Here is a 57,671-nt window from a genome sequence, read left to right as displayed (position 1 = left end):
AAAAGCATTTTTCAATAAAAACTGTAAAATACAGCGCTGTTGATAATAATCCTAAAATAGCCAGCCAGGGTGAATTAACACTGTCGTTCTTGAAATAATTAGGCAAAATAAGATCCGTAAGAATCGATATTAAAATATTTTGAGATACCAAAGGATAATAACTGCCTTTTGGAATTTCATCCGAAATAGAAATCAAATAGGAAAAATAAAAACAAAAGGAATTATTGCTACCAGTATTGGTTCAAAATCTTTAATGTTATTCTATTTTATAATATGTAAGTAAAATTCGATGCGTAAAAACACCTATTAAACCTAAAATTTAAAAAAACTGATTGAAAAAGAATGAAAATACTGGTAAGGAGTAAAAAATATGGACAAATAAAAAAGCACTCTTCTCTCCTTGGATACAACCCAATAAAGATCAATTAGCAGTATGGCTAGCATAGGTCTAAATGCAAACAGAATCACTTTGAATGAAAACAATTCAGCCACAACTTCAATAATTAAAAAAGAAAAGAGCAAACCAAGGATTGCATTTTCCTTTAAAAAATTATACTTTTTAATCAGTAGCTGCATTAGCGTTATTAATTAGATTCATAAAATCATCTTCGGAAATTATTGCTATGTTCAACTTGGATGCCTTATCTAATTTTGCAGGTCCCATATTATCTCCTGCAACAACATAATCCGTTTTTGCCGAAATAGAACTTCCCACTTTTCCTCCGTTATCTTCGATTGCCTTTTTCAAATCATTTCTTGAAAACTTCTCAAAGACACCTGAAACAACAAATATTTTTCCAGAAAGTTTATCCGTAGCATTTGGGTTTATCTTTTCAACAATTTCAAATTTAACACCAAAACTTTTTAATCTTTCAATTATAATTCTATTTTCTTGATTTTCGAAAAAGTCAATTACACTTTGCGCAATTCGTTCTCCAATTTCGTCCACCAAAATCAAATCCATCAATGTAGCCTGACGCAATGCATCAATACTTTTATAATGTTTGGCTAGTTTTTTGGCTACGGTCTCACCTACATATCGAATTCCAATAGCGAACAAAACGCGCTCAAAAGGAATATTTTTTGAATTCTCAACACCTTTCAACAAATTTTCAGCAGATTTTTGAGCCATTCGCTCCAAAGGAAGAATTTGATCCACAGTCAGTTCATATAAATCGGCATAATTATGAACCAATCCATTATTGAAAAGCAAAGCAACAGTTTCGCCTCCTAAACCTTCAATATCCATTGCTTTTCGAGAAATATAATGCTGAATCCTTCCTATAATCTGCGGTGGACAACCATAAAAATTAGGACAATAATGATTTGCTTCGCCTTCGGTTCTCACTAATGCCATATTACATTCCGGGCAATGCGTGATGTATTTTGTTGGTTCTGTATTTTCTGGACGCTTACTCAAATCAACAGCAATAATCTTAGGGATTATCTCCCCTCCTTTTTCTACAAAAACAGTATCTCCTACACGAATATCTAATTTCTCAATTTGATCAGCATTATGTAAGGAAGCTCGTTTCACAATGGTTCCTGCTACTTGTATCGGTTCTAAGTTGGCCACAGGAGTAATGGAACCCGTTCGTCCTACTTGATACGAAATTGAATTTAATCGTGTTGGAACTTGTTCTGATTTGAATTTATAAGCAATTGCCCAACGCGGAGATTTGGCTGTAAAGCCCAATTCATCCTGATAGTGGAAAGAATTTACTTTAACCACAACTCCATCCGTTTCATACGGAAGGTTATGTCTATGAATGTCCCAATAATCTATAAACTCGAAAACTTCGGTTAAATTACTGGCTAATTTTGCTTCTTTTGGCACTTTGAAACCCCAATTTCTTGCCGTTTTCAATCCTTCAAACTGTGATTTAAAAGGAAGATTATTTCCAATTAAAAAATACAACAAGCAATCCAAAGGTCTTTTTGCAACTTCAGCACTATCCTGTAATTTTAAACTTCCCGAAGCAGTATTTCTGGGATTTGAATACGGTAATTCTCCAATTTCGATTAAATCCTGATTCATTTTTTCGAAACCGGCAAAAGGCAAAATAATCTCCCCACGCACATCAAATGCAGCAGGAAAATCCCCTTTTAATTGTAACGGAATGGATTTTATAGTTTTGATATTATTAGTCACATCGTCTCCTTGAAAACCATCTCCACGCGTAACAGCGCGCTTTAGTTTTCCGTTTTCATAAGTAATGCTGATGGATGCGCCATCGTATTTTAGTTCACAAGTATATTCTAATGGAACATCTCCTAAAACTTTTTGAACCCGTTTTTCCCAATCCATTAATTCTTCCTTGGAATACGAATTATCCAATGAGTACATTCGGTATTCATGCGGTACCGTTTGGAAGTTTTTCGTTATACTTCCTCCTACACGTTGGGTAGGTGAATTTTCGTCAAAATATTCCGGATATTGATTTTCTAAATCCTGAAGTTGTTTTAATTTAACATCAAATTCAAAATCAGAAATTGTGGGTGTATCTAACACATAATAATTATAATTGTGCTGATTTAATTCTTCCCTTAATTTTTGAATCGTATTTTGAATATCCATAGAAAATAAAAATTGGCTATTTTAGTTTTGAAAAAGTGTACTAAAATAACCAATTAAAAATAAATAGCAATACAATTAGGATGCTATAATAGCATTTATTTGCTGGTATAAAAGGCCGTCGCTTAAAAACGAACCTTGTTGTATCAATTCAAAAATAGAAGTGTTACGCTCATCCGTAAACTCTTTTTTTCCTACTTTCATTTCAATAGTATCTGTAAACATATTATCGCTAAGCCATTGCAATCCATCTTTAGTTAAAAAATCCACTTCAGGAACCAATGATTTCAAAACTATAGATTGAACATGGGTATCAAAACAATGAAAAAGGAAAATATGATTTTTAGAAAAATGTTCTAAATACGTTGCTTTCGAAAGAACTCCTTCCCAAATTAAATCAGAAAAAACATCTAATTCTTGTTCGGCAACTTCTGGTTTTTCAACTTTTATTTTATCCCACTCTGCTTTATCAATTGCTTGAGTTGCTAAAAAAGTACTGAATTCATGATTCAATTCTTCAAATTGTTCTTTTGTTAATCTTGAATATTTCATTATTGTATTTTAATATTTAACTTTTGTCTTAAGTCTCTTTTGAAATTTTTAAATCAAAAAAAAAAAAAGCCCTCTCAAATGAGAGGGCAAATTTAATCTATTTTTATCTTTTTTTAGAAAATATATCTCACTCCAAACTGTGCTTGCCATCTTGATAATAAACTTGCATCATAACTAAAAGTTTTAGTCTGATTGCCGTTAAAAGTATACGTTGGAACTTTGTTCACAACGTTTACACCAATTGGTTGAACGCTGTTAGGTTGTTGAATTAAACCCCAATCAGAATTTAGTAAATTTCCAAGATTTAAGACATCTAGACTCAATTGAATCGTATTCACTTTTTTAGAAGCACCAACTTTAAAGTTATAATCTTGTAGCACTTTAAAATCCCATTTTCCTCTCCACGGCGCTAAGGCTCCATAACGTTCTGCATATTGACCTCTTCGTCCACTTAAATAATTGTCTTGATTGATATATTTATCCAATGCCGCACCTTGACCAGCACCAGAAAAAGTCATAGTAGCAATTTCAGCAGTTGTTGGAATATAAATTAAGTCATTTCCAAATGCACCATCATTATTAATATCTCCACCATATGTGTAGTTAAAACGCCCTCCTTGAGCATACTCAAAGAAAGTTGACACTGTTGTTGCCCACTTATCATCAGTTCCATATTTCCATTTTTTAGACCCTACACCAATAAAACGGTGCGTATCTCCATATTTAGAGTTAGAAAGTTGATCGTTATTTACATTTCCTAATGCAGGATTAAAATTAAAAGCATCTCCAGTAATCTCAGCTTCTATTGAATTAACATCCATTGATTTCAAATAATTATAAGCAACACTTGCAAACAATCCATTATCAAACGTTTTTTGAAGTTTTACCGATGTGTTAAATGCACTTCCTTTATTAGAATTAGTCAATACATAAGCGTGAGAATCCGCTGGAAAACCAAAATCAGTCCAAACCCCTTTATCAGCTGCGGCATAAACTGGTCTATTATCCGCACCTACTAAATTAGTAGTTGGTGTTTTCAATCCCCAATCCTGAACATGCACAGCGTTTAAATCTTTATTATAGGACATATCAACAGTCAATATATAATTTCCTTTAAATTTATGATCTAAGCCTAGACTTGTTCGCCAAACTTGAGGAAATTTAAAATCAGTATCAACAACTTGATAGAAGAATGGATCAATTCCACTTACTTGATTTCCTATCCATACAAATGGAAGTCGTCCTGTAAAAATTCCAGTTCCACCGCGTAATTGAGTTGCTTTTTCACCATTAATATCCCAGTTAAAACCAACTCTTGGAGACCACAATAAAGCATTTCCTGGTAATACAGTCGAATTTAGATTTACAGTACTTCCGTCTTTAGGATCATAATAGTTGATTCCTGGTAAATATCCTTCTGAATTATCTGTGTCAATAAATTTTTGAATATTTTCTGCAGTGTTAAAATACAAAGGCTTATCAGCTCTTAATCCATAAATTAGTTTAAAATTATCAGTGATATTCCATTCATCTTGTACGTAAAATGCCAATTGACCAACAGTAGTTTCTGATAAATTCCAACCTCCATCAGTTCCTGCTTCTAATTTGTTTTTTGCATCAAAAGTGTTTTGGGCATTTGCAAAAGCAGTTGCATAATATCCATTGTTTACATTAGAGGTAAATCCAGCTAAATCAACACTTCCAAAAACATCAAAACCATAACCCTTTAAATTGAATGAATTTTTGAAAATGAATTTTTCAAAAGAAAAACCAGCAGTAAAGGTATGATTTCCTCTTACAATATTCATATTGTCAGTAATTTGCAATACTTTTTGATCTAATCGGTTATTGATAGAAAATGGTTCGTGTCCAGCAATAATATAAGGTGAACCATCTTTTGTTATACTAATAACTGGAGCAGGAGCAGAAAAAGGATTTCTAAAATCATTAAAATGAGTATAACCAACTTGCAATTTATTAGAAATTGTTTCAGCAAATTTAGAATTCAATTCAACTAAAAATGAACTAATTTGGTTATTAATTTGATATCCAGAATTTTCAAATTGCATTGTATTATTATCTGGTCCTCTTCGACGAATAGCTGTAGGATGCGCAGGTTTGTCTTTAGAAGCATCAAGGAAATTATAAATAACAGCTAATTTGTGATCGTCATTAATATTCCAATCAAACTTTACAATTCCTTTATTTGAATTTGAGTAATGAGTGAAACCTTGATAAGAACCTGAATTATAACCCAATTTTCCTAATTCAGTAGAAACATACATTAAATCTGTTGCTAATACTCTAGATTCATTTACACCTGTTGTACTATTGCCATCATTTGCTACAACATTTGATCCTGAATCACTACGTTTATCGATTTCAAAATTTGTAAAAAAGAATAATTTATTTTTAACAATTGGTCCACCAATACTAAAACCAGCTTGATTTTGTTCTAGCGAAGGAACAAAGATTTTTTCTCCTTTTATTTTGTTTCCGGTCATATCTTGGTTTCTAAAAAAACCGTAGGCGGTACCATGAAATTCGTTTGTTCCTGACTTCGTAACTGCATTTACTGAAGCTCCAGTAAAACCAGATAAAGTAACATCATAAGGAGCTGTTGCAACTTGGATTTGCTCAATTGCGTCTAATGAAATTGGCTGAGCTCCAGTTTGTCCTCCAGGAGTTGCAGCATCTAACCCAAAAGGATTATTAAACACTGCTCCGTTTAAAGAGAAATTATTGAACTTGTCATTTCTACCACCAAAAGAACCACCACTTGCAGTAGGCTCTAGTCTGGTAAAATCTGAAGCTGATCTTGATATTGACGGCAATGTAGTCAATTCCCTACGGCCTACAGTTGTTTCGGCACCAGTTCTTCCACTAGAAAAAACCTTGTTCTTTGCACCAGTAACTTTCACTTCATCTAATTTCTGACTTTCATCTTTCAAAAGAACATCTAAACTAAAAACTTTCCCTAAATCAAGATAAACATCATTGAAATCTTCGCTTTGATAACCTACAAAAGTTACTACAATTTTGTAAGGACCACCAATTCTCATATTCAACATACTAAACCTTCCGTCTTCATTGGACAAAGCGGAATACTTAGATCCTGTAGGGGTATGAATAGCTAAAATAGTTGCTGCTGGAAGTGTTTCACCTGCTGTAGTTTTTACAATTCCTTTAATACTTGATGTTGTAGTTTGTCCAAACATGGCAACAGAACTACAAAAAATCAGAAGTAATGTAATAATTTTTTTCATACGCTTAATTGTGTGTTATTTGTGGCACAAAATTAAGCAAAAAAAAATCACTCCTAAGAGTGATTTTTATATTTTATTAACAAAATGTTAATGAAATGTTATTTTTCAGCAACAATTTCGTAATCTAATTCAACGATAACATCTCTGTGTAAACGAACACTAGCAGTATATTTACCAGTACGTTTAACGATTCCACTAGTAATGAATTTTCTTTCGATTTGTTGTCCACCTTTAGCTAAAGATTCAGCGATATCAATATTCGTTATTGATCCGAATAATTTTTCACCACCTGCTTTTGCAAAAATTTTAATTTCGATAGCTTTCAAAGCTTCAGCTAATGCTTTTGCATCTGCTACAACTTTGGCCTCTTTGTGCGCTCTTTGTTTTAGATTTTCAGCTAATACTTTCTTCGCAGAAGAAGTTGCTAAATGTGCGTGACCTTGAGGAATCAAAAAGTTACGACCGTAACCATTTTTTACCGTTACAATATCATCTTTAAATCCTAAATTTTGAACGTCTTGTCTTAATATAAGTTCCATGTTGTTGTCCTTTATTATAGAAGTTAGGTTTCATGTTTCAGAAAACCAACAACTGAGTTAGATTATTATTTTAGTAAATCCGCCACATATGGCATTAAAGCTAAGTGACGTGCTCTTTTTACAGCAACTGAAACTTTTCTTTGGTATTTTAATGAAGTTCCTGTTAAACGACGAGGAAGTATTTTTCCTTGCTCATTAACAAATTTCAATAAGAAATCAGCATCTTTATAATCAATATATTTGATACCTGATTTTTTGAAACGACAATACTTTTTAGTTTTGTTAGTTTCTATATTTAAAGGAGTAAGATATCTGATATCTCCGTCTTTTTTTCCTGAAGCCGATTGTTGTAATGTTGCCATGATAATTAAGCTTTTGTAGATTTTAATTTAGTTCTTCTTCTTTCAGCCCAAGAAATAGCGTGTTTGTCAAGACTTACAGTCAAGAAACGCATTACTCTTTCGTCACGTCTAAATTCAGTTTCAAAAGCAATAAGAACTTCTCCTGCTACTTTGAATTCGAATAAATGGTAAAAACCACTTTTTTTGTTTTGAATTTCGTAAGCCATTTTTTTAAGGCCCCAGTCTTCTTTCGACACCATTTCTGCTCCTCTAGTAGTAAGAAAATCTTCAAATTTGCTTACTGTTTCCTTCACCTGAACTTCAGATAAAACGGGATTTAAAATGAAAACAGTTTCATAATGATTCATAAATATATATTTATATGTTAATTTGGGTGCAAAAGTAATCAATTAATCTGATTAAACAAGTCATATTTCATTTTATTCGACATATGGTAAAAAAAATCCGCTCAATTAGTTTTAAAAAAAAAAAAACAATATATTTACTCTGCCAAATCTCAAATTCTAAATTATGAAACTAAACTGTGTTGTAGTAGATGATAGTTCTATACAAAGAATGATCATTGCAAAGTTAGTTAATAATCATCAAAATTTACACTTAATTGGTGATTTTTCTAATGCAATCGAAGCTAGAAGTTGTATGTCCATACACAATGTGGACCTTATCTTCTTAGATATTGAAATGCCGGTAATTAGCGGCTTTGATTTTTTGGATGGTTTAAAAGTAAAACCTCAAATTATTTTCATAACTTCAAAGGCTGAGTATGCTATGAAAGCGTTTGATTATGATGCTACGGACTACCTTCAAAAACCAATTGCAATCGACAGGTTTAACGCTTCGGTAAAAAGAGCAATTGACTTACATCTACTTAAAAAAGAAAATAAAGAAGAAGAAGGAGAACATATTTTCATTAAAAGTAATTTGAAAAAATTGAAAATATTTACTTCCAAAATAAAATGGATTGAAGCTTTTGGTGATTATGTTAGAGTAGTTACTGAAGAAGACAGCAATCTAGTACTTTCTACCATGAAAGCTTTTGAAAATGATTTATCAAAAGAGAAATTTGTACGCGTACACAAATCCTACATTATCAACATTGATAAAGTAGAACGTTTCAACAGTAAATTTGCTGAAATTGGAGTAACTAAAATTCCTTTGAGCAGACACAAAAAAGAAGATTTAGTAAAAGCACTTGCCTTTTCATAGGCAACTAAATTTTAATAAAAATCGACGTTAGACGTAACTTTTATAGCTCTGTATTGAGCAACAGCTTCAAAACTATTCAACATTTTTTGAATAGTTTTTTTTGTGTTTGCAATTGATGTATTTTGAGGAATCTTAATTATAATTGTACGTATATATTCATTCCTAATTCTGCTGATCGCAGGTTCTTCGGGTCCCAACACCGGCATATTCAGGTTCTGACTCATCACTTGATACAACCACATCGAACCTTCTTTTAATTTATCAAAATCACGCTGTTTCAAAGTAAGTTTTACAATCCTGAAATACGGTGGGTATTTATATATCTGACGATCATACAATTGTTCATTATACATACCAAAATAATCATTATTGGTTACTTGCTGTATTGTATTATGATTTGGATTATAGGTCTGAATGATAACTTTACCTTGCTTCTCTGAACGTCCAGCCCTTCCTGCAACTTGAGTCATCATTTGAAAACTTCTCTCGAAAGCCCTAAAATCAGGATGATACAACATAGTATCCGCATTCATGATTCCTACCAGACTCACGTTATCAAAGTCCAAACCTTTGGCCAACATCTGAGTTCCTACTAAAATATCCATTTCTCTATTTTTGAAACTATCGATAATTTTTTCGAATCCAAATTTTCCCCGAGTCGTATCCTGATCCATTCTTCCAATTTTTGAATTTGGAAAAATAGACACTAACTCTTGTTCAATTTGTTCGGTTCCAAAACCTTTTGTAGTCAAATCAACACTGGAACAGGAATGACAATGTGTCGGTTTTGCCAATGTATATCCACAATAATGACAACGCAACTGGTTTTTATGTTTATGATAGGTTAAGCTCACATCACACTGCTGACATTGCGGTACGTGACCGCAGGTGATACATTCTATTACAGGAGAATATCCACGTCTGTTTTGGAATAAAATAACCTGCTCACCTAATGATAAAGCGATATTGATTTCGGCAATCAAAACATCACTAAAATGTCCGGTCATCTTTTTACGAAAGTACTTATCTTTCAAATCTACCAATTCAATATTTGGCATCATGACATTTCCAAATCGTTCCGAAATCTCAACCAGTCCAAATTTATCAGATTTAGCATTGAAATACGTTTCAATACTTGGCGTAGCTGAACCCAAAAGTACTTTTGCTTTATGCGAGTGAGCCAAAACTATGGCCGCATCGCGAGCATGATAACGCGGTGCAGGATCTACTTGCTTAAAAGTCTGTTCGTGTTCTTCATCTACAATTATGAATCCCAAGTTATAGAATGGTAAAAACAAGGATGACCTGGCTCCTATCACCACTTGTGCTTTCTCTGAATTTATCAAAACTTGATTCCAAACTTCGATGCGTTCATTATTATTATATTTCGAATGAAAAACAGCTACTTTATTACCAAAATAAGTTCGCAATCTACCAACCAATTGAGTAGTCAAAGCAATTTCCGGCAATAAATACAAGATTTGTTTTCCAGTTTCTAAATATTCTTCGATAAGCTTAATATAAATTTCTGTTTTTCCGCTCGAAGTGACACCGTGCAATAAACACACTTCTTTTTGAATGAAACTCTCTTTTATTTCCTCAAAAGCTTTTTGCTGAGCTGAACTCAACTGCAATTGATCCTCGCGTATTTTCCCTGTGAAATTTACTCGGTCTTCCTGAAGAAAATAATCTTCGAATATCTCTCTTTCTATTAATGCCTTAACAATTGCCGAAGAAGAATTGGCCGTTTCTACCAGTTTTTTTACGGCAATTGGCTTCTTCTCCACAGCACTTAATTGAAAATAATTCAATATGATTTCTCTTTGCTTGTTGGCACTTTTGAGCGTTTCGAGTAATTTGCTCAACCCATCGTTTGATTCATATTTAGGATGCAAACGAACATAACGGACTAACTTCGGTTTGTAGGTTTCCTGTATTTCTTCCTGAAGCACTAATATGTTTTTGTCAATCAATTTTTGAATAACAGGAAAGATATTCTTCTTGTTCAAAATAGACATTATGTCCTGCACTTTCAAAGAATTTTGCTGCTGCAAAGCTTCGTAAACCAGAAATTCATCATCCGAAAGTAGACTTGTATCAACAATCAAATCCGTTTTTTGAGAAATAACGGTTTCGCTTTCCAGCAAAAGCGCACTTGGCATGGCACCACGATACACATCACCAATGGCGCACATATAATAGGAAGCAATCCATTGCCAGTGTGCAATTTGGATTTCAGTTACAATGGGTTTTTCATCCAGAATTTGATGAATTTCCTTTGCTTCATATAAAGTGGGTTTGTTTTGATGGATTTCAATTACTAATGCCGTGTAAATTTTACTTTTTCCAAAAGGAACTGCCAACCGCATCCCAATTTTTATATAATGGAACTCCGCTTCAGAGACGCTATAGGTAAAGGTTTTGGCTAGAGAAAGTGGTAAAATTACTTCGACGAAATGCATTTCTATTTTATTATGAGTTTTGAGTTATGCTAATTCTTTACTTTGAACTCATAACTCACAATTTAAAATTATTTTACTCTATTCCAGGTTTGTGTTCTTCCAAATAATGCTACGCCGATATATCCGCGAACTTTTAATTTGTCATTTCCTTCAAGAGCCAAAAAGCATTTGTACAATTTTCCAGATGTTGGGTCAAGAATTTTTCCAGAGTTGTATTCATTACCATCTTTTGTAAGTCCTTTAATTATAACAAGACCTAGAACTGGTTTATTTTTTTCATCACCTGAACAATTTACACACAAGCTTTTTTTCTTTTCAGCATCTAAAATGTCGATGATTTTTCCATAAATTTTTCCGGAACGCTCATAGATTTCCACAATTGATTTGGCTTTTCCAGTTTGATCATCAATAGTCTTCCATTTCCCGATAACGGTATGATTTTGACCATAGAAAACCATCGAAATAAATAATGCGAGTATTGTTATGCTTTTTTTCATTTTAGTATTTTTTTTTAGCCTTTATAGCAGTAAAAACCTTTTTTTGTTCCTTTAACGAGAAAAAAAAATTGATTTAAAAATTATTCTTTTTTTGCTTTCAATTTATTTACTGTTGCATTCAATTCGAAACCCAACAGCAATATCATGCAGTTAATCCAAATGTAAAACATCAATATCAATAATGTTCCTATCGACCCATATAGTTCGTTGTATTTAGAAAACTTTATGACCCATATCCCAAAAGCATACGAATCCAAAAGAATCAATATGGTAGTAAACACGGAACCTATTGATATAAATGCTCTGTTTTTGTCATGTTTTGTACCAAACTTAAAAAGTATAGATGTTGTTCCTAAAATCATTAAAACAACAAATGCATATCTTCCCAAAACAATTAACGCAATTTGATCACTCAGTATTGTTTTTTGAATAAAAACTTCAAAAACTACTATTGTTGCAACGGTCACAATCAATAAAAAAGACAATAATAAGGACATTCCCAAAGCAACTATATATTGCCTGATAAATCCTCTTTTTATGAGAACATGACGGGAAGATTCAAATCCTCCAAGGATTCCATTCAACCCGTTTGCCATCAACAAAATCGACAATAAAAACCCATAAGACACTAATCCTGAGTGACTATTATTAAGAATATCATTGATGATTTTATAAATAGCATCATACGTATTAGGCGGTACTCCTTCCTTAACAAACAGTAAAAAATCATCCTGAAAACCCTCAATAGGAATGTACGGAATAAGGTTTAATATGAATAAAGCAAAAGGAAATAATGCCATAAAGAAACTAAATGCAATCGCACTGGCATGATACGTTAATGCGCTTTCGACAATTCCTAACCCGTATAATTCCAACAAGTCATATAACGACAATCCTTGTAACCAAGGAAGCTTGATTTTTTTTAGCACATTAACCAGATTCCGTAGTATGGGAATTCTTTGTAATTTTACTTCTATTTCTTTACTCATATCGCTTTTAAGCTCAAATCCATGTTGTAAATAGAATGTGTCAAGGCTCCTGATGAAATATAATCTACGCCACATTCTGCATAATGCCGGATAGTGTTTTCATTGATATTTCCCGAAGATTCTGTTTGGCATTTATCACCAATCAAAGCTACTGCTTTTTTAGTATCGTCATAATTAAAATTGTCTATTAAAATTCTAAAAACACCTTCACTTTCCAGTATTTCTTTTATTTCATCCAGATTTCTGGCTTCAACAATAATTTTTAAATCCAGATTATTTTCTTTTAAGAAAGCTTTGGTTTTGGCTATAGCCAAAGTAATTCCGCCAGCAAAATCATTATGATTGTCTTTGAGCATAATCATATCATACAAAGCAAAACGATGGTTTTCGCCTCCGCCTATTTTTACAGCCCATTTCTCACAAGCTCTGAATCCTGGCGTGGTTTTACGCGTATCGAGGATTTTAGTGTTTGTTCCTTCTAATAAACGAACGTATTCTTTGGTTTTAGTGGCAATCGCTGACATTCTTTGCATTGAATTCAAGACTACACGTTCCGATTTCAAAATAGATTGTGAACTTCCCGAAACATGAAAAACAACATCCCCTTTTTTTACTGGAGTTCCATCCTCGATAAAAGTTTCTAGTTGTAAATTAGGATCTACATAATCAAAAATCATTTTGGCGAAAGCCACACCTGCAATTATACCATCTTCTTTTACGAGTAACTTCGCTTTTCCAGTTGCAGTGGTTGGAATACAAGCCAAAGAACTATAGTCGCCCGGACCTACATCTTCCCGAATGGCATTTTGTATCAGTATGTCTAACTCGTTTTTAAACTGTATATCACTAATCATTTTATAGGAAATTTATGGAATGCTAAAGTAAGTTTTATTTCGTGGATTTGAAAATATGTATACAGGGTTCTTTGAAAAAAAAAGATAAACTAATTTGTTTTAATAAAGTATTATATCCTAATTAGCATAAGTATACCATTCTTTTTTAGCGATACCATTATCTAATTTGTTAATTTCATCCAATAAAATCAATTATTTTATACTGTGCTGTATTATTTAAAATCTTATATTTGGTGTAGTAACTAAAAAACTGATTATGAAATCTTTTTTAAGCCTTCTTTTTGTATCCACGATACTATTGACCTCTTGCAAAAAAGAAGTTGAACCACAAAACAATGCAACTCCTACAAATGTAGTTCCCTTTACTGAAGTTGGTAAACAAATGAAGACTGAAGCTTCAACAGCAAGTCAGGTTCAACAAACTACCAATATTGTAAATCCAAATAATGCTGTAGCAGCCGGAATGAATCCAGCACATGGTGAGCCATCGCATCGTTGTGATATTCCCGTAGGTGCTCCATTGAATTCTCCACAAGCCTCAACTGCAAATAAACCTCTAGTTCAGCAAAAAAATCAACCAGTTACAATATCAACACCTGTTGCAACAACAACACCTGTAGCAACAACACCAACTCCTGAAGGAATGAACCCGCCACATGGTCAAACGAATCACCGATGTGATATTGCCGTTGGTGCAGCACTGCCTAAATCATGATTGAATTAATTATCAAAATAAAACTGGCGTAAATTCTAAAGAGTTTACGCCAGTTTTAGTTTCTTGAATTAATCTATTTTAAAAATAGAACAAGAACTTTTCTAGAAAGAAATAATTTACAAACCCCACAACAATGAATGCCATAAAAATTTTTGGTTTTAATTTAGAAAGCAATATCGCAAATTGGAAAGTTGTAAATGATGCTGTGATGGGCGTAATCTCCAAAAGTAAATTCTATCTTAATCCAAATGGAGATGGGGCTTTTGAGGGCAAAGTTTCTTTAGAAAATAATGGCGGATTTTGTGCTGTAAAATATACTTTTGAATCATTAATTATAAAAAGCAATACACATTTTTGTATTCGGATTAAAGGAGACGGTAAACAATATCAATTTAGAGTAAAGACCAATCGAACTGATTCACATTCGTATGTATTCCCTTTTCAAACCACCACAGATTGGCAAACAATTGAAATTCCAATAACCGAATTGTATCCCGCTTTTAGAGGACAAAAATTAAATCTGCCTAATTATAATGGTTCTAATTTAGAAGAAATCACTTTCCTGATAGGTAATAAAAAAGAAGAAACATTTCGATTGCTAATTAATAGCATTGAGGTAAAATAAATATTATTAAAGCTTTTTTTTTATAAACTTAAAGTCAGATTGTTAATTTCTACCAAAGAAAAAGACAAATTGAAACTGTTAATTTCTCTATCTTTGCGCCTCTGAAATCCAACAAAAATGAACATCAAATTGATTGCTATCGGTAAAACTGATAACAAAGCCTTACAATCTTTAATAGACGATTATACCAAACGTTTATCTTTTTACATCAAGTTTGATTTAGATATTATTCCTGATATCAAGAACGTGAAAAACTTATCAGAAAGTCAACAAAAAGAAAAAGAAGGCGAATTGATTTTGGCTAAAATTACGCCTACGGACCAACTTATTTTGTTGGACGAAAACGGAAAAAACTTTTCCAGTGTAGGCTTTTCAGAAGAATTACAAAAAAAAATGAACTCTGGAGTAAAAACTTTGGTTTTTGTAATTGGTGGTCCTTATGGTTTTTCAGAAACGGTTTATGCCAAAGCGCAAGGAAAAATATCGCTGTCTTTAATGACATTTTCCCATCAAATGGTGCGGTTGTTTTTTATTGAACAATTGTATCGCGGCTTCACAATTTTAAGAAATGAACCGTATCATCATCAGTAATTATTTCGATTAAAGTATACTTTCTTTTAAGTTTAGTAAACAAAAACTTCCTGTTTTATATCAAATTCAGACGATGGCAATTGTAAACTATTAATGAAAATTTTGTTCTGAATGTAACTTCCAAAATTTAAATTTTTATCAAAACAAAAAACATACTGATTTGAAGTGTTACTTGTCAATTTATTCAAATAAGTTTGCAATTCTTCTCTTTTAATCACAACATTATCTACTAAAATTTCATGGTTTTTGGTAAAAAAAATCACGAATTCTGACTTTGGTTTTTCCAATTTATAATACACATATGTAAAAGGAATAAAGGCCAGGTTTTTTCCAATCGTATCTGCGTAGGAATAATAATTTTCGGCCTTTTCATTCTTGTGTGCTTTTTCTTCTCGCTTTTTTTGTTGCAACTTCATGATTTCCGGAATGGCAAGTCGTAACGGCAAACGTTTGTCTACATTTAGAATCCAATTGGTCGAAATAATACTGTTTTTCCGGTTTACTTCTGCCAGCGTATCCTTCCCTTTTGTTCTGAAAAAAATATAGATTGGCGAAAGATCATCTACATTTTTGACACTTGTTGTATCAGCTTTTGGTAACAAAATATCTTCTTTGTTTCCACAGCAAAAAAAAGTAAAAAGAACAATCAGCGTAAAATATTTCATGATTATAAATTGATTTTATTAAATAATGTAACGCATTCCATGGCTTCTTTTACATCGTGAACACGGAGGATTTTAGCCCCTTTGGTCATTGCCAAAGTATTCAAAACCGTAGTTCCGTTTAACGAATTTTCAATTGTGGTTTCGAGCGTTTTATAAATCATTGATTTTCTGGAAATCCCAACAAGAAGTGGTAACTCCATGATGTTAAACAATTCCATTTTTTGAAAAACTTCATAATTTTGAGTTATTGTTTTGGCAAAGCCAAAGCCCGGATCAACAATCAAATCATTAATTCCAAAACTTCTGGCAACAGCTACTTTTTCAGAAAAATAGAACAATATTTCTTTTAGAATATCATCATACTCCGTAAGTGTTTGCATCGTTTGCGGATTGCCACGCATGTGCATCATAATATAAGGAACATTGTATTTTGCAATAATTTCAAACATTTTATCATCCAGATTTCCAGCTGCAATATCATTGATAATGGCCGCGCCGCTTTCAATCGAAGCTTTGGCCACCTGACTTCTAAAGGTATCAATCGAAATTATCGTTTCTGAAAAATGTTTTAGAATCAAATTTACAACAGGAACAATTCTGGAAATTTCTTCTTGTTCCGAGACAAATTCTGCATTTGGTTTACTTGAATAAGCGCCAATATCGATAAAAGTTGCGCCATCAAGCAACATTTTTTCGACTTGAGAAAGTATTTCAGTTTCATTTTTATACTTTCCACCATCGAAAAAAGAGTTGGGCGTCACATTCAAAATCCCCATTACTTTGGGAGTTGATAAGTTAACAAGTAATCCTTTGCAGTTAATAGTCATTCGTTTACAGTTTTAAAGACTTCAAAATTCGACATTCAAAAAAATTATCTTATTTTTGAAAAAATTTCAAGACAAATATACACCAATAATGAAGAATACTTCAAAGGAATATGATACGGTGATTGCGACTTGTCGTGCGCTGTATATCAACAAAATGAAAGATTACGGATGTGCTTGGCGCATTTTACGATTGCCTTCATTGACAGATCAAATCTATATTAAAGCCCAAAGAATTAGAAGCTTACAAGAAAACGAAGTTCGCAAAATTGATGAAGATGAAACTGGCGAATTCATCGGGATTATCAATTATTCGATTATGGCTTTGATTCAATTGGAATTAGGCGTTGTGGATCAACCCGATTTAGACGTTGCTAAAGCCACTGAATTATACGATGCTAAAGTCAAACTGACCAAAGATTTAATGGAAGACAAAAATCATGATTATGGGGAAGCTTGGCGCGAAATGCGTGTGAGTTCACTGACTGATTTGATTTTACAGAAACTACTTCGTGTCAAACAAATTGAAGACAATAAAGGAAAAACATTAGTTTCTGAAGGGATCGATGCTAATTATCAGGATATGATAAATTACTCCGTTTTTGCTTTGATTCTAATGGGTTTTGGAAATAAATAACAAAAAGCTATCACAAAAAATGAAAAATGTAATTACTCAATTTTCTCGAATTTTCGTTGGAATCCTATTTATTATCTCCGGTTTAATCAAACTAAATGACCCTATTGGTTTCTCCTATAAATTAGCTGAATATTTCAGTGAACCTGTTTTCAACATGCCGTTTTTTGTTCCATTTGCACTAGGAATTGCTTTGTTTTTAGTAATTATTGAAGTGGTTCTGGGTATTATGTTGCTTATTGGTTACAAAACCAAATTCACTATTTGGAGCTTATTAATCCTGATTGTACTATTTACTTTCCTGACTTTTTATTCCGCTTATTTTAATGTAGTAAAGGATTGCGGTTGTTTTGGAGACGCTTTAAAACTAACTCCTTGGCAATCGTTTACGAAAGATATTGTTTTACTTTTCTTTATTCTGATATTATTTTTCAATCAAAAATTAGTAAAACCTTTGTTTACCAATAATGTACAAAACATAGTTATTTACGCCAGTATCGTTCTGTCATCATTGCTGGGAGTTTGGGTTTTAAACCATTTGCCAATAATCGATTTCAGACCATATAAAGTTGGTAATAATATCCAAAAAGGAATGCGAATTCCTGACGGAGCAGAAAAATCTGTGGTGGAAATGGTATTTATTTACAAAGTAGGTGGTGTCGACAAAGAGTTTACTGAAAAAGATTTGATGTCAATTCCTGAAGGCGCAGTATTTGTAGACCGAAAAGACAAAGTTATCACAGAAGGTTACGTTCCTCCTATTCATGATTTTACAATGGAAAAAGACGGATCTGATTATAAAGAAGAATTTTTAGAAGCACCAAAATTGATGTTGATAACTGCTTATGATTTAACAAAAGCGGATCACAGTGGAATGGCAAAATTAGAAAAACTGAATCAATATGCTAAAGCAAAAGGATATCAGGTGACTGCAATGACAGCTTCTTCACCAGAAGAAATAGCTGCTGCAAAAAAACAATTCGGACTGACATTTGACTTCTATTTTTGTGATGCCATAACGGTAAAAACGATTGAAAGAGCCAATCCAAGTATCGTACTAATTGAAAAAGGAACAATAAAACAAAAAGTTCATCATAACGATATTGCGGATTTAAAATTCTAAATAAACCATAAAAACTATAAAGTCGTAAAGTCCGAAACAGGAAACTTTACGGCTTTTTTTTTGAAAAGTATGGCAAGTGCTATTCCTAAAAAACCACTAAATCAAAATCATTCAATTATTTTTAAACTACAACGATATTGCTTTGTCATTTTCGAATAATGCTTTCAAAATTTCTTATTCTGTATAACGCATTCAAATTGTTTGATTAACTTTGTTTAAAACTATACTATAATGAAAAAAATAATAGCACTACTACTTGCGTTTGCCACCTTCTCTTGCACATCTACTGCGCAAAAAACTAAGTTCTCAAAAGAAGCTTTATCTGAAACCCTTTTAGCCACTGATGGAAGTCAAGTTGCTTTTAAGGACATTTTACAAAAATACAAAGGAAAAACCCTGGTAATAGAAGTTTGGGCTTCCTGGTGTGGGGATTGTGTGAAAGCAATGCCAAAACTAAAAGAATTACAAGCTAACAATCCTGACGTCGCTTACCTATTTATTTCAATGGATAAAACTGCCGATAAATGGAAAGCTGGAATCGAAAAACACGAATTAAAAGGAGATCATTTCATGGCAAATGACCAAATGAAAGGGGTATTTGCAAAAGCCGTTGATGTGGATTGGATTCCAAGATACATCATTGTTGATAAAAATGGAAAAATTGTTTTATACCGCGCCATAGAAACTGATTTTGATAAAATCAATGAAACACTTAAAAATTTAAAATAAAATATTGTAATCTTTAATTTCAATATTGAAAAAAATAACCAAAAACTAAATATAATACAACTAAAATGAGAAAGAAGATTGTTGCCGGAAACTGGAAAATGCATAAAAATGCAGAACAAACTGAAGATTTATTGAATGAATTAATAGCAAAAATACCAACTGACGCAAAAGCACAAGTAATTGTTGCTCCCACATTTGTAAACTTGGCTTCTGCTGTTGACCATTTGGAGTTTACTTCTATTGATGTTGCTGCACAAAACGTACATCAAGCAGAAAGTGGTGCTTTTACAGGCGAAATTTCAGCTGATATGTTAAAAAGTGTTGGTGTAGATATTGTAATTCTGGGACATTCAGAACGAAGAGCTATTTTTCATGAAACGGATGCTTTGATTGCTAATAAAGTAAATACAGCCTTAGAGCATGATATGATGGTTATTTTTTGCTTCGGAGAAGAATTAAAAGACCGTCAATCAAAAAATCATTTTAATGTGGTAGAAAACCAATTGCGTGATGGTTTATTTCATATTAAATCTAAAGATTGGGACAACATAGTTTTGGCCTATGAGCCAGTTTGGGCAATTGGAACTGGAGAAACTGCTTCTCCGGAACAAGCACAAGAAATGCATGAATTCATCAGAGAAACAGTTCTTAAAGCCTTTGGAAGTGAAATCGCTGAAAACGTTTCTATCCTTTACGGAGGAAGTGTAAAACCTGAAAATGCTAAAGAAATATTCTCAAAACCTGATGTAGACGGAGGTCTTATTGGTGGTGCTGCACTAAAAGCAGATGATTTTGTAGCAATTGTGAATGCTATCTAAATTTCATATTTAAACTTCATAAAAAAAGCGGTGATTCATTTCACCGCTTTTTTTTTAAATTCCTATTTCTACCTGAAAACGTAAATACCAATTGTTCTTGGTACTTCCGTCGAAATAATTTAAAGTATCAAAAGTCAATTCGCTTTGTAATTTAAAAGTATGTTCCCAAATATATTTAGTTAAACCAACAGTATATTGTTTAGAATTTGGAGCCAAAGTTCTAATATCCTCTCCTACTTTTTGAGTCGAATACCTCCCGATAATTTCATAGTTTGAAGGAAAATTATAACTCAACTGATGATCAAATCCGTTACCTACATAAGCATAATTAGATTGTAAAATGTCGTCTGGGTTTACAGTAATAGCATTACTAGAAGTTGTTCTCGACATGTAACTTGACATTGCTGCCCAGCCATTATATTTCAGCATAGCATCAAGCATCACTGATTTCATTGTACGGGCTTCGAATAAATCATTACCTAATTGTCCTTGTGTTCTTTTAGCATGATTATTTTGCTGAAAAGCTCCTGAAAGCATCAGTTTTGGCTTTTTTTCTCTTACAATATCCCCTTCAAAATAGGTCCCGTCCCTAGAAAAAGCTCCAAATGGCAACAGCTCCACTTTACCGGTTACGGCAACTCCTGCATCTGCATTTCCTGTTATATTACGTCCTTCACCTGTTGATACAGCAGTTTTTAAATTATAGGAAAATTTATCTTTAAACTCGTTCATGTTATGCACTTGAAAACCAAAATCCCTGTCTATTGTAAATCGGGCATTATTAATCGATCTATCGGTTAGCTGTAATCCGCCTGAAGAATTTACACGCTGACGGTTTCCCGGTAATTTTGTTTGCCCAAAACTGATATTCCAGTTTTTATTTGGTCTGTAAAAAACAACCGCATCACGAATAATATTAATATTTTCTCCTTCTTGAATTTCTCCCACATCGCCCGGGGCAAATGATAATTGGACTGCATATAAAAACTTTGGACTTCCTACATATCCATCAAATCGCAAACGCAAACGTCTGATTTGACCATCATAAACCCCATCTTCACTCCCATTTTCGGAATATGTAACCCTGTTTTGCATTCGAAACCTAATATTCAATTGGTATAAACTGTCAGGAGAAGTAATTCCAATCCCTTTACCAAAGCTATAATAAGGAAGCGCAGATAATTTTAGGTCGTTATCTTGTTTATTTTGCTTTATAGTAACTTGAGCATTGCTACCAATACTTAGTAGAAAAACAAAAAATAAAATGATTTTTTTCATTGTACAGTTGTGTATTAATGGTGCAAATGTAAAATAAAAATTGATTTACAAATGCCGTTTAAATAGTGATTACTACCTTTGCAAAAAAAATAAGCATGTCAAACATATATATTGGGTATCATTTTACTATTGAGCCTAAAGACTCGAGCAGTAGCGAAGAGGCGAAGCAATTAGGTTCTGAAATATTAATCGCAGAATTAGGAGAAAGAGCATTTGAGAGTTTTACAGAAACTGAAACGGGTATTTCTGCTTTTGTACAAAAGGATTTATGGGATGAAATGATTCTTGATGACATTCATATTTTACAATCTGAGGAATTTACAATCGATTATACATTTGAAGAAATCGAGCAAGTAAACTGGAATGAGGAATGGGAAAAGAATTTTGAAGCAATAGATGTTGATGGCAATTGTCATGTACGTGCGCCTTTTCACCCAAAAACGGATGCCGAATTTGATATTGTAATCGAACCAAAAATGAGTTTTGGAACCGGTCACCACGAAACGACACACATGATGATTCAACATTTATTGGAAATAGATGTTACCGGAATGAAAACACTGGATATGGGATGCGGAACTGCTATTTTAGCAATACTTGCCGAGATGAAAGGAGCGCAACCAATTGACGCCATTGATATTGATAATTGGTGTTATCTGAATTCAATTGAAAATGCACAGCGCAATAATTGTAAGCACATTACTGTTTACGAAGGTGAAGCAGCATTACTAGAAGGCAAAAAATACGATTTGATTATTGCGAATATCAACAGGAACATTTTGTTGAACGATATGCAAAGTTACGCAAACAGTTTAAATCCTAATGGAACACTGCTTTTAAGTGGTTTCTATCAGGAAGATATCCCATTTATAGATGCTTCTTGTACTGAAAAAGGATTGACGTATGTTAAAAAATTTGAAAGAAACAATTGGGTATCTTTAAAATATGTAAATTAGTAGTACTATTTTTTTATTAATTACGAAAGTACAAAAACCTACAAAATGAGTACTAAAGAAAAAGTAAGAGAAAGAGTTAGTGTTAAGGAAGCTATAAGTTTAGACAATGAAATAGTGGTTTACAATGATGATGTAAATACTTTTGACCATGTCATCGAAACTTTGATTCGCGTTTGTAATCACACTCCGGAACAAGCAGAACAATGTTCATTAATTGTACATTACAATGGGAAGTGTACCGTAAAAACAGGTCCTTACGATAAATTAAAACCACAATGCACTCAATTATTAGAAGCAGGATTAAATGCAGAGATAATTTAAGATTAATAAAACTTCCCTATAATAAATAAATTACTATGAATAATTCAAAAACATTCTCTTTTATTCTATATTTGAATAAAAAAAAGTGTTTTTATGGAAGAATATGGTAAAATTTTAGTTTTTGTAATGCCTGTTTTTTTGATATTTATTATTGTCGAAAAAATATACGGGCATTACAAAGGTGAAGACACTGCTCCAAACATGGATTCTGTTTCGAGCGTAAGTTCTGGAATGGTTAATTCCTTAAAAGATGTTTTAGGACTCAGCATAACGCTAGTTTCTTACGATTGGATTATATCTAAAATAGCTTTATTCAATCTTGAAGCTACCTCCTTAACCTATTTTATTGGATTTATAGCTATTGATTTTTATGGCTATTGGAGTCATCGTTTGTCTCATCAAATTAATTTTTTATGGAACAAACATGCCATTCATCACAGTAGTGAAGAATTCAATTTGGCTTGCGCACTTCGCCAACCGATATCTAGTTTTGTGAATCTGTTTACCTTTTTATTGATACCGGCCGCTCTTTTAGGAGTTCCCTCCAAAGTAATTGCTATAACCTTACCGATTCATTTATTTCTTCAATTTTGGTATCATACGAAGCATATTAAGAAAATTGGTTTTCTGGAAAATATATTGGTTTCACCATCCCATCATAGAGTGCATCATGCTATCAATCCTGAATATATGGACAAAAATCATTCTCAAATATTCATCATTTGGGATAAACTGTTTGGCACTTTTCAAGCAGAAATAGAAACTGTCCCACCTGTTTTTGGAATCACACGACCAGCGAGAACCTGGAATCCCATTCGGATTAATTTTCAGCATTTATGGTTGCTGATTACAGATGCTTGGCGCGCTGAAAACTGGAAAGACAAATTCACAATCTGGTTTAAACCAACAGGCTGGCGTCCAGAAAATTTTGAAGAAAAATATCCCGTAACCAAAATCACCAATGTTTATGATTTTGAAAAATACGGCGTTCAACATTCTAAAAAATTGATGTATTGGTCCCTTTTTCAAGCTATTATTACCTTACTACTCATTAGTTACCTCTATAATTCTATTGCTCTGATAGGTTTACCAAATGTATTTATTTACGGTGCATTCATCTTCCTGACAATTTATAGTTACACAGAATTAATGGATACCCGTAAAAGTTCTATATTCTGGGAAAGCATACGTTTTGCATTTGGAATTGGACTAATTTTCTATTTTGGCGATTGGTTTGGCATGAATCAGCTATTTCCTTTTGCGAGTTATATTATTGGCGGTTACCTCCTTTTATCCTTGGCTGTAACGGTATATTTTGTCAGCATTAATTTTGAAAAAGAAACAATGATTGTAGCTCAATCTTAAAAACAACTTATGAAAAGCGATATAATATTAAAGAGTTTTATTGGGTTTAGTCTTGTTTATCTTTCGTTTCTATTTTTTGGGAATGAAAATACAGTTTGGTTTTTGAAACCCTTTTTATTGCTATTTTTACTTTTAGCTGTTTGTTTTTACGAAAGATTTACTACCAAAAGAGTTCTTTTAATGGCTTTGACTTTGTCTTGGATAGGTGATATTATTTTGATGTTTGCTGACAAAGGAGAGTTGTATTTTATAGCAGGGTTGATTGCTTTTCTTCTTTCGCACATTTCTTATATTATACTATTCAGCAAACAATTAAAGATTTACTTAAAGAAAACTAAAATCATTTTTTGGGTTGGAGTAACCACAATTACCTTTTATTTAATAGTGATAATGCTGATCTTATTACCAAGTTTAGGTGATTTAAAAATTCCTGTTTTTGTTTATGCACTCACAATTTCAATTATGCTGTTATTTGCATTGAAAGGCTTTTTAAATTGGCAAAAGCCTGCCAGTATATATATTTTAATTGGCGCTATTATTTTTGTAGCTTCAGATAGTATTTTGGCATTTGACAAATTCTATACTCCGTTGCAATACAGCTCATTCCTGATTATGGTAACCTACTTAACCGCACAATACTTGATTGTTACCGGTATTTTAAAATTAAACAAAAAAAAGTAGCATTTTCATAAGAGAATGCTACTTTGATAACCGATGTATTTCGATTAATGAGGTAATTTATTTTTTAATAATCCATATAAATAAGTTCCCAAAAGAGCTCCAAAAAGCACTATCAGAACGGTCCAAAAACCGGCTCCAAGCAATATAAATATAGGACCCGGGCAAGAACCTACCAATGCCCAACCCAATCCAAAAAATAAACCGCCAATCCAGTAGCGAGCAGATCCTTTTTCTTTATCCGGAATTTCAATCGATTCTCCTTTGATGTCTTTTATATTGTTTCGTTTTATGATTTGAATGCCAATAATTCCTGTGATGATGGCCACAGTAATAATTCCGTACATGTGAAACGACTGAAATTGGAACATTTCGTAAATGCGATACCAAGAAACTGCTTCAGATTTAGTCAGTACAATTCCGAAAACAAATCCAACCAACAGATATTTTATTATATTTTTCATGCTTTTTCTTTTAATGTTAAGTTCATTCTGATTGCCTTACAATATTTATTTTACAATTAATGGAAATAAAAAATGCGCCATTATCAATCCACCAATAAAAAACCCAATGACCGCTTTCAAAGAAGGAATTTGTAAATTACTTAATCCTGAAATGGCATGTCCTGAAGTACAACCACCAGCATAACGAGAACCAAAACCTATCAAAACACCACCGATAAGCAGTATAAAAATACTTTTTGGAGATTCTAAAATAGATATCCCAAAAAGAGCATCCGGCATTAATTTTCCGTTTGGAGCTTCAATACCAAGTTGAGCTAATTGCGCAATTGTTTTAGGATTAATAGCTACATTTGAAGCATCCCCCATAAAATGAACGGCAACAAAACCACCTAGCATAGCGCCAAGAACGACTACTAAATTCCAGCGTTGTGCTTTCCAATCAAAATCAAAAAAGGCTACTCGTTTTCCTAAACCAGCCATAGAACAGAGCGAACGCAAATTAGAAGACATCCCGAAAGACTTTCCAAAATATATAAGTACTAACATAATCAAGCCGATTAAAAAACCAGAAAAGTACCAAGACCAAGTTTGAAAAATAATATCCATATTGTTTTTTTTGTGCAAAGATAAGAAGCATTTAGTACGATTTAGGTGAGAAATGTTACATTCGGTTAAAAAGTGTGTATCCAAATTATTACGGAACTCGTACGAAGGTCTAAAGTTCTGTTTATATTTGTATTATTTAAATTACATGGTATTGTAATTGCAATATACATTTCACCTAATAAATTTACACTGAACATGAACAAATCAATCTTTTTTATTGTGTTACTAATTAGTATGGCATCTTGCTCAAGTACACAATCTACTTTGAAAAATACGGATGATAATGCGCCAAACCTTACCCTTTCAAAAGACAATACTTTTGTGATTACGGCGTATAGTAAAGACAAAAAATATGGCTATGACAAAGATTATCCAATCAATATTTTCTTTAATAACACTAATAATGAAACCATCAATCAAAGTCGATTCTTGAACGCATTAGCTGGGCCTAAAGGTGAAAAAATCACGTTTACTAAATTAGAAAGCTGTTGTCCGTTTCCAACAAAAAGAAGTGAAATGGGTGCTGGATTTCTAGATGTTTATGAATTAAAATGGATTTGTCAGAAAAAACCAGTACTACTTTATTTAAACATCTATGAAAAAGGAATTTTGATGGTTCCAACGGGACTTTCAATGAAAAAACAATAGCTTTCGAATCACAAAACATCCTGGAATACCATAACCCTAGCCCTGATAAAAGTGGAAATCCTTTTCCTTTTTTCTTTAAAAAGGAAAAAATTATAACGGATAGCAGGAAATAGCTTCAAAAAAACACTAAATCATAATTTCTAACTACCTTTGCACTTTCTAAAAAAATCAAATTATGAACCTACAACATATTCCACAAATTAAATATACTGACAGTGGCAATTTCTTCCTACTAGCTGGTCCTTGCGCCATTGAAGGGGAAGAAATGGCAATGCGAATTGCAGAAAAACTAGTTAAAATTACTGATACTTTACAAATTCCTTTCGTTTTTAAGGGCTCTTTTAAGAAAGCAAACCGTTCTAGAATTGATAGTTTTTCAGGAATTGGAGATGAAAAAGCATTAAAAATCCTTAGGAAAGTTTCGGAAACATTTAAAATTCCTACTGTTACGGATATTCATACGAATGAAGATGCGGCTATGGCTGCTCAATATGTTGATGTGTTGCAAATCCCTGCTTTTTTAGTGCGTCAAACCGATTTAGTTGTGGCTGCTGCCAATACCGGAAAAGTAGTCAACTTGAAAAAAGGGCAGTTTATGAGTCCGGAAAGCATGAAACATGCGGTTCAAAAAGTATTGGATTGTCACAATGAAAACGTCATGGTTACGGATAGAGGAACAATGTTTGGTTACCAAGACATGATTGTTGATTTTAGAGGAATTCCTACGATGCAACAATATGCTACTACTGTTCTTGATGTCACTCACTCACTACAACAACCCAACCAAACGGCTGGTGTAACTGGTGGAAGACCAGATATGATTGAAACTATTGCCAAAGCTGGTATTGCCGTAGGTGTAGATGGAATCTTTATTGAAACCCATTTTGATCCTGCTAATGCAAAAAGTGATGGAGCAAATATGTTGCATTTAGATTACTTTGAATCCTTAATGACCAAGTTAGTTGCCATTAGAAAAACAATAAATACATTTTAAATTTAGGACCCAAATACAGTGAAGCATTTTTTTTTATTTTCAGCATTTCTAATTATACTATTTACTAACACTACAATAGGACAGGAAAAAAAAATAATACAAGATCGATATACCAGTCATAACAAAGGTAAATTTTTTGTTTCATGGGGTGGAAATAGAGACAGTTATTCTAAATCTGATGTGACTTTTCGAGGTAAAGACTACAACTTTACTCTGGAAAACATTCAAGCACATGACAAACCAAAAGGATGGCATGTTGATTATATTAATCCATCTAGAATGACTATTCCTCAAACTAATTTTAGATTGGGATATTTTATAAATGATCATTACAGTGTTGCTATAGGAGTGGATCACATGAAATATGTGATGACGCAAGATAAAGCTGTAAACATTGATGGTTACTATCCTAATCCTGGATCATATAACGAGTTATTGCCAAACAATCAGGTTCTTTTGACCGAAGAGTTTCTACTTTATGAACACACCGATGGTTTAAATTATGTAAACAGTGAATTTTCAAGACACGATGATATTTCCTCTATTTTTAAAATCGAAAATACCGACAAAATTCAAGTTAATTTGACTGAAGGAATTGGTTTTGGTTTATTGTATCCAAAAACAAATACAACCTTATTAGGGAAAGAACGTCATGATGATTTTCATGTTTCAGGGTATGGTACTTCTTTGAAAGCAGGTTTAAATGTTACTTTTTTCAAGCACTTTTATATACAAGGAGAACTTAAAGGAGGCTACATCAATATGCAGGATATTAGAACAACGCAAAGTTCTGAGGATAGTGCTTCACAAGATTTTTTCTTTTTTCAGAGAATCATTGCAGTTGGAGGAATATTCAAAATATAATTCATCCTCTATCAACATTAAATAAGCTGTCATTTATGATGGCTTTTTTTATGAATTTGATTAAAAAAAAAACTAAAATATATAAAATTAACATCTGTTTGATTATTTGATTTTTTTCTATTTTTTAAATTTTAATTAGTTAAATTTAACCATCGGATTTACTTGTTTCAAGTTAGGTAATTTTAATACAATATAATTCTTTAAAATTATAAATGATCAAAAATAACACCACCACTTCTTCTTTAAAAACAGACTATCACTTTGATAATTTTTTTAATATATCAGCTGATTTTATATGTATAGCAGGATTTGATGGCTATTTCAGGAGAATAAATCCGGCAGTTTCAAAATTATTAGGTTTTACGGAAGAGGAATTATATTCTCGACCAATCAGCAGTTTTGTTTACACAGCCGACCTCCAAATTACTTTAGAAACCAGAGAACAAGTTTATAAAAATAAGCCTCTTTTGAATTTTGAAAACCGCTATTTAACTAAAAGCGGGGAAATTGTATGGTTATCATGGACATCAATGCCTGTTGATTCCGAGAAATTAGTGTATGCAATTGCCAAAAACATTACGCATAAAAAAAGAATGGAAGAAGAGCGCAATTTGCTCATTGCAAATTTGACGCAAATCAATAAAGAACTAACGGTTTTGTCTCATAAAACTTCGCATGATTTAAAGTCTCCCATAAATAACATGCTTTCAGTTTTCAGTCTCATTGATGTTTCAAAAATCAATGATCCAGAAACGTTGGAGTTAGTAGAAATTCTTAAATTAACTAGTGAAAATTTAAAACAAACTTTAAATGATTCTATTGACCAATTAGTAGAAAACGAGAGTATTAATACTCAAATTGAAGAAATAAATCTCAATGAATCCCTAAGTGAAGTGCCTACCTCCATAAATTCTTTAGTTTGCGATTCAAAAGCAATTATTAATATTGACTTTTCAGCTTTTGAGAAAGTTACTTTCAACAAGGCATACATCAAAAGTATTTTTCTGAATTTACTCACTAATTCCATTAAATATGCAAAACCTCATCATGTACCCGTTATTACTATCAAATCCAGAAAATTCGATGGAGTAAATCAATTAATTTTTTCTGATAATGGACTTGGTTTTGAAATGGATAAAGTGAAAGATAAGATTTTTGGATTGTATGAAAAATTCCACAATAACATAGACAGCAATGGTATAGGATTATATTTAGTGTATAATCACATTACTAGTTTAGGCGGGAGAATCGCCGTGGAGAGTAAAATAAATGAAGGCGCTACATTCACAATTTCCTTCAAATATTGAAAAAAAACAGCATGTAGCACCTTCACAAATTAGGGTGTTTTTATTTTACAATTCCATTCTGATCCATTAAGTACAGTAAAGAAGCCATTGCTGCTGCTCCTAGTTCCAACTCTCTTTTATTGACAGCATCAAAAGTGTCGTTTGCAGCATGATGATAATCAAAATAACGCTGCGAATCCGGCTGTAATCCTACCTTTACGATGTGACTGGATTGTAACGGACCAATATCAACACCCCAGAATGCCCTTTTACAAATTTGTGGATTAAATAGGGTTCGAATATCTTTGCCCAACTACTAATTTTATTGAAATTAGCTTCATCAGCTTCAATTGAAAAACCTCTTGGAGAAAACCCGCCCGAATCACTCTCTAATGCGAAAATATGGTTTTCGTTGTTTCTATTGGACTGTGTTTCATATTCTTTTCCGCCTCGAACACCGTTTTCTTCATTCATAAACAAAACTACACGCAACGTATTTTTAGGCTTGTATCTAATATTTTTGAAGATATTCAACACCTCCATACTCTGGACACATCCTGCTCCATCGTCATGAGAACCATCTCCAAGATCCCAGGAATCAAGATGTCCGCCAACGACCATTATTCTTTCAGGATTCTCAGAACCAGTTATTTCACCAACCACATTATAGGATAAAACATCCTCAAATGTCTGACACGATTGTTTCAAGTAAAAAGTTGCATTTGGATTGGCTTTCAAATTTTTACTCAACAATTCGGCACCGTTGGTACTAATAGCAGTTGCTGGAATCCGTTGCTCTTTTGCAATATCACCATAGTTGGTAGCACCTGTATGCGGAAAATCGTCTAAACGTAAGTTCATAGATCTTACAATCACTGCTAATGCACCCAGTTTTCCAGCCTCTCTAGCGCCTGATGATCTCTGGTCCACGCAGCCACTGTAGGCCTTAAATGTTTCGACAAACTCTGGATTCATAGGTCTGTTAAAGAAAATAATTTTACCTTTAACTTTTACTTCTCCTAATGCTACTAATTCTTCTAAACTTTTTACTTCTATGATATTGGCATTCAATCCAGCTTTTGGTGTTGCTACAGAACCTCCTAAGGCACAAATCTGTAAAGCGATCTTTTGTTTACCCAGTTGTAAATACCCGATTTCTTTTTCGCCTCTCACCCATTTTGGCACCATTACTTCTTGAAGGTACACTTTATCTAAACCCAAAGTTTCTAATTGTGCTTTAGTATACAAAACGGCTTTTTCTGCTCCTGTTGAACCTGATAATCGGGATCCGATGGTATTGGACAAATGATCCAGCCAAGGATAACATTTGGCATTGGTTAAGGAAGATTTGTAAATTTCCTTTAAAGTTTGTTCCTCTTTAGTTTGCGCAAATACGGTGATTCCACTAAATAAAAGTGCGGCTAAAACAATTGATTTTTTCATAATATATTTAGAGGTTTCTTGGTATTCTTCTTTATAATTTTGGTTTTGGTGGATGTTGCAATTTCGTAATTCTTTACGAATATTTAAGGTTAGATTCAAAAAAAATCCTACAAGTTTTAAAGCTCTTGCAGGATATCCTATTTAATTTATCAGTTCGAAACTGATTGCTGTTCCTCCTCCTGGAGCTAAATTCAACTTAATTTTTGATTTACTTGACACTGTCATCGTGCTAATTTTATAAGCAATTGGATTATTTTTCCAATCGGCATTTTTAGCATCTTCATAAATGATCACTTTGTATTTTTTCCCTTTGGTTAAGAAGTCTAACTTTATTTCTGATGTTCTGGCATTCTCATCGGTGATTGCTCCTAAAAACCACGTTTCCTTTCCTTTGGTTTTTCGAGCAACTGTAACATAATCACCCGGCTCCGCTTCTAAATATTTACTTTCATCCCAATCCGTTTCAACATCTTTGATAAATTGAAATGCATCTGGATATTTCTCGTAATTTTCTAATAAATCAGCTGCCATTTGCAACGGAGAATACATCGTAACGTATAAAGCGAGTTGCTTGGCTAAAGTGGTATGAACCTGCTCCGTTTTATTTTTATCATAATAACTCATTTTGATTTCGAAAATTCCCGGCGTGTAATCCATAGGTCCGCCCAGTTGTCTTGTAAAAGGCAAAATAGTTTCATGCATAGGCGGATTTCCAACGCTCCATGCATTGAATTCATTTCCACGAGCTGCTTCGGCAGCGATATAGTTAGGATACGTTCTTCCGTAACCAGTTGGTCTTGACGATTCATGAGAGTTAATCATAATTTTATAATCAGCAGCACGTTTTACTACAAAATTGAAATGATTCACCATAGATTGTCCGTCATGAAATTCGCCACGCGGAATAATTTTACCCACATACCCTGATTTTACTGCTGGATATTCGTATTTTTTCATCAAATCAAAAGCACGATCCAAGTGTCTTTCATAATTACTAACAGAACCAGATGTTTCATGATGCATAATCATTTTGACATTTTTTTCTTTGGCGTAAGCCGAAAGAGCTGCAATATCGAAATCCGGATACGCCGTTGTAAAATCAAAAACCTCCTCTTTCCAGTTTCCGTTCCAATCCTCCCAACCTACATTCCAGCCTTCTACCAATACGCCATCAAAACCATTTTTTGCAGCAAAATCAATGTATCGTTTGGTATTTTCGGTATTAGCACCGTGCTTTCCTGACGCTTTTGGGGCATCTGCAAAATTAGTGGCGTTTTGAGAACCGGCATAATCCCAAGTGGATTTCCCTACGTGCATTTCCCACCAAATCCCAACATATTTCATGGGTTTTATCCAAGAAGTATCTTCTATTTTTGAAGGTTCGTTTAGGTTCAAAATCATTTTAGAAGCCACAATATCTCTGGCATCATCGCTAATCATAATGGTTCTCCAAGGAGATATACAAGGCGTTTGCAAATAGGCTTTGTCGCCAATAGCATTAGGAACTAATTCGGCTTTTAATTTGTAATTAGTTACATCAGCATTCAAATGCATGACTGGATAATTCACAACAGCAGCCTCAAAAATATTGAGATACAAACCTGATGGTGCTTTCATCATCAAAGGTGTTTGAACCATATATTTTCCAGGAATAGATTTTACTCCAATACCGTTGTTCATATTGATTTTGGAATTATCAATATCAGAAAATTTAGTTTCATTGTATTCGTATTCATTACTGTCGAAATCTCCTGGAACCCAGAATACTTTATTGTTTTCGGTTAAATTAAATTGGGTAACCTCATCAGAAATAATAAAATAATTCAACTCCGCTTGTTTTGGGAAATCATATCTGAAAGCAACTCCTTCATCAAAAACTCTAAAAATTATATTCATTTTCACCTTAGTTTCCTTGTTTATAAGCGAAACATTAAGTTCATTATAGTGATTTAAAATACTGGATTGCTCCCCTAAAACTGGTTTCCAATATTCATTGAAACTGGAATTTTTTGAAGTCAGAATATCAAAATTAGCGTCTAAAGCTGGTTTATCTTTCAATTTTATACCTAAAGAGCTTTCCAAAACGACCGCTTTGTTTTTGTAATTTACGGAATAGCTAGGTTGCCCATTACCAGCTAACTTAAAATTTAATGCTATTTTACCTGATGGCGACTGAACGCTTTGGGCATTGCCTAAATTGAAAAGAAAGAGTAGAAAAAGAGAAAATAAATATTTCATTTTATATGTTTTTTTTATGAATTTACGGATATAGCTAAAATCTATATTGTTAAAGAATATGGTTTAATAATTAGGTTTTTTTTGTTAAAAAAACATAAACAAAGCCTCTGAATTCAGAAGCTCCTTTGGGTTTTTTATTTTCTTACTTTATCAGTAATTCAAAGACTTGATTGGCAATTTCAATCTCTTCATTGGTAGGAATAACTACTATTTTAGTCTTGGAATCTGATGTATTGATTTCCCGAATTTCTTTCGAACGCATATCATTTTTTGAATCATCAAGTTCAATTCCAAAATACTCCATATCTGTACAAACTAATTTTCGCATATAAGAAGAGTTTTCTCCAATACCAGCTGTAAAAATAATTGCATCCAAACCATTTAAAGCAGCTGTATAAGAACCTATATATTTCTTGATTCGATACGCATTCATTGCCAATGCCATTTGACAATCTTTATTTCCTTGTCCGGCTTGAGATTCAATATCTCTTAAATCACTAAAACCGGTAAGTCCTAGCATTCCGCTTTGTTTTTGCAACATGGTGTTGACATCGGCAAGGGAATAACCCAATGAATTGACCATATAAAATATCACTGATTGATCGACATCTCCACTACGAGTTCCCATAATCAAACCATTCATTGGTCCAAAACCGAGTGTAGTATCGATACTTTTCCCATCTTTTATAGCCGCCATACTGCATCCATTACCTAGATGTATGGTGATAATTTTGGAGCTGTTTTGTAAAAGCTTAATTGCTTTTTCAGAAACATATTTATGGCTTGTACCGTGAAAACCGTAAACTCGAATTTTATTTTCGGTCAAAAGATAATTAGGTAAGGCATATTTATAAGCCACAACTGGAATTGTTTGGTGAAATGCAGTGTCAAAAACAGCTACTTGTTTAGCAGTGCCAAAGATTTCTTCCGCTACAATTATTCCTTCAAAATTAGCAGGATTGTGCAATGGTGCCAATTCGAAAAGTTGTTTTATTTTGTCTTTTACCTTTTTGTTGATGATGGTGGTATCTGAAAAACCCGCACCTCCGTGAACCACACGATGACCTACAGCATCAATTTCGAGCGTGCTTTTAATCACACCTACTTTTTCATCCATCAATAAGCGAGCGATTTTTTCTAACCCTATTTTATGATTGGGAATTGGCATAGATTCCTCAATTTTATTTTGATGGGTTTCATAGCTCAAATTTGACGTCTCTAATCCTATTCTGTCAATCATCCCAGAGCAAATAACTTCGCAAGAAGGCATGTCAATTAACTGGTATTTTATAGAAGAACTCCCTGAGTTTATAATTACTATTTTCATTTTATAATCCTTGTGCTTGAATCGCTGTAATCACGACTGTGTTTATAATATCATCAACAGTACAACCGCGGCTTAAATCATTAACCGGTTTGTTCAATCCTTGTAACATCGGACCAATTGCAAGAGCTCCTGTTTCCCTTTGCACTGCCTTGTAGGTATTATTTCCTGTATTTAAATCTGGAAAAATCAAAACGCTGGCTTGCCCTGCCACTTCTGAATTTGGCATTTTACTTTTTCCAACGGCCATATCAACCGCAGCATCATATTGAATAGGCCCTTCGATCTTTAAATCGGGGCGTTTTTTTCTCACTATTTCAGTTGCAGTTCTTACTTTATCCACTTCATCTCCTTTTCCGGAAGAACCAGATGAATACGAAAGCATAGCAATTTTTGGTTCAATACCAAAAGCCAAACTAGAATCCGCAGAGGAAATGGCAATTTCTGCCAGTTGTTCTGCAGTAGGATTTGGATTAATGGCACAATCTCCAAAAACTGAAACTCTATCCTCTAAACACATGAAAAATATGGATGAAACCACGGAGGAATTGGGTTTCGTTTTAATGAATTGCAATGCAGGCAAAATAGTATGTTGCGTAGTATGAGCCGCTCCGGAAACCATTCCGTCAGCGTGGCCTTTATACACCATCATCGTTCCAAAATACGAGACATCTTCCATTAAATCCTTAGCCATTCCTATGGTTACGTTTTTTGCTTTTCGCAACTCATAATACGTATTTACATAATCATCATAATGTTCCGATTCTATCGGATTTATGATTTGCACTTTGGAAAAATCAAAAAACAACCCTAATTCAGCAACTTTACTTTCTATTTGTTTCTTGTTGCCAATGATCGAAATATCTACCACATCCATTTCTAATAAGCGTGAAGCTGCCATGATAATTCTATCGTCATTTCCTTCTGGTAACACAATATGTTTTCTGTGTTTTCTGGCTCTTTTTACCAAATTATATTGAAACATTTTTGGCGTCATTCCTTCAGCTTCAAAAGTAATCAGCTTTTCAGCCAAGTTGTCTAAGTCCACATATTTTTCGAAAGTAGTAATCGAAATTTCAATCTTCTGCTTGTTATTCGCGTAAATTTTAGATTTTATAGATCCTATTTTATTGGTGATAAAATAAGTCCCTTCCTCCACGGCAATAATTGGAACAATGGTCGAAAGTCCTTCTATCAATTTCAAAATACTAATCTCTGGCAAAATGTTACCCGTCAAAACTATTCCTGATATTGTAGGGTAATTTACGGATTCATTAGCCTGCAATGCGCCAAGAATAATATCGGCGCGGTCTCCGGGCGTTATTACTAGACTGTTTTCTTTCAAATGCAATAAATAATTACACAATTGCATGGCACCCACACTAAAATTTCCAGTTTGATTGTTCAAGTGAGCCGAACCAAATAAAACTTTGGCATCTAACTCATTTACGATTTCTTGTACCGTTGGATTATTTAGATTATGAATCAAAGGAATGGAATTCACCAATATACTTTTGGGCAAGCTTTTCCTTAAGCCGTTCGTAACCAATTCAATATTTTCAGGCTGCACTTTATTGGCGATTACAGCCAAAACTTCAACATCTTTAACTTTGAATGAATCGTATGCTAAATAAAGACTATCTATTAATTCCTCTAATGTTTTCCCAACTCCGGAACCAACAATAATTGTTGGTATTCCCAGATTTTTAGCAATCAGAACATTCATGTCCAATTCGATGACAGTTCCTTCTCCTGTGAAACTGGTTCCTTCAACCAAAACAAAATCGAAACGCTCTTCTAATTTCTTATATTTTTCAATAATCAAGTCGAGAACCTCCCCTATTTTTCCCTTGTTCTTCTTTTTGATTAATTTACTTTTTGTAATGGCATACGCATCTTCAAATTCAATATCCATTCCAAAATGACCAATCACGGTTTCAATATGATTATCAAATCCTCCTTCTTCAAAATCTTCAATAATGGGCCTAAAATATCCTACTTTGGCCATTTTGCCAATGAGCATACTCATCAATCCCAACGTAATAATCGACTTTCCGCTATTTTGCTCGCTTGTTGCAATGTATATGGCCTTGTTCATCTTTTTATTTTTAAATTTAAATCCAAATCAATTGGTTGCAATCCTTTTTTATACTTAAAACCAACGGCGTTTTTTAAAATAAATAATCATTCCAACTACTATTAAAGACATAGCACCCATTACGGTATGATAGCCATAATGACGCTTGAGTTCCGGCATGTAGTCAAAATTCATTCCATAAACACCCACAATAAAAGTAAGCGGAATAAATATTGCCGATACGATGGTCAGCGTTTTCATAATCTCATTCATCTTGTGTGTTTGTGCTGAGAAAAAGAAATTAGAGGCGCTTTCCAGGGAACTCATATCGGATTCAATTTGTTCTAAAAGTTCTAAACTCTTTTGATGCAATCGGGCAAAAAAACTAAAAGTATCTGCTTCCATCGCATTAAATATGGTATCGTCTTTTATGCTTTTTATGTCATACAACGAATCCCGAAGCGGTATGATAGAACGTTTTAGAAAGTTTAAATTATCTCTGTGTTTCTCTATTTTTTCTAAAATTACTGGATCAACACTTTCCTTAGTAAGATTAATCAATTCCTCTATACTGTCCTCTTCATTTTCTAAAGTGATGTAGAAATTTTCCATGATGGCATCCAGAAGAATGTACAATAAATAATCCGCTTTCTTAGTTCTTACGATTCCTGAATGCGTTCTAATGCGTTCTCGAATATGGGTAAAAAAATCACTTCGCTTTTCCTGAAAAGAAATTAAAACCCCATCTTTTAACAAAAAACTAATTTGTTCGACACTTATGTTATCAGAGTGTTCCGCTGGTAACAATGATTTTATATTGAAAAATAAATAGTCATGAGACTCTTCCAGTTTTGTTCTTCGGGTGGTATTTAAAATATCAGCCAACATAAAATTATCGATTTTAAAATAATCCCCAATCGATTTTAACCACTCCACATTATTTAAACCGTGAATATTAATCCAGTTTGTTTTTTGTCCCTCAATATATTTATCTAATTCCGAAACCTTAAAATCATCATATTCGGTAAGATTCAAATCATCATAAACAAACAACTGCAGTTCTGATTCCTTACTTTTATGAATACCCGTATATTCTAAATTATAGGGTTGCATTTTCTTTCCTTTCTTGTACTTAATTTTTCTCATGCCAACTGATTTACGTAGTAATATTACAAAAAACTTTTACAAAAAAATCGTTTCTTGATACTTTTGACATTCCTAAAAATGAAAAAAACGGATTTAATTTAGTACTTAAAACGACAAAAGTAACTCGAAATATTTATTTCTTTCATGAGAAAAATCATATTTCGTTATAGAAAAAGCCGTTAATCAACGATTGTTAATTATTGTTAATTATTTAAAATAGCACCTCAAAATAGCCTTTTTATAAAAATATATCAATAAATTTGAGCTTATGTCGTAACAAAACACAATAAAATGCGACTTATTGCCCATAACCAATTAAAAACTTTATTAAATACATTAACTAAATGGTGAAAAAAAAACTAACCCTAATCATTACTTGTCTGTTATTTTGTTTTGCGCAAGGCACATTTGCACAAAGCAAAAAAAAGAAAAGAGCAGACAGAAATGCCCCTGCTAAAGTAGAAGCGAAAGCACCCGAATCTAAAGACGGTAAAAAAGAACCAAAACCGTACAAAAAAGTTATTGACTCAACCGCAGTAACACAAAAAGGATTAATTGACATTCATAAAATTAATGACAAATATCTTTTTGAAATTCCAGACTCTCTTTTAGGAAATGAAATAATGACAATTACCAGATATTCTAAAACTCCAGCCGGAGGAGGAATTTTTGGTGGAGAAGAAATCAACAGACAAGTGATTCGTTGGGAAAAAGGACTGAACAATAACATTCTTCTTAGATCTGTTACCTACGTTATTATGTCTCCTGACGACGATAAACCAATGGCTCAAGCAGTTAAGAATTCAACTTCAGATCCAATTATTGGAAACTATGATATCTTGGCATTCAAAAAAGATTCAACAGGAAAAAATAATGATGGATATGTAATCGACTTAACGAGTACTTTTGATGGTGATATTCAGACTTTTTCATTAGATCCAATTAAAAAACAATTGTTAAACATTGTAGCTTTTCAAAAGGATAAATCATTCATCTCAAAAATTAGTAGTTATCCTATAAATACTGAGATTAGAACTGTAAAAACATTTACAACTACTCCACCTCGTATTTCAATTACACCAACACCACAAATTGGAGTTAATTTACCTTCTGCATTAGATGCTGGAGTAATCACGGTTGAGATGAATACTTCTATGATTTTATTGCCAAAAACACCTATGCGCAAAAGAGAATTTGACGCACGTGTAGGATATTTTGCTAACGAATACGGAGTTTTTGAAGAAGAATCTCAAAAATCTGACACTAAAACTTTTGCTGTAAGATGGCGTTTAGAGCCAAAATCTGAAGAAGATGCTGCAAAGCAAAAAAAAGGGGAATTAATTGAGCCACTAAAACCAATTGTATACTACATTGATCCAGCTACACCTGAAAAATGGAAAAAATTCATTAAACAAGGTATTGATGATTGGCAAATTGCCTTTGAAGCTGCTGGATGGAAAAATGCTATTCGTGGCGAATATTGGCCAGAAAATGATCCAACAATGAGCTTGGAAGATGCTCGTTTTTCAGTATTACGATATTTTGCGGCTGAAATTCAAAACGCATACGGACCTAATGTTCATGATCCTAGAAGTGGTGAAATTTTGGAAAGCCACATTGGTTGGTATCATAATATCATGAGTCTTTTAAGAAACTGGTACTTAATTCAAACTGCGGCTGTAGATCCTGCAGCAAGAACAAAAAAGTTTGATGATAAATTAATGGGAGAATTAATCCGTTTCGTTTCTTCTCATGAAGTAGGACACACTTTAGGATTACGTCATAACATGGGAGCAAGTTCTGCTACTCCGGTTGAAAAACTAAGAGATAAAGCGTACCAAGATAAAAATGGACATACTTCTTCTATCATGGATTATGCACGTTTTAATTATGTGGCGCAACCAGAAGATGGTGTTACTGCCTTATTTCCTAGAATTGGGGATTATGACAAATGGGCTATTAAATGGGGGTATTCTTATTTTGACGGAGCTAAAACTGAAACTGAGGAAAAAGCGAAGTTAAATGAAATGACTAAAGAAGCTTACAAAAATAACCGTTTATGGTTTGGTACAGAATCTAGCCCTTATGATCCAAGATACCAAACGGAGGATATTGGAGATAATGCCATGAGAGCTTCTGAGTACGGAATCAAAAACTTAAAAAGAATTTTGCCTAATTTATTAGAGTGGACTAAAGAAAATGGAGAAAGCTATGCTGAACTAGACGAACTTTACGGCGCACTTACTGGACAATTCAGAAGATATATGGGCCATGTTACTAAAAACGTAGGTGGAATCTATGATTCTCCTAAAACGTATGACATGACAGGAAATCAATTTGAAGTAGTTCCAAAAGCTATTCAAAAAGATGCGGTTTTATTCTTGAACACTCAATTATTCTCAACACCAAAATGGTTATTGGATCAAAATATACTTTCAAAAATAAACCCAGAAAGTGGTGTTGAAGCAGTCAAAGGAATGCAAGATGCTACCTTATCAAGTTTATTAGCTGGAGATAGAATTGTTCGCCTTATAGAAACTTCTTCTATGAGTAAAAACAACTATACTGTTGATGAATTAATAAGTGACCTAAAAAATGGAATCTTTTCTGAATTGAAAGGAAGTGGATCAATTGATGTGTATCGCAGAAACATTCAAAAATTGTATGTTGACAAAATGATTGAATTACTTAAACCAGGTACAGCCATGGTTAGAGCGGTTCCTGTAGGTGTTACTTACGGTTTCACGACAAGAAGAGTAAATCTTGCTCAAACTGATTTACCTTCTATTGCAAGAGGTCAATTGAATAGTTTGAAAAACGAGATGAAATTAGCCTCATCGAGAATGACTGATCGAATGAGTAGGTATCACTTACAAGATTTAATTTCTAGAATAGGAGAAGCTTTAGATCCTAAATAATGAATTAAAAAGGGAAAATGTTTAACCACATTTTTCCTTTTTTTTTGCTTTGTAATGAATGTTATTTCATCGTAGGAATATGCGAAATGTAGTAACGCATTTCGTGGTTCTTATGACGTTTTTAAACGCTCTTTGAAAAGAAGCATGTTAAAGACCAACGTTATATAGACGACGCACTACAGTGATCTCTACGTGATAAATAATAATAGAATTAAAACACCCGACTTGCTTCAAAAAACAGGTTGGGTGTTTTATTTCATTAAGTGATACAAAAAAACCGGCCTATCGCTAGTCCGGTTTTCCAATAAAATATTAAAAAAAATAAAAAAAGGAATTAATCTTTTTGGGATTTTACTGCTAGACTATAGATTACTAATCCAAATCCAATTTTATTAATTGCATCAGCAATGTTGTACACTACATCAATATTACCGGCAGGAATTAATCCATTGTACCATCCTGTTGTTCCCATCATGTATCCTAATGGATAAATAGACCACCCAACAAGTACAAACCAACATAAAATCTTATGTGCTTTTTGAATTTCTCCTCCCGCTGTAGCAGCTAATTTTGAAGCTTCTCCCAACCATATTTCATATACAATAGCAAAATAAGCAACTCCGGAAATGAATCCCCATAGCGCAGCACTATCCGTAAATACAACTTCACCAAAGTAACCTGTGACTAACATTACTAAAGAATAAATAATCATCTTCCATAACAAAGATGTTTTGGCACCAGCTACTTTTAGTATGAGATAAAATTCTAAACACATTAATGGTACTGTAAGAACCCAGTCTACATATCGAAAGAACGTAGGCGATTCTCCAAATGATGCCCAATAATCTCTCATGTAGAAATAATGTACGGCAGCAATAAAGGTTATCAGACCTGATACTAACACTGAAGTACGCCACTTCTTATCAAACTGGCTTAACGATAAAAAGAAAAAAGCTGATGCAGCCATCATTGCCATACAGCCTACAAAAAAGGTAAACCCTACGTAATCGGTTGGTGATAATTTTCCGACTAAACCTGAAATAAAAATAAAATTTGTCATAAATAAATAATTTTAATGGTTTTTTTGTTTAATCAAATATAGTAAAAGTTAAACAATAAAAAATCATTTTTGTTTAATATTTTTTAACTAATTTTAAACAATAATCAAAATTCATGAAAAATTATTCAAATATTGTAATAGTAGCAAGCTTTTTAGGACTTTGGATGGATTCCTTTCTCTCGACAAAATTTCAAATAATGTTGGGCTTCTTCTTAATTTTCACCTTTGGAATATTACATGGTGCAAATGATTTAGTACTAATTAAAAATATTAAAACCACAAAACAATCCAATTCCTGGTTTAAAATACTAGGATATTATGTAATGGTGGTTTTAATAGGTGTTCTTCTGTTTTATACAATTCCTCAAGTGGCGCTACTATTATTCATACTTATAAGCGCTTATCATTTTGGAGAACAGCAATGGCAAGATTTATTGAACGCCTTTCCGAAATGGTTCCAAATATTATTTCAATTTTTGTACGGATTCATTATCTTACAATTACTTTTTGTTTTTCACTCCAGTGAAGTACAAAGTATTATTTTGAACATCGCAAATATCAATATCCCAAGCTTATACTTTAATTTACTGTTACTAATTTCATCAATCGTTTTTATTATTCTAAGCACCTATTTGTATTGGAAATCAGAAAAAATTAGAAAAAAACTACTTTTAGAAATCTTTTACTTAGTCCTCTTTGCAATCCTTTTTAAATCTTCCAGTCTGATTTGGGGATTTGCCATTTATTTTGTTTTATGGCACAGTATTCCGTCGATAATTGACCAGATTAAGTTTTTAAATGGTTCGTTTTCATTAAAACATTTTATTGCCTATTGCAAGACCGCAGGGATTTATTGGTTGCTATCTATAGTAGGAATTACACTAATCTATTGTATGTGCAAAGAGGAACAACTTTTTAACGCTTTGTTTTTCTCCTTTTTGGCCGCCATAACCTTTCCGCATGCGCTAGTGATTACTAACATGTTTGGCACAAAACAAACTAAAAAATAGAAATGCATAAAAAAACCGTTCACCAATGGTGAACGGTTTTCTAAATCAATAGTAGCAATGCACCGGAGTGCATCGCTACCAGAATTTATTATTTTACTTCTTCGAATTCAACGTCTTCAACATTGTCTCCTTGAGCCGCTTCACCTTGAGGTTGAGCTTCACCTTGACCTTGTTCTCCTTGAGCGTACATTGCTTCAGTAGCAGTTTTCCAAGCAGCATTGATGTTATCCAGCGCCGTTTGAATTGCAGGAACATCTTGAGATTGGTGAGCCATTCTCAATTCAGTTAATGCATATTCTACAGCAACTTTATGATCATCAGCTAATTTAGCTCCAAGTTCTTTCAGTTGAGTTTCAGTTTGGAAAATCATTGAGTCAGCCTCATTAATTTTCTCCGCTTTAGCTCTTAAAACTTTGTCAGACTCAGCGTTCGCTTCAGCATCTTGTTTCATTCTTTCGATTTCTTCAGAAGTTAATCCAGAAGAAGCTTCGATACGGATATCGTGAGATTTTCCAGTTCCTTTGTCAGTTGCAGAAACTTTGATGATACCATTAGCATCAATATCAAAAGTTACTTCAATTTGAGGAACTCCTCTTGGTGCTGGTGGAATACCATCTAAGTTGAAACGACCAATAGTTTTGTTATCAGCAGCCATTGCTCTAGCTCCTTGAAGAACGTGTAGTTCAACAGTTGGTTGAGAATCAGCAGCAGTTGAGAAAACTTGAGATTTTTTAGTTGGAATAGTTGTGTTAGACTCAATTAATGTAGTCATAACCCCACCCATAGTTTCGATACCTAAAGATAAAGGTGTAACGTCTAATAACAATACATCTTTTACATCTCCAGAAAGAACTCCACCTTGAATAGCTGCTCCAATAGCAACAACCTCATCAGGGTTAACTCCTTTAGACGCTTTTTTACCAAAGAATTTTTCTACTTCGTCAGCAATTCTTGGCATACGAGTAGAACCTCCTACAAGGATAACTTCATCAATATCAGAAACAGTTAAACCTGCATCTTTCAAAGCTCTTGCAACTGGTGCCATAGAACGTTTTACTAAATCGTCAGTTAATTTTTCAAATTGAGAACGAGATAATTTTCTCACTAAGTGTTTAGGTCCTGAAGCAGTAGCCGTAACGTATGGCAAGTTGATTTCAGTTTCTGCAGAAGAAGACAATTCAATTTTTGCTTTCTCAGCAGCTTCTTTCAAACGTTGCAATGACATTGGATCTAAACGTAAATCAATACCTTCTTCAGCTAAAAATGCATCAGCTAACCAGTCAATAATTTGGTGGTCAAAATCATCTCCACCTAAGTGAGTATCTCCATTAGTTGACAATACTTCAAAAACTCCGTCTCCTAATTCAAGAACAGAAATATCAAATGTACCTCCACCTAAATCGTAAACAGCAATTTTTTGATCAGTTCCTTTTTTATCCAATCCGTAAGCTAGTGCAGCAGCAGTAGGCTCATTGATGATACGCATAACTTTAAGACCTGCAATTTCACCAGCTTCTTTAGTCGCTTGACGTTGTGCATCATTAAAGTAAGCAGGAACAGTAATAACTGCTTCAGTAACTGTTTGACCTAAATAGTCTTCAGCAGTTTTTTTCATTTTTTGAAGTGTCATTGCTGACAATTCTTGAGCAGAATATAAACGACCATCAATATCCACACGTGGTGTATTGTTGTCCCCTTTTACAATTTTATAAGAAACTCTTTTTGCTTCAGCCGAAACTTCACCAAAACCTTGTCCCATAAAACGTTTGATAGAAGCAATAGTCTTAGTTGGATTAGTTACCGCTTGTCTTTTAGCAGGATCTCCTACTTTGATCTCTCCACCTTCAACAAAAGCGATGATAGATGGTGTTGTTCTTTTTCCTTCTGCATTAGGAATAACAACTGCTTCATTACCTTCCATTACAGAAACACAAGAGTTGGTCGTACCTAAATCAATTCCGATTATTTTACCCATTTTTAATATATTTAATTTTATTGTATATTCAATTATATTACTCGTGGTCGATAAGTCAATCTTTGTGCCAATACAAAATGGCTTATTAAATTGTCAGTTTATGTTAAAATTGGCGGAAAAAAATCTGACAAGATGACATTTCAGTGGGTTTGTCATTATGGCGGAAGTTTTAATTTAGGAGCTCTCTCCCGCTCTCCGCTCTATCTTTATGTTCTTAAAGAAAGAACATAAAGGATGCCGCTGCTATCGGGGCTAGGAAATCTAATTCCTAAGTTCATTTGTTTCTAATCAATTACTTTATAATTTCAATATCAATAATTCGTAATAAATGAACTACATTAGCAGAACGATAAAATGCTATTTGTAGCGCAAAGTATCCCAATTTTGGGTGCATATCAGCTAGTTTATAGCGAGTATATACAAGTTGTATGTAATATTATGAACAAAACTATCTACAAATATCTACCTCCAGAACGAATAACCTATCTGAAAGATGAGCATCTAAGGTTTACTCCTCCTGGAGACTTAAATGATCCTTTCGAGTGTTATCCAGTAATGCCAACTAAAGAAGATATTATTAAAATAATCAACATTGTAGCGTCTGAAAATATTGTGTCATTAGTAAAAGAGAAACTTTCCAAAAGCGAATTAAAAAGAGTAAAAAATGAATACGATAGAAAAGTAAAATCGAAAATAAATGCAGTAAGAAAAGTCCATCCAAACAATTTTCAAGAACAGTTTTATAAACGTTCAATAGTAGGTTTAAATCAAAAAATTGGAATATTATCTTTATCTAGAAGGTGGGATAGTGCGCTAATGTGGACGCATTATACAAACTCGCACAAAGGATTTTGCATTGGTTTTAATAAAGATTCTGAATATTTTCAAATCAAAGGCAACCCAAATGATCCAATTTCAATGCTTCAACCTGTAGAATATAGTGAAAATAGGATTAAAGTTCCACTTGAAAGAAACATAAAAATCAATCCTAAAGTTATGCTAACTAAAGCTGTAGATTGGAAGTATGAAGAAGAAAGATTTGTTTCATTGCTCCCTTTTGCTAATAAAATAATTAAATCGTCTCGATTTGACATACATCTATTTAAAGTCCCCCATAAAATAATCACTGAAATAATAGAGGAGCAAAAATTGATAACGAGGATTTTAATGCTATTTCTAATTTTTGCAAAGAAAATGATATTCCTATGTTTCGGTGTTTAATGAGTCCAACCAAATTTGATATGATTAGAAATCCATAAAAAACTATGTGCAAAAGCTACTACAACGGATTTGGGTAATAGGCTTAATAGAAAGTTGGTTTTGTATTACCAAAACATCAACAGTCATTACAGAGCGACACCCAAACCGACAAATAAATAAAAAAAGGCAATGCCAATTTGAACAATGAAAAAATATTTCTCACAAGCCCGAGTTTTTACTTTTCTGATACTATTACTTTTTGGCACTGCCTGCAACGGACCAATTGAAAAAAACGTACCAAAAGAAAAGGGAAGTGAATCAAACATACTAGCTGTTGCACATCCTAAACTTATAAAAACCATAGGCTCGCCTAAATATGGCAATGTACAATCTACGCTGAAGGACAAAGCCGGTAACCTTTGGTTTGGCACCACAGAAAATGGTCTTTATAAATATGACGGAAAATCCTTCACTCAATTTTTAGTCTCCGATGGTCTAAACAGTAATAATATTAATGCCCTTTTGGAAGATAAGGATGGTAAAATTTGGATAGGTACTCCAGTGGGAGTTTGTCTTTACGATGGTAAAACATTTACTAAAATCCAGATTCCTTTACTAAAAAACCTGCCTCCCAACAAGTTTAAAAAAACGCAGGAGGTATTCAGTATCATGCAGGACAAAAGCAGAAAACTATGGTTCGCAACAATTGATGGAGTTTACATCTACGATGGCAAATCCTTTACTCCGTTTATAATTAATGAGGGTGGAGTTGGCTATATGAGCAGTAACAATAACGTGGAATATATTTTAGAAGATAAAGCTGGTAACATTTGGTTTGGTGGACGAGGTAATAAGGGTGTGTTTCGTTACGATGGTAAATCTATAACCAATCTTAAACCAAATGGTGACAATTGGGCTTGGCCCGCATTGCAAGACAAGAATGGAAATATTTGGTTCAGCAATTGGAGTGGAGCTTACCTTTATGATGGAAAATCATTTACAAGTTTTACAAAAAATGATGGCTTGCTAAGTGATTCGGTTATGCGAATTATAGAAGACAAAAACGGCAATATTTGGTTTGGTGGCGGTGGTGGCATTTGCCGTTACGATGGAAATTCTTTCACTTGTTTTACAACAAAAAATGGACTAATCAATCAGGGGATTTGGGCAATTTTGGAAGATAAAACTGGAAATCTTTGGATAGGTACGAGAGAAACAGGTCTCTACCTTTACGATGGAAAAACATTTATTAATTATTCGGAATATAAACACTAGCTTGTAACGGATAAACAAAATTTGTAACAACACATAAAAATGAACAAAAAAAAACATCAATCACTAAAACCAACAATCATCATGAAACAACGATCTAAGCATTTTGCAGTAAAGACAATCCTAATTGGTCTATTCATCCAGCTCATTACAATAACGGTTTCCTTTGGGCAAACCAAAACAGAACAAATCGATAAGTTGATGAATCTATATTCAGAATACGGGCAGTTTAACGGTTCCATTCTTGTTGCTGACGCGGGTAAGGTAATTTATAAAAAAGGATTTGGAATGGCAAACATGGAATGGAATATTCCGAATCAGTCAGACACTAAACACCGATTGGGTTCTGTTACCAAACAATTTACCGCTGTATTAATTGTTCAATTAGTTGAGCAGGGGAAATTAAAGTTGGATGCTCCTATCTCAACCTATCTTCCTGATTATCCTAAAGCATCAGGTGATAAAATTACCATTCATCATTTACTGACGCACACCTCTGGAATTCCTAATTACACTTCGTTTCCTAATTTCGTCAAAGATTTAAGCATCAATCCCTATAGTCCAGAAGCTTTTGTGAAAAAATTCGCTGACTTACCGCTGGAATTTACACCAGGTGAAAAATTTGCGTACAGCAATTCCGGTTATTTTTTATTGGGATACATTATAGAGAAAGTTTCCGGCAAAACCTATGAGCAGAGTTTACAAGACAATATTCTTACGCCACTAAAAATGAATAATACAGGATTCGATCACCATGAAACGATTCTGAAAAACAGAGCTTCCGGGTATGAGAAAAACGGCAAAAACTTCATCAATGCAAGTTACCTTGATTTATCAATCCCATACGCAGCCGGCTCTTTGTACTCTACTGTAGATGATTTGTATTTATGGGATCAAGCACTTTACACCGAACAGTTACTTTCGAAAAAAAACAAAGAACTATTATTTAATTCCTATATTCCTGCAGGACCGGGACATTATGGTTACGGATGGTTTATCAACAAGGCTTTCAATGGAGAAAAAAATGATAGCATAACAGTTATTGAACATGGTGGTGGAATAAATGGATTTAACACTTTATTTTCTCAAATTCCATCTGAAAAAAATCTGGTGGTTTTATTAAATAATACGGGCGGTACCAACTTAAACGAGATGAATAAAGCGATTAGAAATATCCTTTACAATAAACCATACAGTTTGCCTAAAAAATCATTGGCTACTGCTTTCGTAGATGTTATTCTGGAAAAAGGAATTGCACCTGGATTAACTTATTTTAATGAAAATAAAAATTCAAATACTTATGCTGTCAACGAAAATGAAATGAACAGCGCAGGATATCAATTATTACAAACCGGAAAAGTAAAAGAAGCGATAGAAGTTTTCAAACTAAATGTTGAAGCGTTTCCAAAATCAGGAAATGCATATGACAGTTTAGGAGAAGCCTATTTAAAAAACGGAGATAAAAAGCTGGCGATTATCAACTATAAAAAATCCATAGAACTAGATCCAAATAATGAAAACGGAAAAAAAGTATTGGAAGAACTTTCAAAGTCCTAAATTATTTAGACCAATTAAAAAAACCGCACGCATCATGTTTCATAGTAAAAGCATGATCGTGCGGATAATAAACTCCCACTTATGAGTTCCATTTCTAATTCACTGCCTTAGTTGACTTCCCTACCGTCAAATAAATGTGATTGTTGGGATACAGAAATTCAATTTTTGTTTGCTGCTGGTTTACCCTCATTTCTACTTGTTCATTTTCATTTTCTAAAGTATAAAAGGTGTAATTTCTATCCTGAGAAACAATCCCAGAGTCTACAATTTTATATTTCATTTTTGTAGCCGTGAGAAAGAAAACCACATCGCGCTTTTGAGTATTCAAGAATACAAAAGAGTATTCATTTCCTGCAATATTGCATTCTCCTTGTCTAAAAGGTTTCTCATCGATGCAATAGCGTTGCACGTTAAACACTTGTTCTTGAGCATACATACCACCCGATAGCAACAACAGTACAATTATTTTTTTCATACACATGAGGTTATTTCTATTATCCGGAATTGGACAATCTTTTTTCATATGCAAAACACACGCCACAATGTTTTTTGGAGTAGAATAACTAAAAAAAACACTGTCTAATTTTGTGTGATTATCATAAAAAAGCCTTAAAAAGCAATGTTTACCGTAATCAAATTCCGTTTTTATTTGTATTTTCGGTTTTCTAAAACCTACTTGCTTTCATTAAAAATAATCCTGAAAGTGCCCTAAAAATAATTTTAAAAATAAAACAACAATGACTTCATTTAGCAAAGAATTATCCTTTCGTTGGTCTGATCTTGACCCTAATTTTCATGTTCGACACAGCGCATATTATGATTTTGGTGCACAGCATCGTATCGAAATTCTGGAAAGTCTTGGATTAACGATTAAGGTGATGCAAGCGCAAGGCTTTGGCCCTATCCTTTTTAGGGAAGAATGTGTGTTTAGAAAAGAAATAAAACTCTCAGATAAAATTTCCATGCACACCAAAACTTCAAAAGTAAATGCAGATGCATCCCGCTGGTCGATTGTACATGAGTTCATCAATGAAGAAAATAAACTATGTGCAACCATTACTGTCGATGGCGCTTGGATGGATCTTAAACTGAGAAAACTAGCCTCTCCTACTCCCGAAATTGCCATTGAAGCCCTGAGTATTTTTCCTAAAAGCAACGATTTTGTAAACCTTTAAAGGAATTTAAATAGACAAACCCAATTTCCTCATTTTGGATACAATTTTAGGAGATTGGGTTACTTTTAATTTTAGTATCATACTGACATTTGCATTGTTAATTTAAATTCACAATTAAATAAAAAAGTATGAATACTAATAAAAAAATCGAACTGGGAAGTCAAGGACTTTTTGTTCCAAAAGTAGGATTGGGTTGTATGGGAATGACCCAAATTGCAGGAATGGATGTTTATGGAAAAGCAGATGAAACCGAATCTATCGCTACTATCCACCGTTCATTAGAACTAGGATACAACTTCCTGGACACTGCAGATTTATACGGCCCTTTACTAAATGAAAGGCTTGTCGCCAAAGCCATTAAAGGAAACAGAAATCAATATACCATTGCCACAAAATTTGGTTATGAAATTGATGACAAGGAACAACTGACTTGGCAATTCAACGGTACAAAAGATTATGTAAAAAAAGCAGTGGAGCGTTCGCTTAAAAACTTGGGAACTGATTATATTGACTTGTATTACCTCCATCGTTTAGACCCAAACACGCCTATTGAAGAAACTGTTGCGGCTATGGCTGAATTGGTAAAAGAAGGAAAAATTGGTCACATCGGACTTTCAGAAGTTTCATCGCAAACCATAAAAAAAGCCCATGCTATTCACCCTTTGACTGCGGTACAAACAGAATATTCTTTGTTTGAGCGGGGTGTAGAAGAAACGGGGATTTTAAAAACGCTTCAAGATCTTGGAATCGGATTTGTGGCTTACTCTCCATTAGGTCGAGGATTCATTTCTGGCGATATCAAAAGTCCTGATGATTTTCCTAATACTGATTTTAGAAAAAGTTTACCCCGTTTTCAAGGCGAACAATTTTACAAAAACATTGCCTTGGTTGATGAAATAAAAAAATTGGCTACCGAAAAAGAAATAACACCTTCACAATTAGCCATTGCCTGGATTGTTTCAAAAGGTATTTTACCAATTCCAGGTACAAAAAGAGTGAAATATATCGAAGAAAATAATGCTGCTGCCGAAATTAAATTAAGCATTGAAGACCTAAACCGTTTAGAAACCATCATCCCTTTAGGAACAATCACAGGTGCTCGTTATGATGCTGCCAATATGGAAGCCATCGATCAATAAAACAACATTATTCAGTAGGAAAAGCTATCTTTACTATTCGCTTTTCTTACTGAATTTATAATTCGCATCATGAAAAAAAAGACCATTTCTCCATATATCATCAATTCCATTTCTGAGTTGCATCGTTTATTGGAATTACCTAAACCAAAACATCCATTGGTTAGTGTCATTAATCTGAATGAAGTAAAATGTAATTTTGATGAAAGCATAAAAAGTTTCGTTTATAATTTTTATTCCATTTGCACCAAAAAGGATTTTAAAGGTAAATTGAAATATGGACAAAACTATTATGATTTTGACGAAGGTATAATGACTTTTTTTTCGCCGGGTCAGGTAATCTCGACTGTTGTTGATGAGGATATAGCGCTTTCAGGAATATGGTTAGTCGTTCACCCAGATTTTATCCAAAATTATGCTTTGGCAAAAAGCATCAAAGACTATGGCTTTTTCTCCTATGCTGTAAATGAAGCGTTACATCTCTCGGATAAAGAAGAAGCAATGATTACAAACATTATGCAAAATATTGATGCCGAATATTGTTCTGCAATAGACGGTTTTAGTCAGGATGTTATACTCTCACACATTGAATTATTGCTCAATTATTCCAACCGATTTTATAACAGACAGTTTATTACCCGTAAAAATGCCAGTAATGATTTGTTGAGTAATTTAGAAAAATTGCTTTTGGATTATTTTAATAGTACAAAAGTTCAGGAATTTGGCCTTCCAACTGTTCTCTACATTTCAGAGCAATTGAATGTCTCTCCAAATTATTTGAGTGATATGCTCCGATCACTCACCGGACAAAGTACGCAACAGCACATTCAGAATAAATTAATTGAAAAAGCCAAAGAAATTTTGACCACAACTTCTTTATCCGTTAGTGAAATAGCATACCAATTGGGTTTTGAATACCCGCAGTCTTTTAACAAATTATTTAAAAGTAAAACCAATGTTTCGCCTTTAGAATTTAGGAGCTCGTTCAATTAAACATGAGATGTAGTATTGATAGCCTATTGTATTTGTAAAAACTAATGATACATTTATCGAATATTATATCTTTAAGAAAAAAAAATGAAATTATTTCCATTAAAAGGGATAAAACCCAATGAAACAAACTTACATTCTATTTTGATGAACACACAAGCAACATTCCTAAAGTAACTGTCTACCGCAACTACTGAGACCTCTTTCCCTTTCGCTATTTTTACTAAAAAAAATCAAATTTAAATCAAAAAAACTAAAATGAAATTAACCAAATTACTTTTTCTAATAGTTGTTACTTTAGCAATGAGCAGCTTTAAAAAAACAACTACAGATTATACAACTATAGAAAAACCAGAAGTTCTTTCCAGAGAATTCTACCAAATAAAAACCTATATTTTCAAAACGGAACAACAAGTTGAAACCACTGAAAAGTATTTGAAAGAAGCATTTCTTCCGGGTTTGAAAAAACTTGGAATTAAAAATATTGGTGTGTTCAAACCAAGACCAAACGCTACCGACACGATAAAAAAAGTGATGTTAGTGATTCCATTTTCGTCCATGACTCAATTTCTAGGATTGGAAGATAAACTGGCCAAAGACAAAACCTTTTTGGCTGCAGGAGCAGATTATTTAAACGCTTCCTATAAACAAGCACCATATTTGCGTATCGAATCTATTTTATTGAAAGCTTTTTCAGATCATCCTATTATGTCAACTCCCGTTTTGAACAGTCCAAGAGCAAATCGAGTGTATGAATTGAGAAGCTATGAATCAGCAACCGAGACGATTTATAAAAACAAAGTCGATATGTTTAATGCTGGTGGCGAAATAAAACTCTTTGACCGCCTTGCCTTTAATGCGGTTTTTTATGGCGAAGTTATTTCGGGAGCCAAAATGCCAAACTTAATGTACATGACCACTTTTGCAGATCAGGAAAGTAGAGATTCGCATTGGAAAGCCTTTGTAGATTCGCCGGAATGGAAAGGATTAATAGCTATGGAAAAATACAAAAACAATATTTCCCACATAGACATTACTTTTTTATACCCAACTGATTATTCTGATTATTAGTTTTACAAATCATAATTTTAATCCTAAACTACAACCCTTAAACAGTTGTAGTTTTTTTATTTAAAACCTAAAATCTTTACTTCTTTTTCGAATCAAAAAAAGCACAAACACCTCATTTAGAAAAGATTAAATCATTAATTTTAAGCGTCTTTAGTTCTATTTTAACTATGGAAACCCTCAATATAAAAATTAAAACTTTCCGCCGGCGTGGGACTGTTCCTTTCCGCCATGTATCTTGTGGAGGAATCCTTAAAAAATCTTTCGGGTAGAAATTTCAAACTGTTTCTGCAGCGAATCACAAAAAACAACATTGGCTCCGTGGCAGGCGGAACAATAGTACCTGGTATTCTACAGAGCAGTTCTATGGTTTCGTTGATGGTTTTAGCATTTGTGGATGCAGGAGTTTTTACCATGAAAAATGCGATGGCCATTATTCTGGGAGCAAATCTGGGTACAACACTTGCCAGTTGGCTGGTGGCAACACTAGGTTTTAAAACTAATATAGAAATGATTGCTTATACGGCAGTATGTATAGGAGGTTATCTCCTAATCCTTCTTGGCAATCGGAAAAGCATAAAATATGTTTCCTATTTTCTTTTGGGTTTTGGTTTAATGTTTATCGGGCTTTCGTTCATGAAAACGGCTATGGAAACGCAGGTTCACTATTTTGATTTTTCACAATATGCCTCGAAGCCATTAGTTATTTTTTTTATAATTGTTTTTTTGATTACGCTGGTTATTCAATCTAGCTCCGTAACTATGCCACTTACATTGAGTGCACTTAACCCAGGAGCAATAGGGTTTCCCATGGCAGCCGCAATTGTTCTGGGCAGTGAAACGGGCACCATTATTAAAATAGTATTGAGCGCTATTGGCGAAAATGCTTCCAAAAAATAAGTGGCATTGGGTAATTTATTATTTAATATTTTCATTACTGCCAATGCTTTTATATTGCTAAGACCTATCCTTTTTCTGATAACCGATATTATAAAAATCAAAGACCCTCTCATTGTGTTGGTTACTTTTTCGAATTTAATAAATCTGTTGGCTATTGTATTATTTCTTCCTATTTTGGATTTAATCACCTCATTTTTAGAACGTTTTTTCAAAAATACTGATGGTTCGACAGCAGCATTTATAAACCACGCATCAATTGCAGAACCAGAAACCGCTTTGGATTTATTCCGAAGAGAGACTCCATATTTTATCCATAATTCAATGCTTTTCAATTTGGAATTATTTAAAAATCCAAACCCATGAACTTGACCAAGAAATTAATTACACGGAAATCAATGATGAAAGAAATTTTGATTCAAAAACTCCAGAAGAGAAATATGAATTCCTAAAATAATTGCAAGGAGAATTAAAGGCTTTTTATTTAAAACTAAGAGCTAAATTAAATAGTGAAGGAAATTAACATCTACAAAACATAAAAAACGCTTGATTAGCTTGTTATGCATGTAGTAATTTTGCAACATTATTTTTGAATTTTATAATATATTTCGTTTTCATTTTTTAATCTTTGTATGTAATCCCATTTGCAGACAAGATTGCAATTCTTATTTAAATTGGTTAATTTTAACCAAAAAATACACCTCATTTGAAAACATACGTAAAGAAAAGTTTAAAAATTTTCCTTTGGATAATAGGAATTATAATCTTGTTGTTCTTAATTCTTTTTGTAGTTATTCAAATTCCTTCCGTTCAGAATTATGCCAAAGAAAAAGCAGTAACTTATCTGGAAGGGAAAATCAAAACCAAAGTGAGGGTCGATAGTCTTGCCATTGAGTTTCCAAAAAAAGTAATTCTTAAAGGCGTTTATTTTGAAGACCAAAAAAAAGACACTCTTTTTGCGGGTGAAAAACTAGCTGCTGATATCAGTCTGTTTCAATTGATAAACAATAAAGTAGAAATCAATTCCTTAGAATTAGTTGGAATTTCAGCTAATTTAAATAGAGATTCTAAAGCTGTTTTCAATTTTGATTACATCATAAAAGCGTTTGCTTCGCCAGAGAAACAAAAGAGTGATTCGCCACCCATGCAGTTTTCTGTAGCAGAAATAATGCTCGACCGCATCCAGTTTAACTATACCGATGCCGTTACAAAAAATGATATTTATGCCAATTTAAAGCATTTTGAAACGAAAATTAAAAACTTCGATTTAAACGAAATGAACTTTGAAATTCCGAAAGCAAAAATCAATGGACTACAATTCAAATTAAAGCAAGGTTTGGTTCAAATTTCCAATGCTACTAAAGTGGCAGCAATAAAAAACGAACCGGAATCCATCTTAAAATTAAAATTAGGTGAAATTGATTTAGCAAAAATTGATTTCGATTATGAAAGCGAAGAAACCAAGTTATCCACTAATTTTTATTTAAAAAAACTGCTCGCAAAAATTGATAGAATTGATCTTAACAATCAATTCGCAATTATTGAAAGTCTTGATTTAACGGGTGTAGAAGGTGCTTTGGCTTTTGATAAATTAGATATAATCAAACCTAAAAGCGAAGCTACAAACACCGAATCTAACAACTGGGATGTCAAAATAAAGAAAACAGAATTCAAACGGGTGAATTTCCGTTATGACAATAATAATGTTGTTGCAGTTCAAAAAGGAATTGACTACAACCATTTAAATTTTACAAATTTAAACTTACAAGTAGATATGCTGAATTACAATCCCGAAAATATTTCCGGAATTGCCAATTCATTAACCGCTAGAGATAAAAGCGGTTTAAATATTCAATCCTTTAATGCAGAATTTTTCTACGGTAAAAAAAATGCTTTCCTTAAAAAATTATATTTAAAAACTCCGCAAACGGAACTGAAAGATGAAATTAGAATTGGCTATCCTTCCATTGAATCTTTAGTTAAAAATCCGGGAGAATTAGGTCTTATTGCCAATTTAAAAAAGAGCAAGTTGGGTATTAAAGATATTTTACTTTTTGCTCCGACTTTGAATAATACAAATCCGTTTATGAGCAATCCCAATGCGATATTGCTGATTAATGGAACTGTAAAAGGAAAACTAAAAAACATTGAATTTCCAAGTATAGAAATCAGTGGCATTGGAACTACAAAAGTTGCGGCAAGCGGCAGAATAATAGGTTTACCAGATGTAAACAAAGCCTATTTTGATTTGAATATTAAAGACTTGCAATCCGGTTCGAAAGATTTTGTTGGCTTTTTGCCAAAAGGTACCATTCCTAATTCGATTCAATTGCCGTCAAAATTCAGCGCTAAAGGAATTTTTAAAGGAACCATTGCTAATTTCATTACCAATATGAATATTGCAAGTAGTTTTGGAAATGCAAAAATCAAAGCTACATTTGACCAAAGCAGAAAAAATTACGAGAAATACGATGCCCAAACGGAACTGACTAATTTTGATTTAGGAAAATTTATCAAAAACGACTCCATTGGAAAAGTAACTTTAAAAGCCAACATAAAAGGAACTGGATTTGATCCAAAAACAGCAACAGCATCATTAAACGGAACTATTTTGAAAGCGTATTATAATAAATATACGTACCAAAACGTAGCCGTAAAAGGAACTATTCGAAACGGAAATTTCAATGCAACTGCTTTTGCAAAAGATCCTAATCTGACTTTTGATTTGGTAAGCAGCGGCAGTTTTAAAGACAAATATCCTACCGGAAAACTAAAACTGAATGTGGATATCGCTGATTTGGAAAAACTGAATCTGCACGCTGGTCCATTGAAAATAAGAGGCGTTGTAGATGCTGATCTCCAATCGGTAAATCTTGATTACCTCAACGGAACGGTTTATGCGCACAACATTATCATCGTAAATGCTAAAGAGGAATTTGTAATTGACTCTGTTACCGCAGTGGCAACATCTACCTCTGAAAAGAATACATTTGTATTGAAATCACCTTTTTTGGATGTGGAAGCTGATGGAAAATACAAGTTGTCAAAAATAGCGGCTGCTTTGTCAAATTCTATTTCAAAATATTATGACAGCAAACCAAGTTCCAGAAAAATAGCAGTTGAGAAACAAGAATTTGTTTTTAAAATTGGTGTAAAAGACAGTCCAATTCTATTAAAACTTATTCCTGAATTGAAAAGTCTGGAACCTATTAATATACAGGGAAGATACAACTCTGTCAACGACTCTATAGTTTTGAATGGTACAATTCCGAAATTAATTTATGGCGAAAACACCATTACAAATGCTGTCCTTAAAGTAGATACCAAAGATAATTCGCTTGTTTACAGCTTTTTTGTGGATGACATTCAAAACAAACAAATTCAATTGCCACATACCAGTATTTCAGGTAAAGTGCAAAACAATATTGTGGATTATACGGTACAATTAAAAGATTCTAAAGACAAAGAAAGATACTTAATTGCAGGTACATTAAAAGCAACGAACGGCAATAATGAAATCAATCTTGATCCAAATAATTTATTGCTGAACTATGAATCTTGGAAAATAACGCCAGACAATTTAATTCGCTTTGGCAAAAAAGGAATCTATGCCGATAATTTCGAATTGAGTAAAGATGGAAGCAAAATCCTGATACAATCACAGTCGCAGCAAGCAAATGCCCCAATCGCAATTGATTT

At 33.3% G+C, this 57,671-nt stretch carries 51 protein-coding genes and 1 pseudogene (2 of these 52 cut by a window edge); 29 read left to right on the top strand and 23 right to left on the bottom strand.

The genetic code is table 11. The annotated features are described in order from the left end of the window. A protein-coding gene (locus tag ACNQF6_RS13695; protein ID WP_417966472.1) for a hypothetical protein crosses the window boundary here: on the top strand, nucleotides 1-98 show its 3' portion. It extends 55 nt beyond the left edge of the window; only the last 98 of its 153 coding nucleotides appear in the window; the start codon falls outside the window, past its left edge; the stop codon is at nucleotides 96-98. Between the two features lie 461 nt (nucleotides 99-559). Here the strand turns inward: ACNQF6_RS13695 and ligA are convergent, their stop codons facing one another. From ligA to rpsF, 6 genes are all read right to left on the bottom strand, one after another. Then, a complete protein-coding gene (ligA, locus tag ACNQF6_RS13690; RefSeq protein WP_417966471.1) occupies nucleotides 560-2,578 on the bottom strand; it encodes an NAD-dependent DNA ligase LigA in 2,019 nt (672 codons plus the stop codon). 75 nt (nucleotides 2,579-2,653) lie between these two features. Further along, the gene (locus tag ACNQF6_RS13685) at nucleotides 2,654-3,127 is read right to left on the bottom strand and encodes a DUF6495 family protein (protein ID WP_417966470.1); all 474 of its coding nucleotides are present in this window, start codon (nucleotides 3,125-3,127) and stop codon (nucleotides 2,654-2,656) included. A 113-nt stretch (nucleotides 3,128-3,240) separates the two neighbouring features. Continuing rightward, complete coding sequence (locus tag ACNQF6_RS13680; protein WP_417966468.1) at nucleotides 3,241-6,393, bottom strand: TonB-dependent receptor; 3,153 nt, start codon at nucleotides 6,391-6,393, stop codon at nucleotides 3,241-3,243. A gap of 98 nt (nucleotides 6,394-6,491) precedes the next feature. Further along, a complete protein-coding gene (gene rplI, locus ACNQF6_RS13675; protein ID WP_099715089.1) occupies nucleotides 6,492-6,932 on the bottom strand; it encodes a 50S ribosomal protein L9 in 441 nt (146 codons plus the stop codon). Between the two features lie 65 nt (nucleotides 6,933-6,997). After that, nucleotides 6,998-7,294: a 30S ribosomal protein S18 gene (gene rpsR / locus ACNQF6_RS13670; RefSeq protein ID WP_007138295.1), complete on the bottom strand. Its 297-nt coding sequence runs from the start codon at nucleotides 7,292-7,294 to the stop codon at nucleotides 6,998-7,000. Nucleotides 7,295-7,299: 5 nt separating this feature from the next. Further along, on the bottom strand, nucleotides 7,300-7,641 hold the full coding sequence (gene rpsF, locus ACNQF6_RS13665; RefSeq protein WP_417966467.1) for a 30S ribosomal protein S6: 342 nt from the start codon (nucleotides 7,639-7,641) through the stop codon (nucleotides 7,300-7,302). 163 nt (nucleotides 7,642-7,804) lie between these two features. Between rpsF and ACNQF6_RS13660 the strand changes: the two genes are divergently transcribed. After that, the gene (locus ACNQF6_RS13660; protein ID WP_315210482.1) at nucleotides 7,805-8,500 is read left to right on the top strand and encodes a LytR/AlgR family response regulator transcription factor; all 696 of its coding nucleotides are present in this window, start codon (nucleotides 7,805-7,807) and stop codon (nucleotides 8,498-8,500) included. Between the two features lie 11 nt (nucleotides 8,501-8,511). Here ACNQF6_RS13660 and priA read toward each other — a convergent pair whose 3' ends face one another. The 4 genes from priA to nadC form a co-directional block, all read right to left on the bottom strand. Next, on the bottom strand, nucleotides 8,512-10,962 hold the full coding sequence (priA, locus tag ACNQF6_RS13655) for a replication restart helicase PriA (protein WP_417966466.1): 2,451 nt from the start codon (nucleotides 10,960-10,962) through the stop codon (nucleotides 8,512-8,514). Nucleotides 10,963-11,030: 68 nt separating this feature from the next. After that, nucleotides 11,031-11,459 carry a DUF2147 domain-containing protein gene (locus ACNQF6_RS13650; protein ID WP_417951395.1) on the bottom strand — a complete coding sequence of 143 codons (429 nt, stop codon included), beginning with the start codon at nucleotides 11,457-11,459 and terminating at the stop codon, nucleotides 11,031-11,033. A gap of 80 nt (nucleotides 11,460-11,539) precedes the next feature. After that, complete coding sequence (locus tag ACNQF6_RS13645) at nucleotides 11,540-12,448, bottom strand: YihY/virulence factor BrkB family protein (protein ID WP_315210473.1); 909 nt, start codon at nucleotides 12,446-12,448, stop codon at nucleotides 11,540-11,542. Further along, nucleotides 12,445-13,302, bottom strand: a complete 858-nt coding sequence (nadC, locus tag ACNQF6_RS13640; RefSeq protein ID WP_417966465.1) for a carboxylating nicotinate-nucleotide diphosphorylase — start codon at nucleotides 13,300-13,302, stop codon at nucleotides 12,445-12,447. The genes ACNQF6_RS13645 and nadC overlap by 4 nt, the downstream gene beginning before the upstream one ends. 256 nt (nucleotides 13,303-13,558) lie before the next feature. On the opposite strand from nadC, the gene ACNQF6_RS13635 reads away from it, so the two are divergent. The 3 genes from ACNQF6_RS13635 to rlmH all read left to right on the top strand — a co-directional run bounded on the left by ACNQF6_RS13635 (nucleotide 13,559) and on the right by rlmH (nucleotide 15,233). Further along, on the top strand, nucleotides 13,559-14,017 hold the full coding sequence (locus ACNQF6_RS13635) for a hypothetical protein (protein ID WP_417966464.1): 459 nt from the start codon (nucleotides 13,559-13,561) through the stop codon (nucleotides 14,015-14,017). Between the two features lie 133 nt (nucleotides 14,018-14,150). Beyond that, the gene (locus ACNQF6_RS13630) at nucleotides 14,151-14,642 is read left to right on the top strand and encodes a CIA30 family protein (RefSeq protein WP_417966463.1); all 492 of its coding nucleotides are present in this window, start codon (nucleotides 14,151-14,153) and stop codon (nucleotides 14,640-14,642) included. 117 nt (nucleotides 14,643-14,759) lie between these two features. Beyond that, nucleotides 14,760-15,233, top strand: a complete 474-nt coding sequence (gene rlmH, locus ACNQF6_RS13625; RefSeq protein ID WP_039109797.1) for a 23S rRNA (pseudouridine(1915)-N(3))-methyltransferase RlmH — start codon at nucleotides 14,760-14,762, stop codon at nucleotides 15,231-15,233. Nucleotides 15,234-15,265: 32 nt separating this feature from the next. On the opposite strand, the gene ACNQF6_RS13620 is transcribed toward rlmH, so the two are convergent. After that, nucleotides 15,266-15,898: a hypothetical protein gene (locus tag ACNQF6_RS13620; RefSeq protein WP_417966462.1), complete on the bottom strand. Its 633-nt coding sequence runs from the start codon at nucleotides 15,896-15,898 to the stop codon at nucleotides 15,266-15,268. 2 nt (nucleotides 15,899-15,900) lie between these two features. Continuing rightward, nucleotides 15,901-16,725 carry a dihydropteroate synthase gene (gene folP / locus ACNQF6_RS13615; protein ID WP_417966461.1) on the bottom strand — a complete coding sequence of 275 codons (825 nt, stop codon included), beginning with the start codon at nucleotides 16,723-16,725 and terminating at the stop codon, nucleotides 15,901-15,903. An 88-nt stretch (nucleotides 16,726-16,813) separates the two neighbouring features. On the opposite strand from folP, the gene ACNQF6_RS13610 reads away from it, so the two are divergent. The 4 genes from ACNQF6_RS13610 to tpiA all read left to right on the top strand — a co-directional run bounded on the left by ACNQF6_RS13610 (nucleotide 16,814) and on the right by tpiA (nucleotide 20,026). Next, the gene (locus ACNQF6_RS13610) at nucleotides 16,814-17,359 is read left to right on the top strand and encodes a DUF1599 domain-containing protein (RefSeq protein WP_417966460.1); all 546 of its coding nucleotides are present in this window, start codon (nucleotides 16,814-16,816) and stop codon (nucleotides 17,357-17,359) included. 19 nt (nucleotides 17,360-17,378) lie between these two features. Further along, on the top strand, nucleotides 17,379-18,479 hold the full coding sequence (locus ACNQF6_RS13605; RefSeq protein ID WP_417966459.1) for a BT_3928 family protein: 1,101 nt from the start codon (nucleotides 17,379-17,381) through the stop codon (nucleotides 18,477-18,479). A gap of 231 nt (nucleotides 18,480-18,710) precedes the next feature. Continuing rightward, the gene (locus tag ACNQF6_RS13600; protein ID WP_417966458.1) at nucleotides 18,711-19,208 is read left to right on the top strand and encodes a TlpA family protein disulfide reductase; all 498 of its coding nucleotides are present in this window, start codon (nucleotides 18,711-18,713) and stop codon (nucleotides 19,206-19,208) included. Nucleotides 19,209-19,273: 65 nt separating this feature from the next. After that, nucleotides 19,274-20,026: a triose-phosphate isomerase gene (gene tpiA / locus ACNQF6_RS13595; protein ID WP_417966457.1), complete on the top strand. Its 753-nt coding sequence runs from the start codon at nucleotides 19,274-19,276 to the stop codon at nucleotides 20,024-20,026. A 54-nt stretch (nucleotides 20,027-20,080) separates the two neighbouring features. On the opposite strand, the gene ACNQF6_RS13590 is transcribed toward tpiA, so the two are convergent. Continuing rightward, nucleotides 20,081-21,304 (bottom strand): porin, encoded by a 1,224-nt coding sequence (locus tag ACNQF6_RS13590; RefSeq protein ID WP_417966456.1) that lies wholly within the window; start codon nucleotides 21,302-21,304, stop codon nucleotides 20,081-20,083. 95 nt (nucleotides 21,305-21,399) lie between these two features. Between ACNQF6_RS13590 and prmA the strand changes: the two genes are divergently transcribed. The 4 genes from prmA (at nucleotide 21,400) to ACNQF6_RS13570 (ending at nucleotide 24,627) form a co-directional block, all read left to right on the top strand. Beyond that, complete coding sequence (gene prmA / locus ACNQF6_RS13585) at nucleotides 21,400-22,260, top strand: 50S ribosomal protein L11 methyltransferase (RefSeq protein WP_417966454.1); 861 nt, start codon at nucleotides 21,400-21,402, stop codon at nucleotides 22,258-22,260. A 45-nt stretch (nucleotides 22,261-22,305) separates the two neighbouring features. Next, nucleotides 22,306-22,581: an ATP-dependent Clp protease adaptor ClpS gene (locus tag ACNQF6_RS13580; protein ID WP_417966453.1), complete on the top strand. Its 276-nt coding sequence runs from the start codon at nucleotides 22,306-22,308 to the stop codon at nucleotides 22,579-22,581. A gap of 93 nt (nucleotides 22,582-22,674) precedes the next feature. After that, a complete protein-coding gene (locus ACNQF6_RS13575; RefSeq protein ID WP_417966452.1) occupies nucleotides 22,675-23,946 on the top strand; it encodes a sterol desaturase family protein in 1,272 nt (423 codons plus the stop codon). Nucleotides 23,947-23,955: 9 nt separating this feature from the next. Further along, nucleotides 23,956-24,627, top strand: coding sequence for a lysoplasmalogenase (locus ACNQF6_RS13570; protein WP_417966451.1), 672 nt, complete (start codon nucleotides 23,956-23,958; stop codon nucleotides 24,625-24,627). Nucleotides 24,628-24,671: 44 nt separating this feature from the next. Here the strand turns inward: ACNQF6_RS13570 and ACNQF6_RS13565 are convergent, their stop codons facing one another. Both ACNQF6_RS13565 and ACNQF6_RS13560 read right to left on the bottom strand, forming a co-directional pair. After that, on the bottom strand, nucleotides 24,672-25,088 hold the full coding sequence (locus tag ACNQF6_RS13565; RefSeq protein ID WP_315165539.1) for a DUF6691 family protein: 417 nt from the start codon (nucleotides 25,086-25,088) through the stop codon (nucleotides 24,672-24,674). A gap of 45 nt (nucleotides 25,089-25,133) precedes the next feature. Next, on the bottom strand, nucleotides 25,134-25,694 hold the full coding sequence (locus ACNQF6_RS13560) for a YeeE/YedE family protein (protein ID WP_417966450.1): 561 nt from the start codon (nucleotides 25,692-25,694) through the stop codon (nucleotides 25,134-25,136). Nucleotides 25,695-25,889: 195 nt separating this feature from the next. On the opposite strand from ACNQF6_RS13560, the gene ACNQF6_RS13555 reads away from it, so the two are divergent. The 4 genes from ACNQF6_RS13555 to ACNQF6_RS13540 all read left to right on the top strand — a co-directional run bounded on the left by ACNQF6_RS13555 (nucleotide 25,890) and on the right by ACNQF6_RS13540 (nucleotide 29,507). Next, on the top strand, nucleotides 25,890-26,342 hold the full coding sequence (locus ACNQF6_RS13555) for a 2-dehydro-3-deoxyphosphooctonate aldolase (protein WP_417966449.1): 453 nt from the start codon (nucleotides 25,890-25,892) through the stop codon (nucleotides 26,340-26,342). Between the two features lie 175 nt (nucleotides 26,343-26,517). Further along, a complete protein-coding gene (kdsA, locus tag ACNQF6_RS13550) occupies nucleotides 26,518-27,336 on the top strand; it encodes a 3-deoxy-8-phosphooctulonate synthase (protein WP_417966447.1) in 819 nt (272 codons plus the stop codon). Between the two features lie 18 nt (nucleotides 27,337-27,354). Further along, nucleotides 27,355-28,200 carry a hypothetical protein gene (locus tag ACNQF6_RS13545; protein WP_417966446.1) on the top strand — a complete coding sequence of 282 codons (846 nt, stop codon included), beginning with the start codon at nucleotides 27,355-27,357 and terminating at the stop codon, nucleotides 28,198-28,200. A 212-nt stretch (nucleotides 28,201-28,412) separates the two neighbouring features. Beyond that, a complete protein-coding gene (locus tag ACNQF6_RS13540) occupies nucleotides 28,413-29,507 on the top strand; it encodes a PAS domain-containing sensor histidine kinase (protein WP_417966445.1) in 1,095 nt (364 codons plus the stop codon). Between the two features lie 40 nt (nucleotides 29,508-29,547). Here ACNQF6_RS13540 and ACNQF6_RS13535 read toward each other — a convergent pair. The 5 genes and pseudogenes from ACNQF6_RS13535 to corA form a co-directional block, all read right to left on the bottom strand. Further along, nucleotides 29,548-30,929 (bottom strand): annotated as a pseudogene (locus tag ACNQF6_RS13535) (M28 family peptidase). A gap of 141 nt (nucleotides 30,930-31,070) precedes the next feature. Further along, nucleotides 31,071-33,167, bottom strand: a complete 2,097-nt coding sequence (locus ACNQF6_RS13530; protein WP_417966443.1) for a glycoside hydrolase family 97 protein — start codon at nucleotides 33,165-33,167, stop codon at nucleotides 31,071-31,073. Nucleotides 33,168-33,309: 142 nt separating this feature from the next. Further along, a complete protein-coding gene (locus ACNQF6_RS13525; RefSeq protein ID WP_417966442.1) occupies nucleotides 33,310-34,494 on the bottom strand; it encodes an acetate/propionate family kinase in 1,185 nt (394 codons plus the stop codon). Nucleotide 34,495: 1 nt separating this feature from the next. Further along, nucleotides 34,496-36,589 carry a phosphate acetyltransferase gene (gene pta / locus ACNQF6_RS13520; RefSeq protein ID WP_417966441.1) on the bottom strand — a complete coding sequence of 698 codons (2,094 nt, stop codon included), beginning with the start codon at nucleotides 36,587-36,589 and terminating at the stop codon, nucleotides 34,496-34,498. A 54-nt stretch (nucleotides 36,590-36,643) separates the two neighbouring features. After that, complete coding sequence (corA, locus tag ACNQF6_RS13515) at nucleotides 36,644-37,714, bottom strand: magnesium/cobalt transporter CorA (protein ID WP_417966440.1); 1,071 nt, start codon at nucleotides 37,712-37,714, stop codon at nucleotides 36,644-36,646. 344 nt (nucleotides 37,715-38,058) lie between these two features. On the opposite strand from corA, the gene ACNQF6_RS13510 reads away from it, so the two are divergent. Next, on the top strand, nucleotides 38,059-40,632 hold the full coding sequence (locus ACNQF6_RS13510; protein ID WP_417966439.1) for a zinc-dependent metalloprotease: 2,574 nt from the start codon (nucleotides 38,059-38,061) through the stop codon (nucleotides 40,630-40,632). Between the two features lie 334 nt (nucleotides 40,633-40,966). Here ACNQF6_RS13510 and ACNQF6_RS13505 read toward each other — a convergent pair whose 3' ends face one another. Next, nucleotides 40,967-41,692 carry a bacteriorhodopsin-like gene (locus ACNQF6_RS13505; RefSeq protein WP_417966438.1) on the bottom strand — a complete coding sequence of 242 codons (726 nt, stop codon included), beginning with the start codon at nucleotides 41,690-41,692 and terminating at the stop codon, nucleotides 40,967-40,969. Between the two features lie 113 nt (nucleotides 41,693-41,805). Here ACNQF6_RS13505 and ACNQF6_RS13500 point away from each other — a divergent pair, with 113 nt between their 5' ends. Beyond that, nucleotides 41,806-42,702, top strand: a complete 897-nt coding sequence (locus ACNQF6_RS13500; protein ID WP_417966437.1) for a Brp/Blh family beta-carotene 15,15'-dioxygenase — start codon at nucleotides 41,806-41,808, stop codon at nucleotides 42,700-42,702. 88 nt (nucleotides 42,703-42,790) lie between these two features. Here ACNQF6_RS13500 and dnaK read toward each other — a convergent pair whose 3' ends face one another. Then, nucleotides 42,791-44,677, bottom strand: coding sequence for a molecular chaperone DnaK (dnaK, locus tag ACNQF6_RS13495; RefSeq protein ID WP_417966436.1), 1,887 nt, complete (start codon nucleotides 44,675-44,677; stop codon nucleotides 42,791-42,793). A 354-nt stretch (nucleotides 44,678-45,031) separates the two neighbouring features. Between dnaK and ACNQF6_RS13490 the strand changes: the two genes are divergently transcribed. The 3 genes from ACNQF6_RS13490 (at nucleotide 45,032) to ACNQF6_RS13480 (ending at nucleotide 48,706) form a co-directional block, all read left to right on the top strand. Continuing rightward, complete coding sequence (locus ACNQF6_RS13490; RefSeq protein ID WP_417966435.1) at nucleotides 45,032-45,898, top strand: DUF2971 domain-containing protein; 867 nt, start codon at nucleotides 45,032-45,034, stop codon at nucleotides 45,896-45,898. 183 nt (nucleotides 45,899-46,081) lie between these two features. After that, entirely contained in the window at nucleotides 46,082-47,152 is a 1,071-nt protein-coding gene (locus ACNQF6_RS13485) for a ligand-binding sensor domain-containing protein (RefSeq protein WP_417966434.1), read from the top strand. Between the two features lie 39 nt (nucleotides 47,153-47,191). Continuing rightward, nucleotides 47,192-48,706, top strand: coding sequence for a serine hydrolase (locus tag ACNQF6_RS13480; protein WP_417966433.1), 1,515 nt, complete (start codon nucleotides 47,192-47,194; stop codon nucleotides 48,704-48,706). 94 nt (nucleotides 48,707-48,800) lie between these two features. On the opposite strand, the gene ACNQF6_RS13475 is transcribed toward ACNQF6_RS13480, so the two are convergent. Then, nucleotides 48,801-49,181, bottom strand: a complete 381-nt coding sequence (locus ACNQF6_RS13475) for a hypothetical protein (protein ID WP_417966432.1) — start codon at nucleotides 49,179-49,181, stop codon at nucleotides 48,801-48,803. Between the two features lie 262 nt (nucleotides 49,182-49,443). Between ACNQF6_RS13475 and ACNQF6_RS13470 the strand changes: the two genes are divergently transcribed. The 7 genes from ACNQF6_RS13470 to ACNQF6_RS13440 all read left to right on the top strand — a co-directional run. After that, nucleotides 49,444-49,881: an acyl-CoA thioesterase gene (locus ACNQF6_RS13470; RefSeq protein WP_417966431.1), complete on the top strand. Its 438-nt coding sequence runs from the start codon at nucleotides 49,444-49,446 to the stop codon at nucleotides 49,879-49,881. Nucleotides 49,882-50,009: 128 nt separating this feature from the next. Then, nucleotides 50,010-51,020, top strand: coding sequence for an aldo/keto reductase (locus ACNQF6_RS13465; protein ID WP_417966430.1), 1,011 nt, complete (start codon nucleotides 50,010-50,012; stop codon nucleotides 51,018-51,020). Between the two features lie 69 nt (nucleotides 51,021-51,089). After that, on the top strand, nucleotides 51,090-52,010 hold the full coding sequence (locus ACNQF6_RS13460) for a helix-turn-helix domain-containing protein (RefSeq protein WP_417966429.1): 921 nt from the start codon (nucleotides 51,090-51,092) through the stop codon (nucleotides 52,008-52,010). Between the two features lie 255 nt (nucleotides 52,011-52,265). Then, nucleotides 52,266-53,078, top strand: coding sequence for an NIPSNAP family protein (locus ACNQF6_RS13455; RefSeq protein WP_417966428.1), 813 nt, complete (start codon nucleotides 52,266-52,268; stop codon nucleotides 53,076-53,078). 207 nt (nucleotides 53,079-53,285) lie between these two features. Continuing rightward, the gene (locus tag ACNQF6_RS13450) at nucleotides 53,286-53,975 is read left to right on the top strand and encodes a Na/Pi symporter (RefSeq protein ID WP_417966427.1); all 690 of its coding nucleotides are present in this window, start codon (nucleotides 53,286-53,288) and stop codon (nucleotides 53,973-53,975) included. Between the two features lie 6 nt (nucleotides 53,976-53,981). After that, on the top strand, nucleotides 53,982-54,338 hold the full coding sequence (locus ACNQF6_RS13445; protein ID WP_417966426.1) for a hypothetical protein: 357 nt from the start codon (nucleotides 53,982-53,984) through the stop codon (nucleotides 54,336-54,338). A gap of 340 nt (nucleotides 54,339-54,678) precedes the next feature. Continuing rightward, a protein-coding gene (locus tag ACNQF6_RS13440) for a translocation/assembly module TamB domain-containing protein (protein WP_417966424.1) crosses the window boundary here: on the top strand, nucleotides 54,679-57,671 show its 5' portion. The gene runs 1,984 nt beyond the window's last position; only the first 2,993 of its 4,977 coding nucleotides appear in the window; the start codon lies at nucleotides 54,679-54,681; its stop codon lies beyond the right edge, outside the window.

Source organism: Flavobacterium pasteuri (genome assembly GCF_048286615.1).
Lineage (GTDB): Bacteria > Bacteroidota > Bacteroidia > Flavobacteriales > Flavobacteriaceae > Flavobacterium.
Note: the sequence above shows the minus strand (reverse complement) of the source record. Positions and strands in the feature narration are given on the sequence as shown.

What these genes read in the sequence shown, in the direction of transcription:
- ACNQF6_RS13650 (WP_417951395.1), bottom strand. Translation starts at nt 11,459, where the DNA reads ATGAAAAAAAGCATAACAATACTCGCATTATTTATTTCGATGGTTTTC.
- tpiA (WP_417966457.1), top strand. Translation starts at nt 19,274, where the DNA reads ATGAGAAAGAAGATTGTTGCCGGAAACTGGAAAATGCATAAAAATGCA.
- ACNQF6_RS13510 (WP_417966439.1), top strand. Translation starts at nt 38,059, where the DNA reads ATGGTGAAAAAAAAACTAACCCTAATCATTACTTGTCTGTTATTTTGT.
- ACNQF6_RS13580 (WP_417966453.1), top strand. Translation starts at nt 22,306, where the DNA reads ATGAGTACTAAAGAAAAAGTAAGAGAAAGAGTTAGTGTTAAGGAAGCT.
- ACNQF6_RS13560 (WP_417966450.1), bottom strand. Translation starts at nt 25,694, where the DNA reads ATGGATATTATTTTTCAAACTTGGTCTTGGTACTTTTCTGGTTTTTTA.
- ACNQF6_RS13490 (WP_417966435.1), top strand. Translation starts at nt 45,032, where the DNA reads ATGCTATTTGTAGCGCAAAGTATCCCAATTTTGGGTGCATATCAGCTA.
- ACNQF6_RS13630 (WP_417966463.1), top strand. Translation starts at nt 14,151, where the DNA reads ATGAATGCCATAAAAATTTTTGGTTTTAATTTAGAAAGCAATATCGCA.
- ACNQF6_RS13485 (WP_417966434.1), top strand. Translation starts at nt 46,082, where the DNA reads ATGAAAAAATATTTCTCACAAGCCCGAGTTTTTACTTTTCTGATACTA.
- ACNQF6_RS13470 (WP_417966431.1), top strand. Translation starts at nt 49,444, where the DNA reads ATGACTTCATTTAGCAAAGAATTATCCTTTCGTTGGTCTGATCTTGAC.
- ACNQF6_RS13685 (WP_417966470.1), bottom strand. Translation starts at nt 3,127, where the DNA reads ATGAAATATTCAAGATTAACAAAAGAACAATTTGAAGAATTGAATCAT.
- ACNQF6_RS13500 (WP_417966437.1), top strand. Translation starts at nt 41,806, where the DNA reads ATGAAAAATTATTCAAATATTGTAATAGTAGCAAGCTTTTTAGGACTT.
- rlmH (WP_039109797.1), top strand. Translation starts at nt 14,760, where the DNA reads ATGAACATCAAATTGATTGCTATCGGTAAAACTGATAACAAAGCCTTA.
- ACNQF6_RS13605 (WP_417966459.1), top strand. Translation starts at nt 17,379, where the DNA reads ATGAAAAATGTAATTACTCAATTTTCTCGAATTTTCGTTGGAATCCTA.
- ACNQF6_RS13540 (WP_417966445.1), top strand. Translation starts at nt 28,413, where the DNA reads ATGATCAAAAATAACACCACCACTTCTTCTTTAAAAACAGACTATCAC.
- nadC (WP_417966465.1), bottom strand. Translation starts at nt 13,302, where the DNA reads ATGATTAGTGATATACAGTTTAAAAACGAGTTAGACATACTGATACAA.
- ACNQF6_RS13635 (WP_417966464.1), top strand. Translation starts at nt 13,559, where the DNA reads ATGAAATCTTTTTTAAGCCTTCTTTTTGTATCCACGATACTATTGACC.
- ACNQF6_RS13455 (WP_417966428.1), top strand. Translation starts at nt 52,266, where the DNA reads ATGAAATTAACCAAATTACTTTTTCTAATAGTTGTTACTTTAGCAATG.
- ACNQF6_RS13590 (WP_417966456.1), bottom strand. Translation starts at nt 21,304, where the DNA reads ATGAAAAAAATCATTTTATTTTTTGTTTTTCTACTAAGTATTGGTAGC.
- ACNQF6_RS13620 (WP_417966462.1), bottom strand. Translation starts at nt 15,898, where the DNA reads ATGAAATATTTTACGCTGATTGTTCTTTTTACTTTTTTTTGCTGTGGA.
- priA (WP_417966466.1), bottom strand. Translation starts at nt 10,962, where the DNA reads ATGCATTTCGTCGAAGTAATTTTACCACTTTCTCTAGCCAAAACCTTT.
- ACNQF6_RS13465 (WP_417966430.1), top strand. Translation starts at nt 50,010, where the DNA reads ATGAATACTAATAAAAAAATCGAACTGGGAAGTCAAGGACTTTTTGTT.
- corA (WP_417966440.1), bottom strand. Translation starts at nt 37,714, where the DNA reads ATGAGAAAAATTAAGTACAAGAAAGGAAAGAAAATGCAACCCTATAAT.
- pta (WP_417966441.1), bottom strand. Translation starts at nt 36,589, where the DNA reads ATGAACAAGGCCATATACATTGCAACAAGCGAGCAAAATAGCGGAAAG.
- ACNQF6_RS13565 (WP_315165539.1), bottom strand. Translation starts at nt 25,088, where the DNA reads ATGAAAAATATAATAAAATATCTGTTGGTTGGATTTGTTTTCGGAATT.
- ACNQF6_RS13480 (WP_417966433.1), top strand. Translation starts at nt 47,192, where the DNA reads ATGAACAAAAAAAAACATCAATCACTAAAACCAACAATCATCATGAAA.
- rpsF (WP_417966467.1), bottom strand. Translation starts at nt 7,641, where the DNA reads ATGAATCATTATGAAACTGTTTTCATTTTAAATCCCGTTTTATCTGAA.
- ACNQF6_RS13660 (WP_315210482.1), top strand. Translation starts at nt 7,805, where the DNA reads ATGAAACTAAACTGTGTTGTAGTAGATGATAGTTCTATACAAAGAATG.
- prmA (WP_417966454.1), top strand. Translation starts at nt 21,400, where the DNA reads ATGTCAAACATATATATTGGGTATCATTTTACTATTGAGCCTAAAGAC.
- ACNQF6_RS13530 (WP_417966443.1), bottom strand. Translation starts at nt 33,167, where the DNA reads ATGAAATATTTATTTTCTCTTTTTCTACTCTTTCTTTTCAATTTAGGC.
- folP (WP_417966461.1), bottom strand. Translation starts at nt 16,725, where the DNA reads ATGACTATTAACTGCAAAGGATTACTTGTTAACTTATCAACTCCCAAA.
- ACNQF6_RS13525 (WP_417966442.1), bottom strand. Translation starts at nt 34,494, where the DNA reads ATGAAAATAGTAATTATAAACTCAGGGAGTTCTTCTATAAAATACCAG.
- ACNQF6_RS13610 (WP_417966460.1), top strand. Translation starts at nt 16,814, where the DNA reads ATGAAGAATACTTCAAAGGAATATGATACGGTGATTGCGACTTGTCGT.
- ACNQF6_RS13460 (WP_417966429.1), top strand. Translation starts at nt 51,090, where the DNA reads ATGAAAAAAAAGACCATTTCTCCATATATCATCAATTCCATTTCTGAG.
- ACNQF6_RS13680 (WP_417966468.1), bottom strand. Translation starts at nt 6,393, where the DNA reads ATGAAAAAAATTATTACATTACTTCTGATTTTTTGTAGTTCTGTTGCC.
- kdsA (WP_417966447.1), top strand. Translation starts at nt 26,518, where the DNA reads ATGAACCTACAACATATTCCACAAATTAAATATACTGACAGTGGCAAT.
- ACNQF6_RS13600 (WP_417966458.1), top strand. Translation starts at nt 18,711, where the DNA reads ATGAAAAAAATAATAGCACTACTACTTGCGTTTGCCACCTTCTCTTGC.
- ACNQF6_RS13555 (WP_417966449.1), top strand. Translation starts at nt 25,890, where the DNA reads ATGAACAAATCAATCTTTTTTATTGTGTTACTAATTAGTATGGCATCT.
- dnaK (WP_417966436.1), bottom strand. Translation starts at nt 44,677, where the DNA reads ATGGGTAAAATAATCGGAATTGATTTAGGTACGACCAACTCTTGTGTT.
- ACNQF6_RS13645 (WP_315210473.1), bottom strand. Translation starts at nt 12,448, where the DNA reads ATGAGTAAAGAAATAGAAGTAAAATTACAAAGAATTCCCATACTACGG.
- ACNQF6_RS13505 (WP_417966438.1), bottom strand. Translation starts at nt 41,692, where the DNA reads ATGACAAATTTTATTTTTATTTCAGGTTTAGTCGGAAAATTATCACCA.
- ACNQF6_RS13570 (WP_417966451.1), top strand. Translation starts at nt 23,956, where the DNA reads ATGAAAAGCGATATAATATTAAAGAGTTTTATTGGGTTTAGTCTTGTT.
- rplI (WP_099715089.1), bottom strand. Translation starts at nt 6,932, where the DNA reads ATGGAACTTATATTAAGACAAGACGTTCAAAATTTAGGATTTAAAGAT.
- rpsR (WP_007138295.1), bottom strand. Translation starts at nt 7,294, where the DNA reads ATGGCAACATTACAACAATCGGCTTCAGGAAAAAAAGACGGAGATATC.
- ACNQF6_RS13575 (WP_417966452.1), top strand. Translation starts at nt 22,675, where the DNA reads ATGGAAGAATATGGTAAAATTTTAGTTTTTGTAATGCCTGTTTTTTTG.
- ligA (WP_417966471.1), bottom strand. Translation starts at nt 2,578, where the DNA reads ATGGATATTCAAAATACGATTCAAAAATTAAGGGAAGAATTAAATCAG.
- ACNQF6_RS13475 (WP_417966432.1), bottom strand. Translation starts at nt 49,181, where the DNA reads ATGAAAAAAATAATTGTACTGTTGTTGCTATCGGGTGGTATGTATGCT.